Source organism: Exiguobacterium sp. s5 (assembly GCF_018618075.1).
Lineage (GTDB): Bacteria > Bacillota > Bacilli > Exiguobacteriales > Exiguobacteriaceae > Exiguobacterium > Exiguobacterium mexicanum_A.
On record NZ_JACSLK010000002.1, the window covers coordinates 171,577 to 229,247 of the forward strand.

Genomic DNA, 57,671 nt, shown 5'->3' on the forward strand with positions numbered 1-57,671 from the left:
CGTTGACTTCATTCGTCCCGATCGCTTTGGCGACCGCGTCTAAAATCAAATCCCCAGCGAGCGACTTGCCCGAGCGGATATAGTCGGTCATGAGCACGGCGTCATTCCCCGTCAACCCCGTCACGGACGTCACGCCTTCGAGTGCCCGCGCAACCGCCTCTTCCATCACCTCGAGGTTGCGTTCCATCATGCCGACGACGTCTTCACGCGTCGAGCGTCTGACGTGTACTTCTTGCTCAATCATCACTTCTGAGATCGGGATGCCCCGCTCTGTTGCCGTTCTGACTAATTCTTCTACTGATTTAAACATATTGGTGTCTCCTTATTCCCCAAAGATGGCTACCCGCTCGATTTGAGGTAACCGCTCGATTTCCGCTAACACGTCTTTTGACAAATGATCATCAATCTCGATCGCCATGAGCGCTTGCTTGCCTTTCTCATGACGGCTCACTTCCATATGGCCGATGTTCAGCTCGTGTCTGGCCAAAATCCCCGTCACGGCCGCGATCGCCCCGAAGCGATCGTGGTGCAAGACGACGAGTGCCGGCCCGCCGCCCGACAATTTGAGCGGGAATCCGTTCAACTCGGTGATCTCGATCGTCCCGCCGCCGATTGAAATCCCGACGATCTCAAACGTGCCGTCCTCGTCTTCTAGGCGGACGCGGGCCGTGTTCGGATGATCCGTCAGCGCATCGCTCGTCTCAAAGACGACCTCGATGCCACGTTCTTTCGCGAGATCGAGCGCTTGCGGGATCCGTAAGTCGAACGTATCGAAGCCCATGATGCCACCGACGATGGCCACATCGGTCCCGTGTCCCCGATACGTATCGGCGAACGACCCATAAAACGTGATGTGCGCGAGCCGTGGCGTCCGCCCGAACAGTTTTCCGGCCATGAGACCGATGCGGGCGGCGCCCGCCGTATGCGAACTCGATGGACCGACCATGACCGGTCCGATGATATCAAACACACTGCGATATTTCATCGCATTTCCCCCTTTCAAAAAAACCCTACCTTCATTATACAGAAGGTAGGGCTGAGTTACAGCTTATTCCACACTAAAAATGTAGGAGTAGAGCGGTTGTTTCCCGTCATGAACCTCGATTTCGATCTCGTCGTTCTTCGACTCGATGTACGCCGAGAGTGCCTCCACGTCTTCTGCTGACGAACCTTCGCCCGTCAGGATCGTGATGATCTCGTCGTCGGCATCGACGAGGGCGTCGACTAATTTCTTCGCCGCTTCGAGGCTCGAGGCCGATGAGGCGACGATTTTCTTCTCGGCGATCGCCATGTGGTCGTCTTTACGAATCTCGACACCGTCGATGCTCGTATCACGAACCGCATACGTCACTTGACCAGACTTGACGGTACTAGCCGCCGTCTTCATGACGCTTTCGTTCGTCTCCACATCGGCTTCCGGGTTGAACGCGATCGCTGCCGCAAGTCCTTGTGGCACCGTCTTCGTCGGAATGACCGAGACGCCGCAAGGTGCGACCGATGCCGCTTGTTCGGCAGCCATGATGATGTTCGAGTTGTTCGGGAAGATGAAGACATGGTCCGCGTTGGCCGCTTCGATCGCCTTGACGATATCTTCCGTCGACGGGTTCATCGTCTGACCGCCTTCGATGACGTGAGCCGCACCGAGTGAACGGAACAAGTCGCTGACGCCTTCACCCATGGCGACCGTGACGATCGCATACGGTGCTTTCGCCTTCGGAGCCGTCGGTTGGACGCCATGTTGGTTCGCGCCGTGCTCTTCTTCTAAGATGGTCGAGTGCTGTTGACGCATATTCTCGATTTTGACAGCGACGAGTTCACCGTAACGCTGTCCTTTCGTGATGACGTCGCCTGGCGTCTCGACGTGAACGTGAACTTTAAGCAACTCTTCATCTGCGACGACGAGGAGTGAGTCCCCGAGTTCAGACAGTTCGTTGCGGAACGCGTCCTCGTTGAACGGGGCATCCTTCAACTTCGCATCTTGGAAACGAACCATGATTTCCGTGCAATAACCGAACTCGATGTCTTCGGTCGACATGAATCCTTGCGCGGCGTGGGCATGATGTTCGGCTTCGATGAGCGCATCCATGACCGGTGCATGTGGCTTCTCGAGCTCTTTTCCTTCGAGGCTCGCAAGGAACCCTTCATAAATAACGAGCAAGCCTTGGCCGCCCGAATCGACGACGCCGACTTCTTTTAAGACCGGCAATAAGTCCGGCGTCCGCTCGAGTGAAGCTTTCGCTTCCACGATCACACGTTCCATGAACTCGTTGAAGTCGCTCGTCGACTCTGAAGCACGGAGCGCTTCGTCGGCCGCTTCACGAGCAACCGTCAAAATCGTTCCTTCAACCGGTTTCATAACCGCCTTGTATGCCGTGTCGACACCACGTTTCAATGCCTCAGCGAAATCGACTGTCGACACTTCGGTCTTTCCTTCGATCGCTTTACCGAAGCCACGGAACAATTGGCTTAAAATAACACCGGAGTTCCCGCGTGCCCCCATCAAGAGACCACGTGCAAACTTCGATGAGACGTCAGCGATATTTGCCGTGTTGAGTGCGGCCACTTCCTTCGCACCCGATGTCATCGTCAAATTCATGTTCGTCCCCGTGTCGCCATCCGGCACCGGGAAGACGTTAAGCGAATCTACATAATCCGCATTCTGGCTCAAGTTGGCTGCACCGTTCGCGACCATGTTCGCGAACACCAATCCATCTAAACGTTTTAAACCCACACCAAATCCTCCTTCGTTCTCGTCAGTCATTCGTCAGACGAACGCCTTGTACGAATATGTTTACCGACGAAACGTTTAATCCTAAAGTTTCACCGAGCGTGTATTTTACACGGCTTTGCACGTTATATGCGACTTCCGACACTTTCGTCCCGTAGCTCACAATGATGTGCATGTCGATATGTACGTCTTCTCCATCTTGACGTACGACCACGCCTCGGGCGTAGTTTTCACGCTTCAATAGTTCTGCAATCCCGTCTTTCAATTGAGCTTGAGACGCCATTCCCACAACGCCGAAACATTCCATCGCCGCACCGCCTGCGAGTGTTGCGACCACGTCGTTCGTGATGTCAATATTGCCATATGTTGTCTTCATTTCAATTGCCATATGGAGTAGCCTCCTTCATTCGGAATGATTCCTTCACTACATTCTACAATAAGTACCTAGTTATTAAAAGAACCTGCTCCATAAACTCGGTCAATTGTAGCCGTAACCCTCATTCATTATTAAAATCCTTTCCAGTAATGTCAAGTTTTTTTCTTGTCATCCTATGATTTTCTAGTTGCATCGTGAAAAAACCCGTGCTAATATAAACGAGTGTCTATTAGGACGAACCCACATAAAAAAGGAGGGGAAACGCATGGCACGTAAATGCTACGTAACAGGTAAATCACCTAAATCAGGTAACAACCGTTCGCACGCACTCAACAAGACAAAACGCACTTGGGGTGTAAACGTACAAAAAGTTCGTATTCTCGTTGACGGTAAACCTAAACGAGTTTGGGTTTCAGCTCGCGCTCTTAAATCAGGTCTCGTTGAACGCGTATAATTTTTATACACGAACGAAATAAATCCCAGCGGCATTCGCCGATGGGATTTTTTTGTGTTCATTTTTTGACATACAGCACGAGGACCATACCTTCGTGCACGATCAAGTCCGCCGCCTCACCGGCCCACTCGTTCGAGATCGTGAGCGCCTCATGGCTGACGACATCGTGACGGTCAAGCGGATATTTGACGCCGCGGATTGACACGTTCGCCCGCTTCCACGGGATGAGCGACAAATAATGATCGGCTTGACGTGGGAGCTCGTGACGCCCAGCTCCAACAAGACGAACGGTTTGCCCGGCCGTGAACAAACGCATCTCTGGATATGCCTCGAGCAGCCCGATATTGCCGAGCGTCATGTCGAGGCGTCCACCGAGAGCGCCGTACACGAGCATCTCCGTCGCCCCGTGTCCACGGGCCGCCTCGAGCGCAATCTCAAGGTCGGTCACGTCTTTTTCAGATGGGTAACGGACGGCGTCGATCGGCACTTCGCCCGTGAAGGAGTCGAAATCGCCGACGACGAGATCCGGGTTCAGCCCTTGGTTCAACAGTGTCTCGTACCCTCCGTCGACGCCGATGATGTAATCGACGTCACGAGGGAGTCCCGAGATTGGTTCCGGGCTGGCCGCCACAATCAACACCCGCATTAGCGGAGGCCCCGGGTCGCGAGCGTGGCGAAACGTGGTGCCGAGACGAACAAGAGAACGAGGACGACGGCCGACACGAGGAAGGACGGCAACATATACGTCATGTTATAAGCAAACGAATAGGCGACGACCGGCCCTTCCGCGTACTCGGCGAAGAAGACGATCCCTGATAAGACGTGGGCGCCGTAGCGAAGCAGTGAACCGAGGAGCGCCCCGAGCACCAAGTAGACGACGAGCGTCTTTTTCGCCTCGTCCTTGGCGGCCCGTTTCACTTGACCAGCGAACAGTCCGGCCATACCGACGACACCGTAAGCGAACGTGTAGTCGAGCAGGAACTGGACCGGTGTGAAAATGTAAGCCCCGAACAGCAGTTGCAACGTTCCGACGAGCGCTCCTGTCGCCAGTCCGCCTTTTAATCCATGGCGGTACGCCATCACAAAGATCGGCAACATCGCCAGGCTGATCGATCCGCCCTGCGGCATCCGGAACGGGATGAGCAAATCAAAGATCAAGCCGAGTGCGGCGAACAATGAGATTTCAATGAGCGCCTGTAGTTTTAAACGTTGTTTCATCTTATTCCCTCCTTATTATATGAGCGAACGACAAAAAGCAGCATGACGTAAACGCCATGCTGCTATCGAGTAGCAACGTGCATTTTCGCCACATCCCTACGTCCGTGTGAACGGAACAGGTTCAAAGGGTTAGCAAATGCCTCTCAGCCACAGAATGTGACACCCCTTGCGACAATATTTGTTGTTCTATCGACGATTATACACGAGATGCGTGACGAATGCTATCGATTGCGTCTTTATAGCTCGGCTCGTTATAGATGGCTGAACCAGCCACGAGCACATCAGCTCCAGCGTCGATGCATAATTTCGCCGTCTCTGCGTTGACACCGCCGTCAATCTCGATTTCAAAGTCGAGACGACGCGCTTGGCGCATCTCGCTCAGCGCCGCGATTTTCGGGACGACCGATTCGATGAATGCCTGGCCCCCAAAGCCAGGGTTCACCGTCATGAGGAGCACCATGTCGACGTCATCGAGCACGTGTTCAATCGATGACAGCGGCGTATGCGGATTCAAGACGACACCACACTTGGCGCCGGCCGCTTTGATTTGTTGCAACACGCGATGCAAATGATTCGTCGCTTCAACGTGAACCGTGACGATATCCGCCCCGGCCTTGATGAAATCTTCGACGAACCGTTCGGGCTGGTCGATCATCAAATGGACGTCTAACACCATGTCCGACTTCTTCCGTAAGCTCGCTAACACCGGTAGGCCGATTGAGATGTTCGGGACGAATTGACCGTCCATGACGTCAAAATGGATGTAATCCGCTCCGGCCTCTTGGACCGCCTTCACTTCTGCCTCTAAATTGGCGAAGTCCGCCGCTAAAATCGATGGTGCAATTTTAATCATGTTAGTACCTCCGTTGTCTATCGTTTAACTCTGCCATAAACGTAACATAATTCTCATAGCGGGTGGAAGCGATTTCTCCCGCCTCGACGGCCGCTTTGACGGCACAACCTGGTTCGTTCAAATGGGCACAACCGCGGAATTTACAGTCATCATGCCGCTCGACGAACTCAGGGAAACACCAGCGCATCTCTTCGACTTCGAGTTCTTCTGGGAACTCGAGGCTCGAGAAACCAGGCGTATCGGCCACGAGCCCGTCAGCGAGCGTGATCAGCGTGACGTGACGCGTCGTGTGCTTACCGCGCCCAAGTGATTTCGAGATCTTCCCGGTTGCAAGTTCAAGCTCAGGTGCGACCGCGTTCAAGAGCGAACTCTTACCGACCCCGGTCTGTCCGGCGAACACACTCGTCTTCTCCTTAAACGACCCGCGGATTTTTTCGATCCCCGACCCGTCCTCGGTCGACGTCTCGATGACCTCATAGCCGATGGAACGATATAAAGCCGCTGCTTCGTGAATCTTCTCCCGTTCCGCCTCCGTCAACAAATCCATTTTCGTCAAAACGATAATCGGATGGACTTGCTTCGACTCGATCAAGACGAGGAAACGGTCGAGCAGATGGAACGAGAACGCCGGCTCTTTTACCGAGAATAACAAGAACGCTTGATCGATGTTGGCAATCGGCGGGCGGACGAGATGGTTCGACCGCTCGTCAACAGCCAATATATAACCGGTACCATCCCCTTGGTCTTGGATGTCGACATCGTCACCGACGACCGGCGAGATGTTCCGGTTGCGGAAATTGCCGCGGGCGCGACAACGGATCTCTTGTTTTTCTTCCGTCATGACGTCATAAAATCCGCCTTGTAATCGAATAATCGTACCTTTCATTCCATTCCCTCCTTAGAAAAAGAGGCGACGCGCACGCCACCTCTTCATTGTGAATCTTTTGCTTGTGCGTAAGTCACCGTATCCGTGCGAACGACTTCGCCGTCGACTTCAATCGTCGCGGTTCCGACTTCGTCCGGTGCGATGACGAGCGTATACGAGTAAGTCGTTGTCTCCGTTATCTTATCACGCAACACCTCGACTTCGCCACGGGCGTCGACCGTCCGAATGACGACTTCGAGTGCCTCGGCTTCTTCGCCTTCAGCGGGCGGCTCGATTTCGACGTTGACTTCCCGTTCAATCGAGACGTCCGTCGGTTCTACCCCTTGTGACACGATGACGGTCAGTTCCGTCCCCGGGTCGACTGCCGTACCGGCCGTCGGGAGTTGACGGATGATTTGATTCGCAGGAACGCTCGTTGAATACTCATCACGTTTGACGATTTTCAAGCTATTCTGTTCGGCATACGTTGTCGCTTCCTCGAACGTATAGCCCGCCAAGTTGGCGAGTTCGATTTTATTGCTGCCGGTCGAGACGACGAGCGTCACCGTCTCTTCAGATGGGACGACCTCGTTGCCTGGGGCGATCGATTGGGAGATGACATCCCCGCTATCGACCGTCTCGGATGCCTCCGACTGAATCTCGATGTCCGTGAACTCAAGATCTTTGAGCGTCCGCTCGGCCGACGACTGGGACAGTCCTTCAACATCCGGCATCTCGACCGTCTCTTTTCCGGCCGAGACGACAATCGTCACGGTCGTCCCACGTTTCGGCTTCCGTCCGGCTTGCGGTGTCTGCGAGATGACGTCGCCAGCGGCGATGTTGTCACTTGCCCGTTCAGTTGCCTCGACGACAAAACCGGCCGTTTCGAGCTCGGTCGTCGCCTCGTCGCTCGTCATGCCGACGACGTCCGGCACGACGGCACGGGACATCTCGTCAGCGATGACGTAAGCCCCAATCCCGCCACCGATCAACAGGAGCGCAAGCAAGAGCCAAAGCCACCACTTCTTCTTCCGTTTCGGTTTGTCTTTCACGGGTTCACTTGCTGCGACCGGTTGCTCCGGCGCCTCTTTGACGTTTGGCTCATCCGGTACGACCGGCGCCATGACGAGCGTCTGATCAAACGCATCTTGCTCAGCATTCGACCGCTTCGGTTCATTCGCACGTTCCGAATCAAGTGACGTCATGCAATCCTTTTTAAACGCGGCGACCGAGGCATGACGTGCGCCCGGTGACTTCGCGAGCGCCTGCATAATACAGTTCTCGAGCGCTTGCGGGATGTTCGGGTTCAAATCCATCGGTCGAATCGGGTCGTCTTGCAGATGCTGCAACGCGACGGCGACCGGCGTCTCGCCGATGAACGGCACCCGGCCGGTCACGAGTTCATAGAGCACGGCGCCGAGCGAATAAATATCTGACTTCTCATCGGCGAACTTTCCGCGCGCTTGCTCCGGGGAAAAGTAGTGGACCGACCCGAGGACCGACATCGTATGGGTCAGCGTCGCGTTCGACATGGCCACCGCAATCCCAAAGTCCGTCACTTTGACGTTGCCGCTCTGATCAATCATCATGTTTTGCGGTTTGATGTCCCGATGAATGATTCGATTCGCATGGGCATGGTCGATCGCATCACAAATCTGTCCCATGATGCGAAGCGCCTCGTCGACAGATATGTACTCTTCTTGCAAATATTGTTTCAGCGTCATCCCGTCGACATGTTCCATGACGATGTAATAGATGTCGCGTTCGTCTCCGACGTCGTAAATGGCGACGATATTCGGATGGTTCAGACTCGTCGCCGCATGGGCTTCTCGTTCAAACCGGCGTATAAATTGTTCATTATGCGAGAATTCAGATCGCAACACCTTGATGGCGACGGTTCGGTTTAAAATCTCATCGTGAGCCCGGTAGACATTTGCCATGCCGCCGCTGCCGATTTGCTGTTCGATCCGATAACGATCGTTGATTCGTTCTCCACTTCGCATCGGATTCATCCTCTCTTTCTATCTGTGAACTGGACGAGGGCAACAGTGATGTTGTCACTCCCACCCAAACGGTTGGCTCGATCGATCAATTGATCCGCCTTGACGTCCGCCGAGACGGGGCGTTCCAAGACTTGCTTGATCTCGTCATCGGTCAAATGCGTCGTCAAGCCGTCCGTACAGATTAAAATCGTGTCAAACTCGGGTTCGGCAAACACTTGCAGATCAGGTTCGACATGCTCTTTCGAGCCGATCGCACGGGTGATGATATTACGTTTCGGGTGGACGCGCATTTCTTCCTCGGTCAACTCCCCGAGCTGCTTCAACACGTTCACGTAGGAATGGTCTTCTGTCAACTGCTGAAGTTTATCGTCACGCAAGGCATACACACGACTATCCCCGACGTGGACGATGACGATCGTCTCGTCGTGCCAGCAGACACCGGCGATCGTCGTCCCCATCATGAGCAGGTTCGCTTGTTTCGAGAAGTCGAGCACTTGCTCATTGGCCAGTTCCACGTTGTGGCGAAACCAATTCTCCATCTCCATCGGTGAGGCCGGAAGCGTCGGGAAGGCACGACGAAACTGCTCGATGACGAGCTGACTCGCGACCTCCCCGGCTTCATGCCCTCCCATACCGTCGGCCACGAGTGCGATCCCGGCGTGCTCGTCCCCTAAAATCAAGACGGCATCCTCGTTTTGCGCTCTCACTTGCCCCCGGTCGGTTCGGTATGCTAATTCCATCTTCCTGATTACCTCGTTTCTTGTTCGCGCTCCTTCGCTCGAAGCTGCCCACAAGCCGCATCGATATCCGAACCTTGTTCGCGACGAATCGTCACGTTCACTTTTCGGTCTTTGAGCACTTTTTCAAAGGCAAAAATTTGTTTACGTGGTGTGCGGACGTAGTCGCGCTCGAGCACGTGGTTGACTGGAATCAAGTTGACGTGACATTTGACGCCTTTCAACAAGTCCGCCAACTGATGGGCGTGTTCTTCCGTGTCGTTGACACCACCGAATAAACCGTATTCGAACGTGATGCGGCGACCACTCTTCTCTGTATAGTAGTTGACGGCTTCCATCAACTTATCCAAGTTGTAGGCACGGTTGATCGGCATGAGACGAGTCCGAATCTCTGTCGTCGGCGCGTGAAGCGAAATGGCGAAGTTGATGCGCATCCCTTCATCGGCGAACTTGTAAATCTTCGGTACGATCCCACTCGTCGACACCGTAATATGGCGTGAACCGATGTTCAAGCCGTCATCGTGGTTGACCGTGCGCAAGAAGCGCATCAATTCGTCGTAGTTATCAAACGGTTCGCCGATACCCATGACGACGATCGAGTCGACTCGCTCTCCGCTCGCGTCGAGCGCGCGTTGGACGTCGAGGACTTGCGCCGTGATTTCACCGGCTTCTAAGTTACGTTTCAAACCGCCGAGTGTCGAGGCACAGAATGTGCAACCAATCCGGCAGCCGACTTGTGTCGTGACACAGACCGAGTTGCCGTACTCGTGACGCATGAGCACGGTCTCGATCGAATAACCGTCTTGAAGCTCGAACAAGAACTTGATCGTGCCGTCCTGTGATTCTTGACGGACGAGTTCTTTCAACGTCGTCAATTGGAACGCCGCGTCTAATTTCTCGCGGAGCGGTTTAGAGACGTTCGTCATATCGTCGAACGATGTCACACGCTTGACGTACATCCAGTCATATAACTGTTTCGCGCGGAACGATTTTTCTCCTGCTTCGATGAGCCACTGTTCGAGTTCTGAATACGTGAGGGAATAGAGTGACGGCTTGGCACCGACCAATGGATTTTTTTCAACTGCTTTTGGATTCATGTTTATACCTCTTTCTTGAATGCGGCGATATAGAAACCGTCCGTCCCGAACGTCGTCGGGAGTAATTTGAGTTCAGCGCGGTCCGATGACACCATCGGGCGCAATACTTGGGGAAGACGGTCCTGGAGTGTCTCATCCCACGTCAATCCGTTCGACAAAATGTAATCGGCCTGCTGCTCATTCTCAGACGGGTCGATCGTACATGTCGAGTACACTAGCGTACCACCTCGTTTGAGGAGTGGCAAGACGGCGTCGATGATTTCACGCTGGACTTTCGGCAGTCCGGCGAGAGCAGATTTGTCTTTTGTCCATTTGATATCGGGCTTGCGGCGGATGACGCCGAGTCCTGAACATGGGACATCGAGCAAAATCCGATCGAAGCTCTCCGGTTCAAACTTGTCACCGGCCTGACGGGCATCGAGGGCAAGTGCGGTCACTCCATCGATATGCAGACGCTTCGCTTGTCGTTCAATCAACTTCGCTTTATGCGGATGCAAGTCGAGCGCGACGAGCGTTCCGCCGTCCATGCGTTCGGCCGTATGCATCGCTTTCCCGCCCGGGGCGGCACAAGCGTCGAGCACGCGTTCTGTCTTCGCGGCTTGAAGCGCATCGGCGACAATCATCGAGCTCTCATCTTGAATCGACAACAAGCCCATGTCGATGAACGCCGTCGCGTGAACGTTTCCGGACTCGATGACGAGCCCGTCCGCTGATAGTTCCGACCGCGTGGCGACGACATCGACTTCAGCGAGCCGTTCAATCATCTCGTCAACGGTGACACGTTGGCGGTTGACCCGGACCGTGACCGGCGCGGGTTCGTTGTTCAATTTACACATCGCCTCGGTCGCTTCGACACCATACGTCTCCACCCATTCGGCGACGAGCCAATCAGGATGGCTATGTTCGATGGCAATCCGTTCAGCGTCTGGCAGCGTGCTCAAATCCGGGAACCCATCCCGGACGACGTTGCGCAAGACGCCATTGACGAACTTGCCGGTTCCCGAATGGCCCCGTTTTTTCGCGATTTCAACCGCTTCATGCAACACGGCCCGATCCGGGATCTTGTCGAGATAAAACAGTTGATAGACGCTCATCCGCAAGAGCGGCAAGACAAATTTGTCCAATTTTTTAGGGTTTTGGACCCGCTTCTCTAAAATATAATCGAGCGTCCGTTTCCGACCGAGCGTCCCGTAGACGAGCTCCGTGTAGAGGCCGACGTCTTTCGTCGCTAATTTTTTTTGTTTCAATAGGTCGTTGACCGCAATCGTCGAATAGGCGCCGCCTTGTTCGATTTTGATTAGCGTATCAAGCGCTGCAACTCGTACGTTCATATTATCCTCCTAGTCGATCGCCGACTTGTAACTTTTGGCCGGCCCCACGCATAAATGTGGCCCCGTCCATTCGTTTTTTACCAGATGGTTGCAAATCGATCACTTTAATGGCGAGCGCGTCGCCTGTCGCGACGACAAATCCATCCTCTTCAAGCCGTACAATCGTTCCCGGTTCACCCGTCCCTGTCGTCTTCGACCCGAAGAACAGTTTGACCCGTTCACCCGCAATTGTCGTATACGCCGTCGGGAACGGATTCATCCCTCTGATATGGTTATAAATGTCTGTGCCGGAACGGGTCCAGTCAATCTGTTCCCGCTCCCGGCTGATGTTCGGTGCGAACGTGACGTCACGCTCGTCCTGCGGCACGGCTTCAATCCAACCAGCAAGGAAAGCAGGAAGCGTCTTGATTAACAAGTCAGACCCTGCGACCGCGAGCTTGTCGAACAACGTACCGACCGTGTCCAATTCTTCGATTGGTACGACCGTGTTGGCAATCATATCGCCGGCATCGAGCTTATCGACCATGTACATGATCGTGACGCCCGTCTCTTTGTCCCCGTCGAGGATGGCTTGATGGATTGGAGCACCACCCCGATGTTTCGGCAAGAGAGAGGCATGGACGTTGATGGCTCCATGTTTCGGCGCTTCTAACAGTTCGGTCGGAACAATTTGACCGTACGCCGCCGTCACGATCAAATCCGGTTCAAGTGCCAAGATGTCCGCATAATCGGTGCGCACCTTTTCAGGCTGTAACACCGGGATGTTGTGGCGCAGGGCACACTCTTTCACCGGCGTCGGTTTCAGTTCGCGTTTTCGTCCGACCGGCTTGTCCGGTTGCGAGACGACACCTACGACATTGTATCCTTCTTCGAGCAAGCGCTCAAGTACGGATACGGCAAACGTCGGAGTGCCCATGAAGACGATGCGTTGATCCGTCCCTTTTTCCGGCACGGCGAGTTTGTCCGTGAACAACACCCCGTCGAGATGATCGATCTCATGTTGAATCGCCCGGGCGAAGAAACCGCTCGCCTTCACTTGTTGGGTGCGGCCCTTCAAATCTTGCGTCTTGACGACGATCGTCTCATGCCGTTCGACGAAACCGAACTCTCCCGGGATGCTCAAGCAGCCTTCAAGGCCGACCTCGCTTCCCGACGTCTCGATGATCTCTGGATTGATCAACACGAGCGGTCCCGTCTCATCATCCGTATGGACGACGGCGAGCCGTTGATTCAAGTTGACCTGCGGGGCGGCAACGCCGACGCCGTCATATTCGTACATCGTGTCGAACAGTCGGTCGACCGTCTGACGCAACTTTTTATCAAATTTCGTCACCGGATCACACGTGACCCGTAAAATCTCATTTGGAATCTCTACTACTTTATACATCTGGTTCCACCTCACATGAATACGTATGGGTTTACGTCGATACTCAATTGATACTCTTTTTTACTGATCGCCTTCGCGCGTGCCTGTTGCAACGCGGCGAGGACCGGATATAGCGCCTCAGGATGTTTCGTTTTGATGAACAACTGATAGCGGAACAAGTTCTTTAGTTTAGACAACGGTGCCGGCATCGGTCCGTTCAGCCGTGACTGGGCCACATGCGCCTCGACGAAATCAGAGGCGAACAGCTCGGCCTCGGCTTGGGCGACGAGCGGACTTTCGGCCGCGAATGTGACAAGCGTGACGTACCAATACGGTGGATGGTTGCCGACTTGCCGCAACTGCATCTCACGAGCGAAAAAGGATTCATAGTCGTGCTCGCTCGCCGTCTCGATGACGTAATGGTCGGGATTGTATGTCTGTACGTACGCCTCACCTGGTAGACTTCCTCGACCGGCCCGGCCCGCGACTTGGGTGACGAGCTGGAACGTGCGCTCGGTCGCCCGGAAATCGGGCATGCCGAGTGTCGCATCCGCCGCGAGCACCCCGACGAGCGTGACGTTCGGGAAGTCGAGTCCTTTGGCGATCATTTGGGTGCCGAGCAAAATGTCGGCCTCTCCATCCTCGAAGCGTTTCAACAGTTGCTCGTGCGACCCTTTTCGGGACGTCGTGTCTTGGTCCATTCGGATGATTCGCGCCTCGGGGATGCGGTTCAACAGCTCGGTCTCGATCTTTTGCGTGCCGGTGCCGAACTGTTTGATTTTCTTGCTGTCACATGTCGGACATTTTGATGGCATCCCAATCTCATAGCCGCAGTAGTGGCATTTGAGCCGGTCACCGTGTTGGTGATACGTCAAGTTGACGGCGCAGTGCGGACAAGTGAGTCCTTCCCCGCAGTCGCGGCACATGACGAACGTCGTGAAGCCACGACGGTTGAGCAAGATGACACACTGTTCTTTTTTGGCGATGCGGTCGTTGATGGCGACAAATAAATCTTCTGAGAACATCGTCGTGTTGCCTTTGGCGAGTTCACGTCGCATATCGATAATATGGACCGGCGGCATCTCGCCCCCGTACCGCTCACTCAATTGCAGATAGCGATAGACGCCTTTTTGAGCGCGGGCGTAAGACTCGAGTGACGGGGTCGCACTACCAAGGACGACCGGGCAACCGTGGTAACGGGCCCGCCAAATCGCAACGTCACGCGCATGATAGCGCGGGTTCTCTTCTTGCTTGTACGTCGTCTCATGCTCTTCATCTAAGATGAGCAGGCCGATGTTCTCGAGCGGGGCGAAGATGGCCGAGCGTGCCCCGACGACGACATCGACTTCACGCCGCTTGATCTTTCGCCATTCATCATATTTTTCCCCTTGCGACAAGGCGCTATGAAGCACAGCGACCCGGTCGCCGAAACGGCGCTTGAACCGTTTCACCATCATCGGCGTGAGCGAAATCTCCGGTACGAGCAAAATCGCCTGTTTGCCTTCATCGACGACTTGACCGATCGCTTCGAGATAGACTTCTGTCTTCCCACTGCCGGTGACCCCATGCAGGAGCAACGTCTCCCCGGCTTCCGCGTCACGGATGGCATGAACGGCCGTCGCTTGACTCTCGTTCAATTGGACCGTCTCAACGACCTGTTCGATCGTGGCATACGGGTCGCGATTCAGTTCGACCTCGGTCACTTTGACGGCACCGAGCGACTCCATTTTTTGCAGTTGGGCGCGCGATAGCCCGATTTGACGTAACGACGACCAATACATGCGCGGTACGTCCTTTAGCAACTCAATCGCTTCTTGTTGTTTCTTCGCACGGGCCGGGATGAGAGTCGCATCAATCAGTTCGATGACGAGGTCCGTCTTGACCGTCCGTTTCTCTTTTAACACCGGCGCGAGCAAGATGTCCCCTTTTTTGGCGAGCGCCAAGATGATGGACTGCGTCTCTTTCGGGTACTCGGAAAGATGGGTACCGGCCCGGACGCCGTCCGGTAGCGTCTCGCCTTTAATCTCTTTGTCGTAGCTCACTTTCAGCGCCGCCGGCAGCATCGCGAGAAGCGCCGACGACCGGAAGCAGAGCGTCGTCTCTTTCACGTGTGTCGATAAGTCGAGCAACTCGTCCGTCAGAGATGATTCTTCATCTAACAGGGCTTCAAGTGGCTTCAAGCCTTCACGCGTCCCTTCCGAGACACCCGTCACGATCCCGAGCAGGCGGCGTGAGCCGAACGGGACCGAGACGCGCATGCCCGGCTCAATCAATGTCTCGAACTGGGATGGGACCTCATAATCGAACGGACGGTCGATCGTGATGACCGGGGCGTCGACATGGACGTGGGCGATCATCGTAAATCTTCCTTAAAGTGGGTGAGCAACTCGACGGCGAGCTCGCGTTTGCTTTGACGAGGCAAGCGGACATGCGCCCCGTCCGCGCGGAACAACATGACCTCGTTGTCGTCAGAGCGGAAGCCGATATCCGGCTGCGACACATCATTCGCGACGAGGTAATCGACCCGCTTACGGACGATTTTATCGCGTGCATGTTGCTCGAGGTTCTCCGTCTCGGCCGCAAAACCGACGAGGAGCTGATGCGTCTTCTTCTCACCGAGTGTCTTCAAGATATCGGTCGTCTCTTCAAGCTCGATCGTCAACGGCCCGTGTACTTTTTTGTGTTTCTCGGTGTGGACCGTCTTCGGACGATAGTCGGCGACGGCTGCCGATTTGATGACGAGATCTTGGTCATCGAAACGTGCGAGCACCGTTTCGAGCATATCTTTCCCGGATTCGACGGCGATGGCGGTCACACCGTCCGGGATCGGTACTTGCAGCGGACCATGGACGAGCGTGACGAAGGCCCCCATATCGCGGGCCGCCTCGGCGAGCGCGACGCCCATCTTGCCTGACGAGTCGTTCGATAAGAAACGGACCGGGTCGATGCGTTCGACCGTCGGCCCCGCCGTGATCAATACTTGCTTCCCGAGCAGATGTTTCGGGACGAACTGGCTCTCGATAATCCGGACGAGGTCTTCCGGTTCCGGCAGACGTCCCCCGCCGACCCAGCCGCAGGCGAGGTTGCCGACACCGGGCTCGATGATTTGATAACCGAACGTTTTGAGCGTTTCGATATTGCGGCGTGTGGCCGGATGTTCGAGCATATTGACGTTCATCGCCGGTGAGACGATGACCGGGCATTTCGCCGCTAAAATCGAGGTCGTGATGAAGTCGTCGGCAATACCGGCCGCGAGTTTCGCGATCATGTTCGCCGTGGCAGGTGCGACGACGATCAAATCACTCGTGTCGACGACGTCGATGTGGGCGATTTTGGTCGGGTCGTGTTCCTCGAACACGTCGGTGTATACCGGATTGCGGCTGAGCGCCTGAAACGTCGCTTTCCCGACGAACTCCTCGGCTGAGGCCGTCATCGCCACGCGCACGTTCGCACCGGCCTGGACGAGTTTCGAAGTGAGCGCGCACGCCTTATACGCCGCAATCCCTCCGCTCACACAAAGCAAGATATTCCGATCGTTCAACATTCACATTTCTCCCCCTTATAGACAATGAGACCCAAGTCGCATCCGACTTGGGTCACAATTCATCCGTTGTTTTTTTCGTTCGTGATGATTGTCGTGTCACCCGAGAATATTTCTTCTAGCGCTTGACCGACCGGCTTATACGATTTTGGCACGGCGATTTTCGCTGCTTTTCCGTCCTGGATTTGGCGGGCCCGCTTCGCGGCCACCGTCACGATCGTGTATTTCGACGGGATGATACGTTGTAAGGCATCAATCGAAGGGTATAACATTAAATGACCTCCATCATGGCTTTTTTATAGAGAGATGCGACACGTTCACGTTTACAATGTTCGGCCGTCACGATCGCTTTGATACGATCAATCGCTTTGTCCACTTCATCATTCGTAACGACGTAATCGTATGCATCCATCAATTCAATTTCTTCCCGGGCGACGAGCAAGCGTTGCTTGATCACATCTTCCGATTCCGTACCTCGACCGACTAAGCGGTTGCGTAGTTCTTGCAAGCTTGGCGGAGCCAAGAATAAAAAGACCGCTTCCGGGAAACGCTCTTTCACTTGGAAAGCACCTTGGACTTCAATCTCAAGGATGACGTCTCTTCCGCTCTCGAGTGTCTCACGAACCCATTCGACCGGTGTCCCATAATAGTTGCCGACAAATTCAGCGTGTTCGAGCAATTGATCGTGCTCGATCATGTCTTCAAATTGTTCTCTCGTCTTAAAGAAGTAATGCACGCCTTCCACTTCCCCTTCACGCGGTTTCCGGGTCGTCGCCGAGACCGAATATTGAAGGTTGTTGTCCTCTTCCTCACGGAGCACGCGGCACACTGTCCCTTTACCGACGCCACTCGGGCCAGACAAGACGATTAATAATCCTCGTTCTTTAAAATTCACTGCAAGACCTCCATCTTCTAACATCACATTTAATTATAATAGCAGTCAATCAATTGTTCCGGCAAGAAGAAGTTCGGATTTCCTACTTCATCGTACCATATTTTCCATGAATCTGATAACGTAGAGACAGAAAAAGAACAAAGGTGATGAGACTAGTGGCATATGATGGATTAATGACATATCGTGTTGTAACAGAATTACAAGCTCTTGTCGGAGGGCGAATCAATCGCGTGCACCAACCGTATTCCCTCGACTTGATGATTCAAGTCCGATCGAACCGCCAAAGCGTCCAATTGCTCGTTTCGGCGAACGCGATGTACGCGCGGCTCCAATTAACGGATAATCCGACCAAGAACCCGCAAGAACCCCCGATGTTTTGCATGATGCTCCGCAAACATATCGAAGGTGGCTTCATCACGGCGGTCGAACAAATCGGACGTGACCGTGTCATCGTCTTGTCGATTCGTTCACGAAACGAGCTCGGCGACGAAGAGAACAAGAAAGTGTATATCGAATTGATGGGACGGCACTCGAACGTCGTGTTGACGAACGAGGACGGCAAAATTTTAGACGCGATCAAGCACTTGCCACCGTCACAGAACACGTACCGGACGATCATGCCGGGCAGCGATTATTTATTGCCGCCGGCCCAAGACAAGTGCGACCCGTTGACAGAACGTGAGGCCGGCTTGAAGCGAATCGATTGGAACTCAGGAAAACTTGATAAACAACTTGTCGCCAGTTTCGCAGGCCTGAGCCCGCAGATTGCACAAGAAATCGTCCATCGGGCCAAACTCCCGAACCGGGCGAGCATCGAAGAGGCGTTCATCGGTGTGATGGCCGACCTCGAAGGACCGTTCGTTTTCCAACAGCTCGCTTCCGGAAAAGAACGTTTCAGTCCGATCGTGCTCACGTCAGGAGAGATTGCCGCCGAAGAACGCTACGAGACGAGCAAAGACGTCCTCGACCGCTTCTTCTATGAAAAAGCGAACCGAGACCGCGTCAAACAACAGGCGCATGATGTCGAACGTTTGCTCAAGTCCGAGCTCGAGAAGAACATCTTGAAGCGGAAGCGTCTGCTCGACGACTTGAAGGCGACGGAACGGTCCGATGAGCTCCAAAAATACGGTGAACTGTTGACGACGTACTTGTTCCAACTTGAGAAAGGCATGACCGTCGCTCACGTCGTCGACTACTACGACGAAGAAGGCGGTATGATCGACATTCCGCTCAATCCGCTCAAGACGCCAAACGAAAACGCACAAGCCTACTATAAGAAATACAACAAGTTGAAAGTCGCCAAAATCGAAGTGCAAAAGCAAATCGAATTGAACGACGCCGAGATTCACTATTTAGAAACGCTCGTCGCCCAACTCGATGTCGCCTCGCCGGCTGATATCGTCGAGATTCGGGAAGAGTTGGCCGAAGGCGGCTATATGAAACAACGGAATCAAAAGAAGAAACAGACGAAGAAAATTTCGCTCGAAGCGTATACGTCGTCGACGGGGACAGAGTTCTTCGTCGGGAAGAACAATACGCAAAACGATCATTTGACGTTCAAGTTCGCCCGCCGCGACGAGATTTGGCTCCACGTGAAAGATATTCCCGGTTCACACGTCATCATCCGTTCGAGCGAGCCCGACGAGACGACGCTGCTCGAAGCCGCGACAGTCGCCGCCTACTTCTCGAAGGCCCGTGCCTCGAGCGGTGTGCCGGTCGATTACACGAAAGCGCGCTACGTGAAAAAGCCGAGCGGCGCCAAACCTGGATTCGTGATCTATACGGACCAGCAGACGGTGTACGTCACGCCGGATGAGCGACTCGTCAAATCACTCCAGCAGTAAGTACAGGCCACGTCACATGACGTGGTCTTGTTTGTGACTTGCATAGAAATCGATGCTTACTATCGCCTTCGCCGGCACCCTCCGTTCCTGGGGCGATGCGGATGCCTCCGCAGTGCGTACCGCACTTTACGGGGTCATCCTTGCATCGCTCTCCCCTAGGAGTTCGGCTGCCGGCCCGGGCATCGGTTGGTCCTGCTTCTTTTTGGTTTTCCTCTAATACGTAAAGATGAAAGATTGCTTGTCCGTGGCGCCGGAGACTCCTACAGGATAGCAATCCGACGGAGACCCAGCAGCGACGCTAGTCGCGATGCGGCTCCGGGATTGCCTGTGGAAAGCGAAGGCGCCTAAAGGACGAGCTCTCAATCAATCATGAAGCAAGGCCCCGTCGCTAAAACGGGGCCTTGCTTCATTTCGGATTATGTTTGAACGCTTCGAGCTGTTCATGATAGTCGAGCAAGTGCCCGTGTAAGATTTCAGAAACGGATAAATCTTCGTGTGGCAACGTGAACAGCGAATACGGCTTGTCACACGTGTAGAGGATGTCGTGATGATGCGCAAGGAGATATAAAAACTCGGATTCGAACGCCCGGCGCTCTTCCTCACCCATCAACAATAGTGCCTCACGGTGTTCGGCGAGACTCTCGAGCAGCAAGACGAGCTTGTCCTCAAGGTGAATCAATAGACGATACTGTTTGATCGTCAAATGCTTCAATGTCACGTTCGTCACTTTCATGTCTTCTTGGAGCATCATGTGCAGCTCCTGATGCCCGAGGATGCGGGCCCGCGTCTCGAGCAATTCTGATGGTGATCCGACAAGTTCGCGCCAATGGTGGAACATGTAGGCCGATGTCTTTCGAATCTCACTGAGCAACCGATCTTCATAACGAGGCGGCAGGAACGCATAGTTCACTCCGAGCGAGACGAAAACACCGACGGCCGTCAAAAGCGAACGGGTCCACGCATAATGGAAGAAGTCGGTCGTCGGGTTCTCGAGCATGAGCACGATTGCGAACGCCGCGTACGTCGACATGTGCGTCTTATCGAACGTCGTGTTGAGCGTGAGCGCCACGATGACGGCGAGCCCGATCGAGATCGGGTTGACTCCGAACGCGTAGACGATCAAGAGACCGCACATGAGCCCGACAATCGTCCCGAAGATTCGACTGAAGACAATATTTGACGACCGTTTCACGGTCGGTTGCATCGCGACGACGGCCGCGATGGCCCCCATGCCTGAATAGATGCCAAACACGTACCATGACAAGGCGATCGTGATGGCGACGGCAATCCCCGTCTTTAATGTCCGGAGTCCGACTTTAGGGATGTAACGTTTGTTGATCATTTAAGTTCGACCTTTCCTGTCTCGGAAATGAGTTCGATATTCGGTCGGTTCGAGTTCGACAGATGATACACGCCGCCCCCGATTTCCTTGAACCGCTCGGATGCTGTCACGTTGCCGGACGTGGTGACGTTCACTTGTCCGGTCGCATTGCGCGGCTCGTAGGCGAGCGTCCCAGCCTCGGTCTGAACCGTCAAGCTTTGATTGACGACGATGTCACCCACGGTCGCATTCCGATAGGAGCGGATATTTCCCGTGACGACCCGGACGGTCTCTAGTGTCGCATCACTCCGCGTCTCGACACGAAGTCGATCACTTTCGAGTTTCTTTACATTGACTGCGTTCGCCTCCAAGATGATCGTCTTGGCGATCAATCCTTGTCCCGTCACTTGCTCGGCCTCGACATCGATTGACGTCATCGAGCTCGGCAAGGCGACGCGAATTTTATAGCGGGACGGCTCATCGCTCGCCCGGCTGCCGAATTGACTCAGTTGGCCATACCGCTCGACGACCGAGATTGTGTCGCCGACCGACTTGACTTTGATGCGACGCTCTTTCGAGTTCGTCTGCAACACGTCAATTTGAACCTTCTCATTCGTGCTCCGAACAAATTCGACGTTGCCATGCGCCGTCTCGAGCCGAAGCCTCTTCATCTGGTATCGGTCCTCGTACGTGTCCCCGAGTGCCAACACATGGCTGAATATGAATAAATTCAAGAAAAAAATGAGGGGCAAGACGGTGAAGACAAGTCCGAACGCGATTTTACGATGTTTCGGGATCGCTTGAAAGCGAGCTTTCAAGGACTTTCCCTTCATTCTAGAATACGCCATACACATCTCCTTTATTAACTGCTTTCCCTATTCTAACACGTTCAGTATGCCATGTTACCAATTGAAAAAGAATCCGCCCGGAGGTGGATTCTTAGAAAGGTAGATTACGATGTGACACGAGCGCTCCAACCTGTCGGATCATTCCGCCAGTCACGTAAAGTAGCAGCCTCTTCTTTACTGATGATGCGCTTCTTGACGGCGACGTCGAGCACATCCAACAGTGTGATCAGCGCGTGCGCAGTGAAGCCGGAGTCCAACAAATTGATGTGAAGACGGCTCAGACTGTAGGAAAAGATTGCTTGAATCTTGATCACTTCCCCGCCGGCTTTCTGGATCGCTTTGGCGGCCTCGATGCTCGATGAACCGGTCGACAACAAGTCTTCAATCACGACGACACGAGCGCCAGGCTCGAACCGACCTTCGATTTGATTCCCTTTCCCATGTCCTTTCGCACTCGAACGGACGTAGACGAGCGGCAAACCGAGCCGGTCGGCGACAAGCGTCGCATGAGGAATTCCCGCTGTCGCTGTCCCGGCGATGACATCGGCGTTGAGCGGACGGATCGCTTCGACGAGCGCATCGATGATGAGATTGCGGACGTCAGGATAGCTGAGCGTCAAACGGTTGTCACAATAAATCGGACTCTTCATCCCGCTCGACCATGTATACGGGTTCTCGGGAGAAAGGGTCACGGCCTCGATCTGTAATAAAGCTTCAGCGATTTGTCTCATAAGTTCGACTCCATTCCTGTAAGTAGTATTCATATGCGGCGTTCGGGTCTTCAGCCCGAGTGATCGGCCGGCCGACGACGATGGCCGACACGCCGGCCTCACGCGCCGCTTTTGGTGTGGCGGTCCGGACTTGATCGTCTACTGTCTCGTTCATCCGGATACCCGGCGTCACGGTCAAAAATGAAGAGCCGAGTGCTTGGTGGATCGCGCGGGCCTCATGCACGGACGCGACGACCCCGTCGAGTCCGGCCCGACCGGCCATGGTTGCCTGGCGAAGGACGGCCTGCTCCAGACCGCCTTTGATGTTTAATTCTTCAGAAAGCATCCGTTCATCGGTCGACGTCAACTGGGTGACCCCAATCAATTTCGTCGTATCGGTCACATCACGTAAGCCGTCTAAGGCGTAGCGCATCATCGTCTCGCCGCCGAGTGTATGGACGTTCGTCAACTCGACGCCGAGGCGGCCGATTTGACGGAGCGTCCGCCGTGCCGTCTCCGGGATGTCGTGGACTTTGATGTCTAAAAAGACGGGGTATCCATTGTCGACGAGTTGCTCGACAAAACGCCCTCCTTCCCGATAGAACAGCTCCATCCCGACTTTGACGGCTGGTTTCTGATTGATTCGTTCCAATAGACGGAACGCGTCGGCGCCCGTCTCGACATCAAGCGCGAGATACAGTCTGTTCATAAGCTTTCCCCCTGATGTCTAAAATGTGATCGATGCCAAGTTCGTCAAGTCGTCCCGGCAACGCTTCGATGATTTCTTGACAGACGTACGGGTTCTCAAAATTGGCCGTTCCGACCGCGACCGCTGAGGCACCTGCGTAGATAAACTCTAATACGTCGTCCACCGTCCGCACGCCGCCCATCCCGATAATCGGGATATCGACGGCCTGAGCGACTTCATACACCATCCGAATGGCGACCGGTTTGACGGCAGGGCCAGACAAGCCCCCGATTCGATTGGCGAGAATCGGTTGCCCGGTCGTGACGTCGATGCGCATCCCGACGAGCGTGTTGATCATCGTGATCCCGTCGGCACCGGCCGCTTCGACCGCCTTGGCCATCGCCGTGATCGACGTGACGTTCGGTGATAGTTTAACGTAAACCGGTTTCGTTGACGCCGCTTTGACAAGCCGGGTCAATTCGGCCGCCATCTCGGGATCGGTCCCGAACTGCATCCCGCCGCACTTCACGTTCGGACATGAAATGTTCAGCTCGAGCGCTTTAATGGTCGGGTCGGCACTCATCTGGCGGGCGACGTGAATATACTCTTCTGGCGTCGAGCCGGCCACGTTGGCGATGATCTCGGTATCAAATCCCGACAGGAACGGAAGCTTGTCTTCGATGATGGCGTCGACACCTGGGTTTTGAAGGCCGATGGCATTCAGCATCCCTTGCGCCGTCTCAGCGACACGGGGCGTGCCGTTGCCGAATCGCGACTCGCCTGTCGCCGCCTTAATCATAATACCGCCTAATATCGATAAGTCATAGAGTTTGGCGAACTCTTCACCGAATCCGAAACAGCCTGACGCCGGCATGATCGGATTTTTCAACTGTAAGCCTGGCAAATCGACGTGTAATCTCATAGCGTCACCTCTTCCGCACGAAATACCGGTCCGTCACTGCACACTTTGACGTAACCGCCTGGCGCTTCGCACACGCAAGCGAAACAAGCGCCAATGCCACACCCCATCCGATTCTCGATCGAGATATATCGCTCTTCGATATGTGATGCGGCGACTGCCTTCAACATCGGTTCCGGTCCACAGCTGAACAACACATCGGCCTCGACCCGCGCGAGCGGGCCGGTCACAAATCCCATTTCCCCATACGTTCCGTCGACCGTCGTGATGATCGTCTCCCCCAGTTCACGGAACGCGTCTTCATAAAAAATGCTCGTTTTCGTATCAAACCCGAGAATCGCCACCGTCTCAATCCCGCGTGCGGCGAGCAGACGCCGCGTGTAGTAGAGCGGCGGCACCCCGATGCCCCCACCGACGAGGACGACACGCTTGCCTGTTTGCTCGAGCGGGAAACCGTTGCCGAGCGGTCCGAGGACGTCCAAGACGTCTCCCGTCCGACGAGCGGCCAAATCTGCCGTCCCGCTGCCGATGACTTTATACAGGAACGTGACGACGTTGCCTTCGACGTTCGCGACCGAGAGCGGCCGGCGCAACAGCTCTGACGTCTTCACGTGAAAGAACGTGCCCGGCGCGACTTCTTGCGGTGCGATTTCGACTTTCATCTCCATCGTCGCTGTCGCGATCAATCGGTTCGATAAAATGGTCGCGAGTTGTCTCATACGGTCACCCCGAATGTCGTGAACGCCGGCAAACTCGTTGTTTGGAACGACAGGCTCTCGATGACTTGGAGCAGCGCCTTGACCGTATCGAGCGACGTCAGGCAGAGCACGCCTTGCTCGGCCGCGGCCCGACGGATGATGAACCCGTCTTTCGTCGCGAGGGCGTCACGCGTCGTCGTGTTCAAGACGATGTCGACTTCTCCTCGTTCGATGACGCTCAGCATCGTCTCACCAGACTCATTGATCTTCCCGACCGGATGGACCGGTAGGCCGTCTGCTGAGAGCGCCTGCGCCGTACCGGACGTGGCCATCAGGCGGAATCCGAGTCGATTGAAACGGCGGGCGATGTCGAGCGCCTCTTCCTTGTCTTGGTCGGCGACCGTCAATAGGACATTCCCTTTCAAGGCGATCGTCATGCCGGCGGCGACGAGCCCTTTATACAGTGCTTTTTCGAGCGTACGGTCTGTCGCCATGACTTCGCCGGTCGATTTCATTTCCGGCCCGAGCGACGGATCGACTTCTTTTAATTTCGCGAAACTGAACACTGGCACTTTGACCGAAATCGCGTCCGCTTCTGGATGCAGGCCGGTCCCTAACCCTAAATCTTTAAGACTCGTCCCGAGAATCGTCTGCGTGGCGATGCGCGCGATCGGCAGGCCCGTCACTTTCGAGATGAATGGGACGGTCCGGCTCGCCCGCGGATTGACCTCGATGACGTATAAATCGTCCGCGTAGACGAACTGGATATTGAGCAACCCTTTGATTCGGAACGCCTTGGCGAGTTTGATCGTGTAGTCGACGACTTTTTCTTTCAATGCCTCACTCAATCGTTGCGGCGGATACACGGCGATCGAGTCACCCGAGTGGACCCCGGCCCGTTCGATATGTTCCATGATGCCCGGGATATAGACGTCGGTCCCGTCACAGATGGCATCGACTTCAATCTCGATGCCCGTCAAGTAGCGGTCGATGAGGACGGGACGGTCTTTCGAGGCGACGACGGCGTGGCGCATATACCGTTCGAGCTCCGAGCGCTCATAAACGATTTCCATCGCCCGGCCTCCGAGCACATATGATGGACGGACGAGTACCGGATAACCGAGCATATCGGCGCAAGCGACGGCCTCTTCGACCGTGACCGCCGTCTTGCCCGGCGGTTGGGCGAGTCGTTCGGCCGAGAGCGTCGCTTCGAACGCTTTCCGGTCTTCGGCGCGGTCGATATCTTCAAGCGACGTCCCTAAAATTTGGACCCCTTCTGCTTCGAGCGAGGCCGCCAAGTTGATCGCCGTCTGGCCGCCGAACTGGACGATGACGCCGAGCGGCTGTTCGTTGCGGATGACCTCGAGCACGTCTTCGGTCGTGAGCGGTTCGAAGTAGAGCCGGTCCGAGATCGAGAAGTCGGTCGACACCGTCTCCGGGTTATTGTTGATGATGATCGCTTCGTAGCCTGCGTCACGGATCGTCTGAATCGAGTGGACGGTCGCGTAGTCGAATTCGACACCTTGCCCGATCCGGATCGGTCCCGAACCGAGGACGAGAATCGATGGTTTGTCCGTCTTCACGGCCTCGTTCTCGACTTCGTACGTCCCGTAAAAGTATGGTGTCTCCGAAGCGAACTCGGCCGCACACGTGTCGACCATCTTATACACCGGGCGGATGCCCCAGTCGTTCCGAAGCGATGTCACCGTCTCCACAGTCTCATTCGTGATTCGGGCGATCATCTTATCGCTGAAGCCGAGACGTTTCGTCTCGATGAGGCGTTCTTTCGAAAGCGGCTCATGCTGAAGCGTCTCTTCTTGTTGCCAAATCCGAGCGAGTTTCGATAAGAAGAAACGATCGATTTTTGTCAGCTCATGCAACTGTTCTGTCGAGTAGCCGCGGCGGAGCGCCTCATAGAGCATCCACAACCGCTCATCCGTCGGTGTCGTCAGTTCGCGGTCGAGCTCCGCGGTGCTTAGTTGCGCGAGGCGTGGCACGGCCAAGTCTTCTGTCCCGAGTTCGAGCGAACGGACGGCCTTCAAGAGTGCTTCTTCCAAGTTACGGCCGATCGCCATCACTTCCCCGGTCGCTTTCATCTGCGTGCCGAGGCGACGATCAGCCGTCTCGAACTTATCGAAGGCGAAGCGCGGGATTTTGGCGACGACATAGTCGAGCGCCGGTTCGAACGAGGCGTAACTCGTCTCCGTCACCGGGTTCTTCAGTTCTGACAACTTGTATCCGACCGCCACTTTCGCAGCCAGCTTGGCGATCGGGTACCCCGTCGCTTTCGAGGCGAGCGCCGAACTGCGCGAGACACGCGGATTGACCTCGATGACGTAATACGTGAAGCTGTCCGGGTCGAGGGCGAATTGGATGTTGCATCCGCCTTCGATGCCGAGGGCGCGGATGATGTCGAGTGAGACGCTGCGAAGCATCTGATAGTCGCGGTCAGACAGTGTTTGTGTCGGTGCGAAGACGATCGAGTCGCCCGTATGGACCCCGACCGGATCAAAGTTTTCCATCGCACAGACGATGATTGCCTGGTCGCTCGAATCGCGCATCACTTCATACTCGACTTCTTTCATGCCAGCGATTGATTTTTCGAGCAACACTTGTGTCACCGGGCTCGCTTTCAGTCCCGATTCGACGAACTGCTCAAATTCATTCCGGTCATGGGCGATCCCGCCACCGGTTCCTCCGAGTGTGTACGCCGGACGGATGATGATCGGGTAGCCGATCCGTTCCGCAAAGCCCCAAGCCGACTCGAGTGACTGCACGATCTCGCTTTCCGGGACCCCGTGCCCGAGTTTATACATGAGGTCGCGGAACTGTTCCCGGTCCTCAGCCTGTTCGATGGCCGATAATTTCGTCCCGAGCAATTCGACGCCGCAATCTTCAAGCACGCCGCGGCGATCGAGTTCCATCGCCAAGTTCAGGCCGGTCTGGCCGCCGAGTGTGGCGAGGAGCGCGTCCGGACGTTCTTGACGGATGATCCGCTCGACGAACTCCGGTTCGAGCGGTTCGATGTAGACGCGGTCCGCCGTCGTCGGGTCGGTCATGATCGTGGCCGGGTTCGAGTTGACGAGGATGACCTCGTATCCTTCTTCTTTCAAGGCAAGACACGCCTGGGTACCAGCATAGTCAAATTCTGCCGCCTGTCCGATGACGATCGGGCCGGATCCGATTACAAGGATTTTCTGAATATCTGGTCGTTTTGGCATGTCACATTCCTACTTTCTGTTTGTTTTCTTGGACGATCTGCATGAAGCGGTCAAATAAGTCGTTGGCGTCATATGGACCCGGTGCCGCTTCCGGATGGTATTGGACCGAGAACGTCGGATGATGCAAGTGCTTCACCCCTTCGACCGTGCCATCGTTGACGGCGCGATGCGTGACGACGAGTCCGGTCGTCGCGAGTGATGCCTCATCGACCGCGTAGCCGTGGTTTTGGGATGTGATCGTCACCGCGCCGGTCTCAAGTTCGAGCACCGGATGGTTGGCGCCGCGATGGCCGAACGGGAGTTTGAACGTATTGGCCCCGCTCGCGAGTGCGATCAACTGATGGCCGAGACAGATCCCGAAGATCGGCAACACCGGCATGAGGCGCTCGATGAGCGGCAACGCCGTCGGGACGTCTTTCGGGTCCCCAGGTCCGTTCGACAGCATGACGCCATCCGGTTCATAGCGCATCACTTCGTCGGCCGTCACGTCGTGCGGCAAGACGACGACTTCACAGTCGCGCTTCACGAGTTCACGCATGATGCCGAGTTTCGCACCGAAGTCGATGAGGGCGATACGCGGCCCGCGGCCCGTGCTGACATACGCCCGCTTTGTCGAGACGCGCTCGACTTGATCGGTCGGAAGAAGGACGTCAAAGCGATCCTGGACCGATGCCCACGTCGATTCCCCATCGACCATGACACCGCGCATGACGCCACGTGAGCGGAGATGACGCGTCAACATCCGCGTGTCGACCCCTGCTAGACCTGGGATATTGAAGCGGAGAAGCGTATCACTGAGCGTTGCGGTCGAGCGGAAGTTCGAAGGCAAATCGCACACTTCTTTCACGATGAGTCCTTTCGCCATCGGTACGGTCGTCTCAAAATCTTCCCGGTTGACGCCGTAGTTGCCGATCAACGGGTTTGTCAACACGATGAGCTGGTCGCAGTACGATGGGTCCGACAACATCTCCTGATACCCGGTCATCCCGGTCTGAAAGACGACTTCCCCGATCGTCTCGACGTCTGCGCCGAATGCTGTTCCTACAAATGAAGTGCCGTCCTCAAGCCATAATGTTCGTTTCATCGAATCTCCCCTTATATACGATTTTTCCAGCCGCGATCGTCATCACCGGCCAGCCTACCAGTTTCATCCCCGTGAACGGTGTGTTTTTTCCTTTCGAGCGGAATGTCGTCGGATCGACCACTTGCTCCGTCTCCGTATCGATGAGGGCAAAGTCTGCCGCCCGTCCGACTTCAATCACACCGTACGGTAACCCGAACACGTCGCTCGGACGTTTCGTCATCCAGTCGATGAGCGCCGCTTCTTCCATCTGACCCGTCTTGACGAACGTCGTGTACAAGAGCGGGAACGCTGTCTCGAATCCGGTGATGCCGAACGGGGCCCGTTCCATGCCGGCCGCTTTTTCTTCGGCCGTGTGCGGGGCGTGGTCCGTCGCAATCATATCGATCGTCCCGTCGAACAAGCCTTCAAGGAGCGCCTCACGGTCGTCACGGCTCCGGAGCGGCGGATTCATTTTAAAGTTCGGGTCGAGGCCCGGGATATCGTCTTCACAGAGGACGAGGTGATGCGGTGTCACTTCGGCCGTCACCCGGATGCCGGCTCGTTTGGCGTCACGGATGACACGTACCGACTGTCGTGACGAGACGTGGCAGACGTGATAGTGACAGCCCGTCTCTTCGGCGATCAAGACGTCACGGGCGATATGGATGCTTTCGGCGAGGCTCGGGATGCCTTGGATGCCGTGTTCTTCACTGAACCGGCCTTCATGGACCGAACCGGCCTTGAGCGTATTGTCCTCGCAGTGGGCGACGACCGCCTTATCGAGACGTTTTGCTTCCCGCATCGCCTCACGCATCATCGCCGCCGATTGGACGCCGACGCCGTCATCGGTGAACGCGAACGCATCTGCGAGCGAAGCCATGTCGACTTGCTCGGTGCCGAGCTGTCGTTTCGTGATGGCGGCGTATGGAAGGACGCGTACGCTTGCGTCTTGCTCGATTTTAGCCAGGAGCTGGTCCATCGTCGCCCGGTCGTCCGGGACGGGACGTGTGTTCGGCATGGCGCAGATTGTGGTGAACCCGCCGGCCGCAGCCGCCTCGGTCCCCGTTTTGATCGTCTCTTTCTTCTCCCCGCCCGGCTCGCGCAAATGAACGTGGACATCGACGAGCCCCGGAATGAGGAGCTTCCCTGTCGCATCGATCACTTCATGTCCTTCGGTCGTGCCGTCATAGTCGATCGAGCGGATTTCGCCGTCCTCGATCAATAGATTCGTCGTCCGTTTCGTGTTCCCGTCATACCAATTTGCGTGTTGAAGTATCATAATTGTCCCCCTAATGCTCGATTTAAAATGGCCATCCGGGCGTAAACGCCGTTCGTCATCTGTGGAAAGATCCTCGACTTCGGATGTTCAATCAAACTGCCGGCGATCTCGACGTCACGGTTGACCGGTGCCGGATGCATGATGATCGCTTGCCCTTTCATTCGGTCGACGCGTTCGGGCGTCAACCCGTAGCGCGCATGATAATCTTCCTTCGAGAAGATGTCGCCCATGATGTGGCGTTCGTGCTGGACGCGGAGCAACATGACGACGTCACAGTCCGCTAACACATCGTCGAGGTCCCGATGTTCGAGCCCCATCGACTCGTCCCACCAAGAGGCGGGGCTGCAGCCGACGACGTTCGCCCCCAGGCGTTTCAATACGCTTGCGTTCGAACGTGCGACGCGGCTATGGACGAGGTCGCCGCAGATGGCGATGTTCAACCCTTCGAACGTCTTGAACTCTTCAAAGATCGTGACGAGGTCTAACAGTGATTGCGAGGGGTGCTCCCCGCTCCCGTCACCGCCGTTCAACACCGGGATGTTCAACTTTTCAACGAGTTCATGGTAATAGCCCGACTCCGGATGGCGGATGACGAGGGCATCGACCCCGATTGCCTCGAGCGTCTTGCACGTGTCGTACAGCGTCTCGCCTTTCGTCACCGATGACGTCGCCACGTCGAACGGAATCTCTTGTACTTTCAAGTGCCGTTCGGCCATTTGAAACGAATTTTTCGTTCGCGTCGAGTTTTCAAAGAACAAGTTCGCGACCGTCTTGCCGTCGAACAAGGGTGGCATGTCCCCTTGTTTGTAGCGTAGCGACTCCTCGATCAATCCCATGATCTCGTCGAGCGAGAGCGTATCCAGACTGACAAAATGCTTCGGTTGTTGTTTGATTAAGTTCATGTTCGTCTCCTCCTTTTGTGTGAAGGCAAAGAGAAAAGGCGTCTCTTCACCTACGTGAAGGGACGCCTTCATTTGGGTAGACTACACCCAAATAAACGAGCCTTCACTTTGCCGACCTCACGGGATCGAATTAAAAGTTACTTGCTTGTCGTGTATCTTCAGTTGTTTCGGCAGCAGCTTCGTCGACCGCTTCTTCTTTTGGCAAGAAGGCGTTCAAGAGGATCCCGACGACTGTGGCGAGTGCCATCCCTTGAACCGGGAAGCTTCCGAGTTGGACCATGGCCCCACCAAGTCCGATGACGAGGATGACTGAGGCGATGATGAGATTGCGTTTCTCAGCGAGGTCGACGTTGCTTTCGACCATCGTCCGCAGACCGTTCGAAGCGATGACTCCGAACAAGAGGATCGAGATGCCGCCTTTGACCGGGTTCGGGATCGTCGAGATGAACGCTTCGACGTGACCAAGGAAACCAAAGCTGATAGCCATGAGCGCTGCTCCGGCGATGACGTAGACACTGTACACTTTCGTGATGGCCATGACCCCGTTGTTCTCACCGTAAGTCGTACACGGTGGACCACCGAGCGCCGAGGCGACCGCTTTCCCGACCCCGTCGCCGAGGAGTGTCCGATGGAGACCTGGATCTTTCATCGTTTCGCGTCCGATGATTTTTGACGTGACCATTTGGTCGCCGATATGTTCCGTCATCGTGACGAGCGCGACCGGGACGATGGCGAGCAGTGCTCCGACTTGCCACATCGGCATGTAGTCGACGAACACCATCGTGAAGTCAGGCAGTTGGAACAAGCTCGCTTGACCGAGCGCCGAGTAGTCGATGATGCCGAACAGGGCGGCGATGATGTAACCACCGATGATACCGAACAAGATCGGTACGGCGCCCCATACTCCTTTGAGCGTCGTCATAGCGAACATCGTGATGCCGAGCGTGAGAAGCGCGACGGTGATGAACGTTCCATTGTAGGCACCGTCTTTGTTCATCGACATGTCGATGGCGACCGGTGCGAGCGATAAGCCGATGACCATGATGACCGGACCGACGACGACTGGCGGCAAGAGGCGCAGCAACCAGTTCACACCTGTCTTATAGATGATGAGCGAGACGACACCGTAAACCGATCCGGCGATGATGCCACCGAACAAGGCGGCTTCGACACCCCATTGCTGGCTGACGGCGATGATCGGGGCGATGTAGGCGAAACTTGACCCGAGATAGGTCGGGACTTTGAAGCGGGTAATCGCTAGGAATGAGAGCGTGGCCACACCGGAAGCGACGAGGGCGACGGACGTGCTTAGGCCCGTCAAAATCGGGACTAAAATCGTCGCTCCGAACATGGCGAAGACGTGCTGCAGGCTGAAGAGCAGCCATTGCGGTAAGTGAGCGGGACGCTCGTGGATGTTGAGGATGGGTTTCATATGTGGTTCTCCTTCCTGGCCTCTCTGGACCACCTTAAAGGTTTTGGATTATTGCTGTTTGATAAACACTTCGTCGGTCGTGTCGACTTCACTGAGTCGGACGACGACTTGTTCTGACTTCGAGGTCGGGACGTTCTTGCCGACGAAGTCTGGGCGAATCGGTAGCTCGCGGTGTCCCCGGTCGATCAAGACAGCGAGCTGGATGTAATCCGGGCGACCGTGGTCGACGAGTGCGTCCATGGCGGCTCGCACCGTCCGGCCCGTGTAGAGGACATCGTCAATCAAGACGACCGTCTTGCCGTTGATGTCGTGTGGCAGTTCAGTCGCTTTCACTTCCGGGTCGAGTGACTTCTTAGACAGGTCATCCCGGTACAGCGTGATGTCTAAGTTACCGAGCGCGATCGGTTTGCCTTCGATTTCTTCGATGCGGCGGGCGAGTCGGTCGGCGAGCGTCTCGCCTCGGGTTTTAATCCCGACGAGCACGACGTTGTCCGTTCCTTTGTTGCGCTCGATGATTTCGTGAGCGATTCGGGTAAGTGCACGGCGGATGGCCGCTTCATCCAATATGGTAGAACGTTTCAAACGTTTCCCCCCTCTCTCAAATTATACAAAAAAGAAGACTTCCTCATCCGGCTGGAAAAGGAAGTCTTCATATGTGAGGGCAGACCTCTGCCTCAAATAATCGACGTGTCGTGGCCGCGGCCACAATCCTTTCACAGCCTCTCTGGACTGGGTTTAAAGGTGTTATGCTTCCTAGACTATAAATCGGAATCGGTTGAAAGTCAACGCGTTTTCTCGATTTTGTCCAATTTTGCAAGTTCCGCTTCGAAGTCGGCCGGGAGCGGCGCCTCGAATTCGAGCCATTCGTCCGTGCGTGGATGGAAGAAACCGAGCGTCGCCGCATGGAGCGCTTGTCCGTTCAATTGAATCGTGCGGCGCGGACCATATTTCGGGTCACCAGCGAGCGGATGGCCGATATAACGCATATGAACACGGATTTGGTGCGTCCGTCCCGTCTCGAGCTTACACTCGACGAGTGTGAAGTCTTTATACCGCTCGAGCAGACGGAAGTGCGTGATCGCTTCTTTCGCGTTCTTGTCCGTCACTGTCATCCGCTGACGGTCGTTCGTGTCACGCCCGATTGGCGCCTCGATCGTCCCGAGCTCATGGGCAACTTCGCCGTGGACGAGAGCGATATATTCACGCTTGATTTTACGATCCTTCAACTGGCTCGCGAGCGATTCGTGGGCCACATCGTTTTTCGCGACCATGAGGAGACCGGTCGTGTCTTTATCGATGCGGTGGACGATGCCTGGTCGTTTGACACCGTTAATACCTGACAAATCGTCACAGTGATAGAGGAGTGCGTTGACGAGCGTGCCTGACGTATGACCGGCCGCCGGATGGACGACCATGCCGCGTGCCTTGTTGACGACGATGACATCCTCGTCCTCATAAACGACGTCGAGCTTGATATTCTCTGGCAACACTTCGAGTTCGACGGCCTCCGGGACCGTCACGACGATTTCGTCACCTTCTTGCAGTTTATAGTTCGGCTTGACGACCTGGCCGTTGACGAGGAGGTCCCCCGCCTTGATCCAGTCTTGGATTTGCGAACGTGACCAGTCACTTTGTTCGCTCATCCATTTGTCGATACGTGCCTTTTCTTCGGCGACAAATGTGTAAGTTTCCATTACGATTGTCCCCTTTCTTTGTTTAATTTTTCTTCGAACAAGACGCCGATGATCATGAAGATGACCCCGAACGTGAGCGCCATATCGGCGACGTTAAAGATTGGGAAGTTGTAGCCGAACGGATACGTGTCGACGAAATCGACGACTTCACCACGAAACAGACGGTCGATGAAGTTCCCGATCGCACCGGCGAGCAATAACCCGACGCTATAACCGAGCAGATCAAACCCGTTCACTTCTTTATGCAAGAAATAAATCAAGCCGACGACGACGACCGCAGTGACGATGAAGAAGAACACCATCTGCCCTTCGAGCATGCCCCAGGCCGCGCCTTTATTGCGGTAAGACGTCAAGTAGAGCAATTCTGGGATGAGCTCGATTGACTGCCCGATCGTCATCGTCTGGACGACAATCCATTTCGTTACTTGGTCGAGCAAGATGAGGAAAAGTGCTAATCCGTAATAACGTTTCATCAGATTCTCCTTTCAAGTCATAAGAAACCGGAGTGGACGATCGCCACTCCGGTCCGGCTTATGCGATGACTTCAGTACAACGCGGGCAAAGCTCTGGATGTTCAGCATTTTGACCGAGCTCGGTCGAGTATGTCCAGCAACGGGCACAAGCGGCACCGTCAGCCTTCATGACGCTGATTTCGGCCGTCGCATAATCGACATCGGCCGATTCGACGTAATCGAGTTGCGACACTTGAAGCAACTGACGAACGTTATCGATCGTCTCGAGCAACTGTTTCGTCTCACCTTTTGGCGCGACTTGTAGTTTCGCTTCGAGCGGTTTACCGATCAACTTCTCGCCACGGGCGATCTCGATCGCTTTCAAGACGTCGTCACGGAACGTGAGGAACTTCGACCATTTAGCAAGCAATGCCGTCTCATCTTCTGTGAGCGGTGCCACTGCCTCAAGGTCTGTCAAGAAGACGCTATCAGCTGTCTTCGCCGGCACTTCTTGCCACACTTCGTCCGCTGTGTGCGGGAGGATTGGTGCGAGCAATTTCGTGAGCGTGACGACCGTGTCATACATGACCGTTTGAACGGCACGACGACGTGCGTCGTCTTCACGTTCGATATACAGAATATCTTTCGTGAAGTCGAGATAGAACGACGACAATTCGTTGACACAGAAGTTATGGCTCAAGTGATAGACAGCCATGAAATCGAACGTGTCGTACGCTTTGACGACTTTCGTCTGAAGTTGCTTGAGTTTTGTCGCCATGAAGCGGTCCGCTTCCGGCATGTCTTCGAAGGCGACACGCATCGATGGGTCGAACCCGTTCAAGTTACCGAGCAAGAAGCGCAACGTGTTGCGGATCTTCCGGTAGACTTCCGACACTTGTTTGAAGTTATCGTGCGATGCGCGGACATCCGACTGATAGTCGACCGACGATACCCAAAGACGGACGATTTCCGCTCCGTATTGTTTGACGAGATCGTTCGGTGCGATCGTGTTGCCGAGTGACTTCGACATCTTACGTCCGTCGCCGTCGAGGACGAAGCCGTGGCTGAGCACGTTGCGATACGGCGCTTTGCCCGTCGTCGCGACTGCCGTCGAGAGTGACGAGTTGAACCAGCCGCGGTATTGGTCCGAGCCTTCAAGGTACAAGTCGGCCGGACGGCGCAAGTTATCGCGCTGTTCGAGTACGCCCGCATGAGACGAACCTGAGTCAAACCAGACGTCCATGATGTCGAGTTCTTTCCGGAACTCGCCGTTCGGGCTGTTCGGGTGTGTAAAGCCTTCTGGCAACAAGTCTTTCGCTTCACGCTCATACCAGACGTTCGAGCCGTGCTCATGGAACAAGTTGGCGATGTGGTCGATTGTCTCGTTCGTGATGATCTCCGTGCCGTCTTCGGCGTAGAAGATCGGAATCGGGACACCCCATGCCCGTTGACGGCTGATGACCCAGTCCCCACGGTCACGGACCATGTTGTAAAGGCGCGTCATGCCCCACTCCGGTACCCAGTTCACTTCTTCGATTTCACGAAGCATGTCGGCACGGAAATCTTTGATTGACGCGAACCATTGTGGTGTGGCGCGGAAGATGACCGGTTTTTTCGTACGCCAGTCGTGCGGGTACGAGTGCTTGATGAATTTCAAGTTGAGGAGGTAGCCGTTCTCTTCAAGCTTCATGCCGATTTGTTTGTTCGCGTCTTCATAGAACAAACCTTCGAAACCTGGCGCCTCCTCTGTCATATAACCACGGTCGTCGACCGGGCAGAGGACGTCGAGTCCGTAAGCTTGTCCGACACGGTAATCGTCTTCCCCGTGACCTGGTGCTGTATGGACGAGACCTGTCGCGTCAGCCGTGACGTGATCGCCGATCATGACGAGCGATGTCCGGTCATAAAGCGGGTGCTGAGCCGTCATGTGTTCGAACTCGCGCCCGTTCCAAGAACCGCTCACCGTGTAATCCGTCCAGCCGAGTGCCGTCGTCACGTCTTCGACGAGCGTTTCGGCAACGATGTACCCTTTGCCGTCGTGCTCGATGCGCGTGTATGTCAACTCGTCGCTGACCGCAATCCCAAGGTTGGCCGGGATCGTCCATGGTGTCGTCGTCCAGATGACGAAGTGGTCCGTTGTCGCTAAGACGTCTTTGCCGTCGACGACTTGGAACGCCACGTAGATCGCCGGTGACTTCTTGTCATAGTATTCGATTTCTGCCTCGGCGAGGGCCGATTCAGAAGACGGTGACCAGTAGACCGGTTTCTTCCCTTTATAGATGTAACCCTTCTCGGCCATCGTCCCGAACAAGCGGATTTGAGCCGCCTCATATTCCGGCAATAGCGTGATATACGGGTTGTCAAAGTCAGCCATCAGTCCGAGACGCTTGAACTGCTCGCGTTGCGAGTTCACTTGTTCCATCGCGTACGCCGCACACTTCTCGCGGAACTCGGCGACCGTCATCTCTTTACGATTGACGCCTGCTTTTTGAAGCGCGTTCTCGATCGGGAGACCGTGTGTGTCCCAGCCCGGGATCATCGGCGACTGGTAGCCGTTCAATGATTTGAAGCGGACGATGATGTCTTTCAATACTTTGTTGAGCGCATGGCCCATATGGATGTCGCCGTTCGCATACGGAGGTCCGTCATGCAGGATGTATTGTGGCTTTCCGGCATTTTTTTCTTGGACGCGGTTATATAGGTCCATCTGTTCCCAAGCCTCGTGCATCGCTGGCTCGCGTTTCGGCAGATTTCCGCGCATCGCGAATTCTGTTTCAGGCATCAATAGTGTGTCTTTGTAGTTCATTGAAACTCCTCCTGCATCTTTTTTTGACAACAAAAAAACCCGCCCCTAATAGGGACGAGTTGGTCGACTCGCGGTACCACCCTACTAATCTCAGGGAAAGCCCCGAGACCGCTCTTGGTAACCGATAACGAGGTCAGGCGGTCGCGCTTACTAACTTCAGCCCGACACTCATAGGGGATACCGATAAAGTCTTTCTCTTAGGCTTGCACCTTCCCTAAGTCGCTTCGTAGGTATGACTTTATCGACGTGTCCTAATCGACGTATTGTGTATTATCCGTGATGTTTGGTTGGTATGACTTCGTCGTCATTATACGCAAGTTCGGTCGTATCGTCAAGAACCGTCTGGACCGGCGGCTCCCCGACAATCGTGTCCCATTCCGTGCTGTTCAACAGCTCCATCTGAGCATCGACGAGGACGCGGAAGCGGGTCCGGTACAACTCGACTTTTTTGAGCATTTGAATGACTTCGCGCTCAGCGAGCTGTTCTTTACGTGACGCTTCTTCCTCACGGGCGAGCGCCTCGCGTTCGGCCTGCTTCAAAATGAGACTCGCTTCTTTCGCCGCGTTCGTCTTCACTTCTTCGGCAGCCTCTTGGGCGACGATAATCGATTTGTTCAACGTGTCTTCCATCGAGGAGAAGTAGTCGATACGGGCTTGCATATCGTTGACGAGTTCTTCGTACCTTCTATTCTCACGAATCAATAGCTCAAACTCTTTGATGATTTGATCTAGAAATTCATTGACCTCATCGATATCGTACCCGCGAAAACGAGTCGAGAACTCTTTATTATGAATATCAATCGGTGTCAACGCCATTCGACTTTCCTCCTAAGTTCAACGTATGATGCCATACTGGATTTTTATTTTCTCACGTTTCGTCGAGCCGAGAATCGCCGTCAATTTGACACGGCCATACCCTCGGATCGAGACCAAATCGTCTGGTTCAAGGATGAAGCTCGCATCGTCAATCGGTTTATGATTCACTTTGCAGTCTCCATGTTTGACGAGCGCCTGCGCTTTTTGCCTTGATAATCCGAGCACTTCGCTGACGACCGTGTCAAACCGGAGCGATGAGACGATTCCGAACTCGTCGCTCCATTTGACTTCGGGCACGACGAGCACGGACTCGGGCGGCACCTCTGAGATGCGAATCCGGGCCTTGCCGACCCGGTCGACGTTCATCTCGATGAACCCAACCGCCTCACGCGTCGTCGCGAATTGGGCGACGCCGTCGTCGAGGACGACATCTCCGAATTTTTGACGCTTCAACCCAGCGTTCAAGAGCGTACCCGTCACCTGACGATGCGTCAATTCGACAAATTTGGTTGGATAGTCGATTTGACGAATCGCGATATCAAAATCGTTCGGGTCGAGCTCGTAATAGTCCGGAGCGAGGATGAGTCGACGCCGTTCCGCGCCTTCAAATCCGCCGTCCTCATAAATCGCGAGCTGCTTCCCGACGAGTTGCCGGACGATTTGTTGCTCGCGTGGATCTAAAAAGTCCGTCACTTTAAACACATAGTTGTCCTCGACTTGTTGAACCCAATCGAGCACTTGCTCGACAAACGGGCGCTCATTCGGACGATAATGATCGAAGACGCTCATTTAAATACCGAAAATCGCTCGCACTCCAAATTGTGCCATCCGTAGCACAAATAAAGCGACGATTGGGGAGATATCGAGCATCCCGCCGATTGGTGGGATGATTCGACGAAACGGGTTTAAAAACGGCTCGCATAGATACGATAAAATTTGACCAAATTTAGATTCGCGCGCATTTGGGAACCACGATAATAAAATATAGGCAATCAAGACCCAACTATAATACCCAAGTAATGTAACGATCGTGTTGCCTAACGCAGGTATAGCATTTTCCATTCAGTTACCACCCTTTACTGTTGAGTTCGTCCTCCGAAATCAAATTCGAGATCGATCCCGTCAACTCGATGTTGTTTGGAGTACATAGAATCGTGTTATGTCCAATCGACGTCATCGTCCCTTCTAACGCATAGACGACACCTGACAAGAAGTTGACGACTTGACGAGACTGCTCTTTCGACATCCGTTGGAGGTTGACGATGACGGCCCGGTTTTCTTTCAATTGGTCGCTGATGTCTTGGGCTTCGGCGAATACACGCGGTTCGGCCAAGACGACTTTTGAACGTTCTTTCTTCTTCGTGTTCAACGCGACGATATTGTTCGATGTTTTCGGACGGTCCTCAGTTTTGACGATTGCCTCCGTCATCGGTTGTGTCTTCGTTTCGGCGACAGCATACTCGTCTCCTTCGAACTGGTTGTTCGGATCTTCCTCGAGTCCAAAGAAGTCCTTCATTTTGTTTTTGATTGACATAACGGATTCCTCCTTAAAATATATTATTGCACAAGTACGGTTCCAATACGAACAAACGATGCGCCTTCTTCGATCGCCAACGTGTAGTCGTTCGACATCCCCATTGACAGTTCGGTACACGGTGCATGCGGATAGGCAAGACCTGCGACGTCATCGCGCAATTGTCTCAAGTTTCGGAACGTCTCCCGAATCACCGTCTCGTCCTCTGTGAACGGTGCCATCGTCATCAATCCGATGATCCGCACGTGAGGATACTGTTTACAGTTCTCGATGAACGGGATGACTTCCTCTTTTTCGAGACCATGTTTTGATGCTTCGCCCGATATGTTCACTTGCACGAAACAATCGATCACGCCTTGGGCGCGCTTATCGATCTCTTCGGCGAGCGAGAGACGGTCGAGCGAATGGATCGCTGCCACATGGTCGATAATTTGTCTCACTTTACGTGTCTGCAGGCTGCCGATGAAATGAAACTTGGCATCAGGCGGCAACTGCTCGACTTTTTCAAGCAATCCTTCGGGACGATTTTCGCCGAAATCACGGATGCCTTCCGCATAGAGGGCGTTCGCCACGTCGGGACCGACCGATTTCGTGACCGCGATGAGCGTCACCGCTTGATCGGTCCGATGCGCGTCGATCGTCTGTCTGACTTGATTCACATTATTCGCTATACTCACGATTTCTTCTCCTTGACGAGGACGGCCGCAAATCGACGTTTGGCATCTCCATTCCGATACGAGAAAAAGCTTCGATCGGCTACGGTCGACAAGTTCGATTGGGTCACCTCGATATTTCGTTCAGCGGCGAGCGTCTCGTTCACTCGTTGCAGGGATAGATGGGCATGGCCTGCCTTTTCGTCCGAGACTGATGCTTCATAAGCTGCCGGCGAGACAGCTTCGACCGCATCAAGGACACGGCGGTCGACCTCGTAATGGTCGGCCGTGATGGCTGGTCCGACAAACATATCAATATCTTGTTCCGGTACGCCCAATGTTGCAAATGCATCGGTCATCGAGGCCACGATGTTACCGACTGTCCCTTTCCAGCCTGCGTGTGCGACACCAATGACGCCATGGTCTTTGGCGCAAAAGAACAGCGGGACACAATCAGCGAACACGAGGGCGAGCGGTAACGAGTCAACCGTCGTGACGAGACCGTCCGTCGCCGGAATCGTCTCATCGTAACGGTACGCTCCTCTGCCTCGGTCAGCGTCTCCGACGACTTCGACGTTTGTTTGATGCACTTGGTCGGCCCATACCGAATCAGCGAGGTCGAGACCGGCCGCTTCAAAAAATTGCTTTCGATTGGCGACGACCTGGTCTGCGTCATCTCCGACGTGGAGTCCGACGTTGCCTTCGTTATGTCCGTCGGTCCGGGTCGTCACATAAGCGCGGAAGCGATAAGTCTCGGTTTCCCATGTATGTAACAGTCGCATATGATTCTCCTTTTTTAGAAAAAGGGGATGCCGAGAACCGGCACCCCCCTGTTGTTTAGTTACGGCGTTGTCTTACGAACGCTGGGATGTTGATCGTCTCGTCTGGGACGTCCCCGCCATAGACCGGTCTATGGAAGTTCCCTTCATCTTGTGGCGCAGCTTCTTGCGTTTTCGGTTGAGCCTCACGGTTCACTTCAGCTTCCGGTTTTTTCTTCGGTTGCTGGAGGAACGGGTTCGTCCCTTGCGCTTCTTCTGCGAATTCAGTTGCGATCACGGTTACGATGATCTCGTCGTTCAAGTTTTCGTTGATGACCGAACCGAAAATCAAGTTCACTTCTTCATCAGCGGCACTTTGTACGATTTGAGCAGCTTCCGTGACTTCGAACAAGCTGAGGCTAAGTCCGCCTGTGATGTTCATCAAGACACCTTTCGCGCCTTCGATTGAAGACTCGAGAAGTGGAGATGAGATGGCTTTCTTCGCTGCCTCGACGGCACGGTTCTCGCCTGTCGCGACACCGACACCCATGAGGGCCGAGCCTTTTTCTGTCATGATCGTCTTCACGTCAGCGAAGTCGAGGTTGATGAGTCCAGGGATGGCAATCAAGTCTGTGATCCCTTGGACACCTTGACGAAGGACATTATCCGCTTCACGGAACGCTTCAATCATCGGCGTATTGCGCTCGACGATTTCAAGCAACTTATCGTTCGGAATAACGATGAGTGTATCGACTTTTTCTTTGAACGCTTGAATCCCGTGTTGGGCGTGTTGCATCCGTTTGCGTCCTTCGAACATGAACGGTTTCGTGACGACACCGACCGTGAGCGCTCCGATTTCTTTCGAAATCTCAGCGATGACAGGTGCAGCCCCAGTCCCGGTTCCTCCGCCCATACCTGCTGTGACGAAGACCATGTCGGCGCCGTCAAGCGCTTCAATCAACTGTTCACGGCTCTCTTCTGCCGCTTTTTTCCCGATATCAGGATTTGCGCCGGCACCGAGGCCACGCGTCAATTTCGCGCCAAGTTGAAGCTTCACGTCTGCTTTTGACATGTTGAGTGCTTGCGCGTCTGTGTTGACGGCGATGAACTCGACACCTTGCACTCCGTGCTCGATCATGCGGTTGACGGCGTTTGAACCGCCACCACCGACTCCAATTACTTTAATTTTTGCTACGGCGTCAATCGCCTCATCAAAGTACATCATTTCAGGTATCCCCCTACGTAATTTCCAATTGTTAACACAACGTCAAGTTTACACGCCAAATAGTTTTTCCATTAAGCGGCCAAATCCATTTTTCGTTTCGCGATCGTCCCGCTCCACATCCACGTCGTGGTCGTGGTCGTTTGGCATCGTGCCGTCCGGTTTCGTGACGGTCACGCGCTCTTCCGGCTTTTCAAGTCGTGACTTCGAGACGTGATGATCGCTCATAAGCACGTACTTGAGGACGCCGACCGCGGTCGCGTATTTCGGGTGTCTGACGCCAATCGACGAAGGCTGATACAGTCTCGTCGTTTGACCCATAACACGAGTCGCCAATTCTTGGATGCCAGGTAAAGCAGCGGCCCCACCGCAGAGGAGATATCCTCCACTGAGCGTCGGGACGCCTACCTTTTGCACTCTATTCAACACAAGCGTAAACATTTCCTCTATTCTTGCCTCTAAAACATAACTAATTTCTGCTTGCGGTTCGAACGTGACTTCTCCGTTAATGTTCGTGAACGAGAAGCCCTCGGATGCGTCGGCCATTTCTTCAAGGGCGAGTCCGTATTCTTCTTTCGCCACTTTGGCGTCCTGGTATTTACAGTTGAGCTTGTAAACCAAGTCGCGTGTCATATGATCGCCTCCGACAGGAAGGATATATGAGTAGACAAGGTCGCCCCGATAGAAGACAGAGACGGTTGTCTTTTCATGTCCGATATCGATCAATCCGATACCAAGATCGATTTCGTCGACAGATGCCGCGCTCATACCGAGTGCCAAGTTGCCGAGGACGAATCCTTCGAGTTTCAGACCCGCTCGTTCGATGGAGCGACGAATGCTATGTAAAATCGTCTTCGAACCAGTTACCATCTTCCCGTGCATCTCTAAACGATAGCCGAGCATTCCCCGAGGATCGACGACACCTGTCTGTTGATCGACCGTGAACGACGACGGGATCACATCGATGACGCTCATCTCGTCCGGCAAGCGCATGACTTGCGCCGAGTTGATGACTTCGATGACATCTGTATCCGTGATTTCTTGGTCTTCTCGTTTGACCGACGCGATTCCGTGACATGGGGCGATTTGGATATGTTCCCCTTCGATGGCAACATATACCGACCGAATTTGATCACCGAGTGCCGCTTCGGCATGTTCGACGGCTTGTTTGATGGCTTGAACCGTCTTATCGATGTCGACGACGGCGCCACGTTTTACTCCTGCAGACGGGGCACACCCCTCCGCCAAAATGTTAAGCGTTCCCCCGAGTAATTCACCCACGACGAGCTTAATTTCTGACGTTCCTATATCCAATGCGGCCACATAACCATTCGCTTCCAAAAGGGAAACACCTCCGCGCTTTAATTTCTATACTTGAATTCCGTTACATTGTTACAGATATCCAAAAATATTGTTAGGTCCGGCAAGATATCTCACGTCTAAGTTTACAACAAATAAGATAGTGAGAAAAGGTAGAATCCTACAAATTAAGCGGTTTTGGGGTGTCAATTCGATTACAATCGATAAAAAAACAGCCCTTATGTGTCTAAGGACTGTAAAATATCAGATTATTCTTTCGGTTTTTCATACGGGACGAAATAATATCCGCCATCCATGACGACAGTTCCCCGTTGTCCTTTTGGAATGTTTTCATAGATTTCACCGTATTTGGACACGGTTTGACTGAGCTTGAACGTCGGCGTTTGAATCGTGTTGCCGTCGTTCATATAAATCTCATATCGAGTCGATTCCCCGTCTTGTTTCGAGAACACGATTTCCGACATCCGGGCCCGCATCGCGTCATCGACTTGTTCAAGCTCAGTCGCGATTTTCTCGAGTTCCGTTTTATCCGTGAATTCACGCAAGAGTGGACCGTCCTTTAACTTCTCAGGGTCGGTGATACCGCCAGTCGGATGAAGCGAGCCATCGGCAAGTACCGCGACTTCTTCTTGATCCGTCCGCGAATACGCGATCATCTTTTCTTCTTCGACATCGATTGTCACGATGTTATACCATGAGCGGTCGACGTCGACATCTTTCACGCCAGGCACGGCGCGGAGTTCTCGTTCAATCTCCTTCGGTGACACTTGAACGATTTTTGTGGACGTATCGATGTCCGTCCCGGCGAGCACGTACTCTTCTGTCAGCCAGGACAGACCGTTCACGTTCACCGCCTTCACGTCAGAGACCGATGTCTGCATATATACGACGAGTGCGATCAGCACCGCGAATAAGATCAAAATGGTCGACAAGCGTCGGTTCGCTTTTTTACGACGCTGATCTTTCATATACGGGATACGGTCTTCTAAACTACGAACGGTGTTCTGACGTGTCTCCATGTCTATTCTCCTTTATCGGCGGACTTCTTCGACGAGGTCGGCGAGTGATTCCGCAGCTTGCGGGAACCCTAGCCGTTTCGATGCTTCTGCCATCTCATCATGATGGGCCAATACGTGACGGATCGACTTGACGAGTGTCTCGCCCGTCAAGTCTCCTTCTTTGATCAATTCGGCCGCGCCGCTCTCAACGAGGGCTGACGCATTTTTCGTCTGATGATCGGCCGTCACATACGGGCTCGGAATCAAGATGCTCGGTAGACCGAGCGCGGTCAACTCCGAGATCGTCGACGCGCCGGCCCGTGACACGACGAGGCTCGCGCAAGCGAGAAGCTCAGGCATATCGTAGACGTATGGCAAGACATGGACGTTTTCAGCTGTTGGCGCGGTGGCCACGACGTTGTCGTAGTGCACGTTCCCGGTGACGTAGAGCACGTTCACCGGTTCAACCGCGAGCTCGGGAATAGCTTCGATGACAGCGCGATTGATCGCTTCTGCCCCGCGGCTTCCGCCGTAAATCAAGACGATCGGCCGCTCATCGATACCGTACTCGGCACGGACGGCCGCCTCATCTACGGTCGTCTTCAACACTTCGCTCCCACGCGGGTTCCCGATGACGCGAACGTTCGCTCCGGGAAACTGCGACTCAGAACCGGCGAACGACAAGGCGACGCGGTCGGCTTTCTTCGAGAGGAACTTGTTCGTCAAGCCCGGGATGCTGTTCTGTTCATGCAAGATGGTCGGGATGCCGAGTTGTTGTGCGGTGAAGACGACCGGTCCTGAGACGAAGCCGCCCGTTCCGATGACGACATCCGGACGAAACGTCTTCATCTCTTTACGTAACGTGAGGACGGATTGAATGAACCAATACGCCGTCTTGATGTTGTCGAGCGATAGAGAACGTTTTAGTCCGGCAATCCGGATCGATTTGAACGGGACGCCCGCCCGTGGAACGAGGTCAGCCTCGAGACCGTTCTCAGTCCCGATATAAAGCACCTCGAGCTTCGGGTGCCTCGCTTTGAGTGTGTCGAGAAGAGCGAGTGCCGGGTAGATATGTCCACCCGTCCCTCCACCAGAAATCATAACTTTCATCGATTGGCCTCCTCATATGCATTCACGAGTCGGACGAAATGTTCGCCGCGCTCTTCGAACGTCTTATATTGATCCCAACTTGCACAAGCCGGCGATAATAAGATCACGTCATCAGTCGCCGACTGTTCGAACGCGAGCGGGACCGCCGCCTCGAGCGTAGCGACCGCGAACGACGGAATCTGCTCGGCCTCACCTAACGACTTAAACCGCTCCGCCGTCTCGCCGTAAGCGACAATCGCTTTGACCCGGCCGAGAGCCGGAACGAGAGAAGTGAGGTCGGCGCCACGTTCGAGTCCACCGCACACCCAGACAATCGGGGCCTCGAAACCGTTCAATGCGGCTTCGGCGGCCACGTTGTTCGTCGCTTTCGAGTCGTTATACACCCGGCGGCCGAGCACTCGTCCGAGGCTCTCTGTACGGTGGGCCACTCCGCCGAACGTCTGAAGGACGCGTTCGATGTGTGCTCGCGGAATGTCGAACGGTTCGACGAGCAACAAGGCTGCCAACACGTTCTCGACGTTATGGGCCCCACCAAGGGCAAGGTCCTCGACGCGGATGACCGGTTCTCCATGAAGCGTGATCCAGCCGTCCACTACGTGTGCGTCTCCACTGTCGTAACCGAACGTTGAGGCGGGAAGACCGGACGGGACACGTTTCATCACTTCCGTGTCGCTGCCTTTGACGACGACACGGTCTGCGGCCGTCATGTTCCGGAACAAGTTTCCTTTGGCATCGGCATACGAGTCAAAGTCGCCGTGGTAATCCAAATGCGCCGGTGACAAGTTCAACAGTGCCGCCGCTTGCGGATGGAACTGTTCGACGCCCATCAGTTGGAAGCTCGACAGCTCGATGACGATGACGTCACCCTGCTTCGCTTTCGATGCCACTTCGATGGCCGGGAAACCGATATTCCCTGCCACATGCACCGGACGACTTCCCCCTTTAAGCAATTCGTGGACGAGCGTCGTCGTCGTCGTCTTCCCGTTCGAACCGGTGATGGCGACAAACGTGGCATCGGTCGCCAAGTAGGCGAGCTCCACTTCTGTATAGATCGGGATGTTCCGCTCAAGCGCTGCTTGGAGGAGCGGGATGTGATACGGGATACCCGGATTTTTGACGATCATGTCCGTCGTGTCGAGCAATTCGAGCGGATGGGAACCGAAGACGCCGTTGATGCCGAGCGCTTCGATTTTCATCCGTTCTTCCGTTGACGGTTCGCTCCCGGTATTGATGGTCACGTTCGCGCCGACATTTCTTAAGTAAGCGGCAGCGGCGATGCCGCTCCGTGCCGCGCCGAGTACGAGGACTCGTTTATCGTTCCACTGTTGTTGCATGTCTTCCACCATCCATTACATGAGTAGTAACGACAAGACTGCCGTGATCAAACTAATTCCACCGAACGTCAAGACGATGCGCCATTCTGACCAACCGACCATTTCGAAATGGTGATGGATCGGGCTCATCTTAAAGATTCGTTTGCCCGTCGTCTTGAACGAGAGCACTTGCAAGATGACGCTGAGCGTCTCGATGACAAAGATGATACCGACAAAGACGAGCAACAACTCGAGTTTGAGCATGAGGGCGAGACCTGCGACCGCACCGCCGAGGGCGAGCGACCCCGTGTCGCCCATGAAGATTTTTGCCGGGTATTTATTGAAGACGAGGAAACCGAGCAAGGCGCCGACGGCACTGAAGGCGAACCAAGCGATTCCGGCTTCGTCTTGCCCGAGGGCATAGATGCCGAAGAAGGCGAACGTCGGGATAGCCGAGAACGAGACGAGACCGTCGAGACCGTCCGTCAAGTTGACCGCGTTCGAGAAACCGACAAGCCAGAAGATGACGATGGCCACATAGAACCAACCCGTTTCAAACGCGATCGAGGTGAACGGGATTTGAATCGTCGTGTCGAGCTCCCCACCGAGTGAGAGGAACCAGACGAACAGGACGGAGACGACGATTTGACCGATTAATTTCTGGAGCGATGTCAAACCGAGGTTACGTTTGTTGACGACTTTGATGTAGTCGTCAAGGAAGCCGATCACACCGAAGGCGAGTGTCACGAACAAGAGCGTCCCGAATCCGGCGACGGCTTCTCCGAAGACGACCGAGACGAGGAATCCGATGATGAGGGCGAGCAAGATGACGATGCCTCCCATCGTCGGAGTGCCTGATTTCTTTTGATGCCAACCCGGACCTTCGTCACGGATTTCTTGGCCAAACTTTAAGTTACGCAGTGCCGGGATGGCCCGCGGCATGACGACCAATACGGTCAATAATGAACTGATTAAGACGATTAAACTGATTATCATGTTCGTACCTCACTACTCTCTTTATTGAACTAAGCGCTCAAGCGCCAGTCCTCGCGATGCTTTTAACAATATCACAGTCTGGGGGCGTTGATAACTGCCGAGAAGCACTTTCGCTTCCTCGACGGTCGGCACCGTTGTCACGTTCACACGCGGGTCGGTAATGCCGTTCGCAATCCATTTCGCCTTCTCTCCGATGAGCACGCAATCCGTGACCGGGGCCGTGATGACACGGCCGACACTTTCGTGTTGCGTGACTTCATCTGCGCCAAGCTCATACATGTCACCGAGGACGAGGACACGTCGCGTGAACCCTTCAAGTGTTTTCATCGTCTCGATGGCGGCGATCATCGAAGTCGGGCTAGCATTATAGGCATCATTGATCAAGTGCGCATCACCGAACATCCGCTTCTCCATCCGCATCGATGTCAACTGGACCCGATCGAGTCCGCGTTGGATCGTATCGTGTCCCAATCCGAACTTGAGTCCGCAAGCGATCGCATAGGCGGCGTTGCGGATTTGATGGGCGCCGAGCACTTTCAATTCATATAACTCGTTGTTGTAACGGAAAATCGAAGCATCGAACGTCGCCTCCACGACCTCGAGCTTCCCGTCAGCCGTCGCCTCATAACCGACGCGGTACCCGCCAGCTTCACTGAGGAGCGGCTCGTCGGCATCGACGATCAAGACGCCATCCGGTTTCAGACCGGCTTTGATCTCGAGTTTCGCCTTCGCGATACCCTCGCGCCCCCCGACTTGTTCTCCGTGCGACTCTCCGATATTCGTGACGAAAGCGATATCCGGTTTAGCGAGCTTCGACAATAATTCAATTTGACCGAATCCGTTCATCCCCATCTCGAGGACGGCGACTTCCGTATCGCGTGGCATCCGTAACACGGTGAGCGGCAAGCCGACATCCGAGTTGAAATTGCCTGCCGTCTTGTGTGTCTTAAACGTCTCGCCGAGCACGACGGCAATCATATCTTTCGTCGAGGTCTTTCCGTTCGATCCGGTGATGGCGACGACTTTTGGATCAATCTCTGCCAAGTAGCGGGCTGCCGCCTCTTGAAGCGCCTGAAGCGGCGATGCGACCGGAATGGCGACAATCCCTTCCGGCAACGGCCGGTCTTGCTCCCAAAACGTCACGATCGCACCTTGTTTGACGGCAGACTCGATATAATCGTGTCCATCGACACGCGCCCCGATAATCGGGACGAACAAGCCGTCGGCATTGTCGTCTCGCGAGTCGGTCGCGACGTGGCGGACCTCGCGCGAATCATTTATTTCCATCCCAAACCAAGATGCGAGTGTTTGAATCGTCAACTGTTCCATAACCATTTCCTCCTGTGACAAAGGAAAAGAGAGCCGAGGCCCTCTTCATCCCTTTGCGTTAGTTCGACGGTGACGCGAGCTTCACTTTCAGCGTCGCCCCCGTCTTGACGGGCTTGCCTTTCCCAATCGATTGGGACGTGACGAAGCCGGTGCCGTCTATTTCTAAATTCAATTGATAAAGCGTAGCCAACCGCTTCACGTCACGAAGTGACCACCCCTTGAGCGTCGGCATCGCGAACGACTCCGCCGTCTTTAACAGCAACCGCTCACCGACGACGTACGGTTGGCCTTCGACCGGACTTTGCGCCGTGACCGTCTCACCGTTACCGAGTGCCACCGGTGTGAACGCGGCCGCTTTGGCTTCCTTCACCGCCTCGTCACGGCCTTGCCCGACGAATGACTCTGTCGTCTTCGTCGACGCATCGATCGTCTTCGCCTGTTTGTCCGGCTCGACACTCCGGTAACGGAGCGCGACGTCCATCACGTCTTTGAACAGCGGTGCCATGATACGCGGCCCCGTCGTCGACGAGTCACTGTTCGGTCGGTCGACGGCGATGTACATGACGAGTTCAGGGTCGTCCTCCGGCGCCATGCCGACGAACGAATGGATATATTGTCCACTCAAATACTTCCCGTTCTCCGCGATTTGTGCGGTCCCGGTTTTCCCGATGACGCGGTAGTTGTCGAGGGCGTACAATTGCCCCGTCCCGACGTCACTGTTGACGACGCCGTCAAGCGCTTCCCGCGTCTGCTTCGCCGCCTCGGCCGTGATCGGTTGTCCGACGACTTTCGGATTCGTCGTCCGAATCGTCTCACCCGTCTCACGATTGACGACTTTTTTAATGACGTGGGGTTGTTTCATCGTCCCATCGGTCGCGATCGCTGACGTCGCTTGCAAGATTTGCATTGGCGTGACGGCCGTCGATTGACCCCATGCTGTGATCAAGACGTTGAGCGGGCTCTCGAAATCGAACTGGCTGTTGACCTCGCCCGGTAAATCGACGCCCGTGCGTTGGTCGAACTTGAACGCTTTGAAATAATCCTCGTAGCGACTGAGTCCGAGCCGTTCGTTCGCCAATATCGAAAAGGCGACGTTCGACGAGTGCCAGACGCCTTCTACCATAGGAATCGTACCCCATCCGGTAATGTTGTAATCATTGAATACGGTCTTGCCATACTTATATGAACCCGACTTGTACAGTTCGTTCGGGTTGTAGACACCTTCGTTGATGGCAGCGGCCAACGTGAAGATCTTCATCGTCGACCCCGGCTCGAAGCGGGACGATACCGAGAAGTTGCTGTATGAGCTGATTTCACGCGTGTTCGGATCGAATGACGGGCGGTCCGACAAGGCGATGATTTCGCCGGTCTTCGGGTCCATAATGATCGCCGTCGCGTTCTTCGGCTTGTACTCTTTATACAGCTCTTCCATCTTCGTATCGAGCAGCTGTTGAATGCGGTGATCGATCGTCAGTTGGACGTCCGCCCCATCTTCCGGGTCAACCTTCAATTGCTCGTCACTCGAGACGAGTTGACGGCCGGCCAAATCTTTCTCGAACCGATACAGCCCATACGACTCGCTCAAGACGTCATTGAGTGACTTTTCAATCCCGAGTTCTCCAACGAGTTCGATCCGCCCATTCTGGTCAATCTTTTGGGCGTATCCGACGACGCTTGATGCGAACACTTTGTTCGGATAATAGCGTTTCGGTTCTTCGACGAACGTGATCCCGGGAATCTTGAACGTTTCAATCTCTTCTTTTTGTTCGACCGTCAAATCACGACCCGGCACGCCGAACTCGATTTGCCCACGGTCTTTGTTTTGCTCGAGCCGTTTCAAGATGTCACCTTCCGTCATCGGAAGCACGGTCGCAAGTTGCTTCGCGGCCTCAGGAAACGCTTCGGGCATGAGCGTCTTGTTCTCTACCCGCTCGCCGCCGAGCTTCAACACGGCCACGACTCGATACGACGGGATGTTGATGGCGATTGGTTGTCCGAACCGATCAAAAATCTCGCCCCGCTCCGCTTTTAACGTACTGACCGCTTTCCAGCGTTCTTCCTCGGCGAAGGCGAGCATGTTTTCCCCTTTGTACGTCTGGAAGACGGACAAATAAAGGAACCAACCGACAAAAAATAAAAAGAGTGGTGTGAAGCAAACAATCGCCACCCACGCCACTCTTTTTTTACTCTGTTGTAGAGAATTCATCAGTCAATCACCTTGACGTTGTTCTCATTGAATTGCATTCCGAGCTTTTCAGCAATCGCATAGATTCTCTCAGGTGAGCTTAGTTGGGCGATCTCATACTTCAATTCTTCATTCTCTTTCGCGATCGTGTTCGTCTCTTGTGTGATCAGAGCCGTGTCGCGCATGATGTTGTACGCTTCGTTATGTTTCGATACCGTGATGCCACCGAACAAGACAACTGAACAGATCATGGTCGGGTACAGGATGGATTCGAACAAAGTCAACGTACGTCGTTTTGGAGCTGGTATTGGTCGTTCTTGCGGAATCGGATTGCGATTCGGCGAAACTTGAGGCTGCAAAGCCTTGCGAGCAGCTTCTGGCATCAGGTATCCCTCCTACGTACAGTCTATTTTTGTTTTTCTGCGACCCGAAGCTTGGCTGAACGGGCCCGGCGGTTGTCTTCAAGTTCAACGTCCCCGGCCGTGATCGGCTTGCGCGTGATCAACTTCAACTCGGGTTCAAACTCTTTCGGGATGACCGGCAATCCTGGTGGTAACGGCGGATGCTGGCTTCTCTCTTTGAAGACTTGCTTACAAATCCGATCTTCTAACGAGTGGAACGTGATGACACAAATCCGTCCACCGATGGCGAGTAGATCGATCGCGTCTTGGACGGCGCGGTCGAACACGTTCAATTCATCGTTGACGGCGATGCGGATCGCCTGGAACGTTCGTTTCGCAGGGTGTCCGCCTTTTCGTCGTGCCGGCGCCGGAATCGCGTCTTTGATCAACTCGACGAGTTCAAACGTCGTCTCAATCGGCTTGACGGCACGGGCTTGCTCGATCTTGCGGGCGATCTGTTTCGAGAATTTCTCTTCCCCGTATGTAAAGAAGATGCGGGCAAGGTCCCCGAACGGCCATTCGTTGACGACATGGTAAGCCGATAGCTCACGCGAACGGTCCATGCGCATATCTAACGGCGCGTCGTAATTGTAGCTAAAGCCACGTTCGGCCTCATCGAGCTGCGGCGAAGACACGCCAAGGTCAAACAATACCCCATCGACCTGGGTGATTCCCCGTGCCAGCAGTTCATCTTTCAAATGGACGAAGTTGCTTTTAATGAACGTAACCCGGTCCTCATATGGAGCCAACCGCTCACTCGCGTGCTTGAGCGCGACGTCGTCTTGGTCAAAGGCGTACAGATGGCCTGTCGTCAAACGCTTGACAATCTCTTCGCTGTGACCGGCTCCTCCTAACGTACAATCGACATAAATCCCGTCTGGCTTAATATTCAATCCCTCAATGGACTCCATTTTTAAAACCGTTTCATGCTCAAACATACAAAAACCCTCTCAACCTACATTTTTCAACTATTTTATTACGTTTACTTTATCATAAAAATGTCAAGCGCCGCATAGGTTTTTAGCGAAAAGAGGAAACAAAAAGGTAACAAACAAAAAAGATTCCCTGATTGCTCAGGGAACCATCAAAAAACATTGGTATTTATTTTACAGTTTAACGAGACATCGCTCCGATTCAGACTGTTCGTAGGCGGCAAATAGCCGTTTGAACACATCGAGGCCATGACGATTCAAGAGCGGTACCATCGACCAGATCCGTTCTTGTGGCGCATCCATCGGTAAGAGCCTTGTCGACAGATGAATCCGCCGACTGTTCAACCGATATTGGTCACGTTTCGCCTCGGCCCGCATCTCGTCAGCGAGCCGATCAAGTACGTGTCGCGCCTTGGCGTCAAATCGATGGCCCCGCTTCCCGGCTTCGCGACCGAGCGCTTCCGTGAGCGTTCGATAGGCGTAAAGACTCTGGTCGAACGCCTCGTCATCGAACGTATGGTCCGGCAACGGGTTCGTCAAGTAATCGACGAGCGTCACGCCTTCTTGGGCAAGCTTCTTCTCATCGTTCGTCGAAACGAGGACGGCCCCGAGCCGTGGGATGAGGAGCGGCATGTTCCAACCAAAGAGATGGAACAGCGGGCGCAACTGAAGCCAGTAGGCGATTTCCCCCGGACCGGCGATATAAGCGAGCGTCGGGAACAAGAAGTCTTGCATGAGCGGACGTGACACGACGTTGTTCGAGAACCGCTCCGGGTGCTCCTCGACTTGTTGCAACAACTCGGCCTCGGTGAATCGATGGCCTCGTTTCGTCGTGAACACCCCGTCTTGTTTCGTCAACAACTCGCGTGTGCCGTCGTGATAGAACAGATGGGCCGCGTCCCGGTTCAAGTCGACGTGTGGCATGCCATCCTCGAACGCCTCTCGTAGCGCCGTGTTCAGACGATCGTGTTCACGAATCAACCGCTTGAATGCGTCGCGCTCGAGCGCCCGGACTTCCGGTTGGTGCGGGTCGAACAGGATGAAGTCTTCTCCGACGAACCGGCGCATCATCCGCCCGAAAAATTCGGCGAACGAATGGCTCGCTTGGAGCACGGCAACGAGCTCATGATAAAGTGTCGTCGTGTATGGCGTCTCCGTCTCTGATAACAGCACACGCTGTAGCATTTGCACGAGCTCAATTTTCAGTCGATCGAATTCTAACTCCCCGATCGATGCCTTGCCGGCGAGCGGGACCGTCGATAGCGCCTCTTTACGCAATTGACGCGACAACGGTTGGCTCACGAACACGTGGTTGATTTCCGCATAGTCGTGATCCTCGGTCGCCATCCAAAAGATCGGGATGACCGGTTTGTTCAGTTTCGCTTCTGCCTGTTTGGCTTTTTTGATCACGGTCAACAGTTTATACACCGCGAACAACGGACCACCGAATACCCCGACTTGCTGTCCGGTCACCATCGTCAACGCCTCGCCTCGAGCCAACGCGTCGAGCTTTGACTCGAGCTCGGGAGACATCGGACCGTGGACGGTTTGTTGGTCTCGCAATATAGTTACAAGCGCGGGCAAATGCGTGAACGAACGTCCAGTCAGTTCGTCAGCCCTCGCCTCGAGTTCGTCCATCCCTTTATAGTCCAGCCATTTCGAATAACCTGTCTCCACCTGCATCATTGGAGACGACGGGGCGTACATGGCATCTAGCGACTCTATCCTCACGTATAACGACTTCCTTTCAAACGATTAATACATCATCTCGCGTGCGATGCCGATCGTTAACAAGACGAAGTGGGCCGGGACGAGCAACAAAAACAATAGGCGCCACCCGTGCACGAACATCTTCGAATAGACGACATCCTCATCACGCACCCGCTGCCAAATAGCGTTGGCAGGGAAGATGGCGGCACAGACGGCTAGCAGCAGCCAGAACACATCGACCCCTACAATCGCCTCGAGCAAAATCCCACACGCGTAGAACCATAGGACCACGCCGGCATCACAGACGAGTTTGAACGTATTAACCGATTTCGGCATAATTTTTCTAAGTATCATATACACCATAAACCAAATGACGAGTGGAAATGAAACAATATACACTAGCACGATACGCTCGCTCCTAAAATTAATTTTTGTAGGACGGGAATGACGGTTAACGTGATGCCTCGCTCGTCGGCCCGTTTCAACAGCGGTGTCAAGATGGCGTTGACCTCGGTCTGGCGCCCTGCTTCGATGTCACGTAACATGGAAGACCGGTTATGGGCCGTTTTTTCAATGATGGTCTCGATATATGTATACGGCACGTGCCGGTCGAACAATGTGGACAATTCCGCATAGACGGCATCGGCGATGTCACGGCAAGGCGGCGAAGCGACCGCACCATTTTCGACACGACAGAGCGCTGTGATCGGATTGATGATCGCGTTCGCGAATAGCTTCTCGGTGACGACTTGCTCGATGTCTGCTTCCCAGACGACATCGAGTGGAGATGCGTTGAACGACATCTCTTCGAGCGAGCCGAGGCTGCCAATCCGGATGCGCCCGAGCCCGGTATGCTGGAGCCGGTCGCCATCGCGGCTCACGCCATGTTCGACCACGCCGAGATGAAACCCTCGTTTCCGTGCGTAGTCGAGATGGGCAATCCCGTTCGAACAGATGAAGACGGGCACGTCCCCTGACAATCGTTCCGTCGCCGCCTCGACCTGGTGTGCTTTCGTCGTCACAAAAAAAACGTCCTGCTCCGACTCGACGAGTGTCGTCACCGGACAAAGGCTTACATGAGCCGTCCCGTTCGTGACGCCGATTCGTTCGATCGTCACGGTCGTCGCCTCGTCGACACGGCCATAGAGCGTCACCGTGTAATCCGGTTCGAACAGCGAAGCCATCAGCATGCCGACGGCGCCGTTCCCGATAATCCCAATTCGTTTAATCGGCTTCATTGCCATCCCTCCACGTCTAGTCTGCACTCAAAAGTTTACCACAATCTGTTTCCACGACCCAAAAAGAAAAAAAGAAGCGATCTCCGAGGAGACCGCTTCTTTTCGCATTATTTGCTTGTTACTTCTTTACCGTTGTAGTGTCCGCAAGATTTGCATACACGGTGAGAAAGCTTCATTTCGCCACAGTTCGGGCACTCGTTCATACCAGGTACGTTGAGTTTGAAGTGAGTACGACGAAGACGTTTGCGAGTTTTCGACGTTCTACGGAATGGTACTGCCATCGTTGTCCACCTCCTTGAAAAGTTAGCCGTTCTCGTCCTCTTTTTTAGAGAACAAGTCGGCGAGGCCCGCGAGGCGCGGGTCAATTTTTGGTTGGTCGTCCGGCTGCTCGTCAATGACGGACCAGCCTTCCCCTTCAACCTGAGTTTTGTCTGTTTCGTTCCCGAAAACTTGCATCGGGACGTCTAACATGATGAGCTCTCTTACGATTGGTCGCAGATCAATCGTATTTCCTTCTGGCAAATTGACATCATCGAATTGCTCCGTATAACGCCCATTCTCCAAAAAGAAAGGCTCGAGCGATTCAATATCAAATTCATAGATGACATCGTCCAACGTACGCGCATCTGGCAACGTCAGGTCACCTTGAACCTTCAAATTGAATGTAACTTGATTAGATGTGAACGACGCATCCCCGTGCACATGCACCGGGCGAATCGAACGGATATCCGGATGGAGCTGAGTAAGCTCTGGTAGTTCGACCATCTCATCGATGGCAAAACTGTCACCCTGGTTTCGTAGCTTAAGTAGCTGTGCAATAGACCACTTCATCCGAATCACCTCAATTGCAACAATATGAATTATAGATAGGCCAACTTGTTTTGTCAATGTTTTTTCTTTACACTAAAATCAGTTGACGACGGCGCTTTGCCAAAGCGTACTTATCCATCTTACACCAATCCAATCGACAATGCAAAGGAGTAATTTTATGCGAAAAACGGCCATCATCGCTGAGTACAACCCGTTCCATAACGGGCATCTCCATCAAGCTGAACGAGCACGGATCGAAACGGGCGCCGATGCCGTCATCGCCGTCATGAGCGCCCAGTTCACCCAACGCGGGGAACCGGCGGCGTTCGACAAATGGAGCCGCTCGAAAGCGGCCGTCCAGACGGGCGCGATTGACCTCGTCGTGGAACTGCCGACCCGTTACGGGGTACAACGTGCCGACCGGTTCGCAAGCGCCGCCGTCGCCATCGCCGAACGCATGCAGTGCCAAACGCTGTCGTTCGGAAGCGAGAGCGGAGACATCACAGCCGTGAGACGGGCCGCGGCCGCAAACATCGAGGCGACGCCAGCTTATCAGACGGCACTAAAAGAAGCGCTTGACCAAGGACGATCCTCGGCCAAAGCGTCGAGTGAGGCGTTCGGTGCGCTCTATCCCGATTTCGACTTGACGCTCCCGAACAATATCCTCGCCTATCACTACGCGAAAGCGGCGGCGACGATCGAGCTCCATACGATTCGTCGCCTCGGTGCGGGATACCATGACCCAAGCGTCTCAGACGTCATGTCGGCCACGGGGGTGCGCGGCCACTACTTGGAGACAGGTATGGTCCGGGCCGTCCCTGACGCCACGAGAGCCCTGTTTGCGGACGTGTCGATGGCACACTGGTCACTCTATTGGCCCGTCTTGCAGTACAAGTTACGGACCACCCCGAAAGACGTGCTCGACCAACTTGTCGGCATCGACAGTTCGTTATCACCGCGTTTGATTCAAGCCGGTCTCGAGCCGACGTTCGAGCAGGCGCTCGC

The 57,671-nt window shown here is 54.5% G+C and carries 56 protein-coding genes, 1 pseudogene and 1 riboswitch (2 of these 58 only partly in view); of the genes and pseudogenes, 3 read left to right on the forward strand and 54 right to left on the reverse strand.

The genetic code is table 11. The annotated features are described in order from the left end of the window. The 4 genes from sdaAA to KNP60_RS04985 form a co-directional block, all read right to left on the reverse strand. Nucleotides 1-310, reverse strand: partial view of an L-serine ammonia-lyase, iron-sulfur-dependent, subunit alpha gene (gene sdaAA / locus KNP60_RS04970; RefSeq protein ID WP_034777145.1) — the 5' end (the start) only. The gene continues 578 nt to the left of window position 1, outside the view; only the first 310 of its 888 coding nucleotides appear in the window; the start codon lies at nucleotides 308-310; its stop codon lies off the left edge, out of view. 12 nt (nucleotides 311-322) lie between these two features. Then, nucleotides 323-985, reverse strand: a complete 663-nt coding sequence (gene sdaAB, locus KNP60_RS04975) for an L-serine ammonia-lyase, iron-sulfur-dependent subunit beta (protein WP_034777144.1) — start codon at nucleotides 983-985, stop codon at nucleotides 323-325. A gap of 63 nt (nucleotides 986-1,048) precedes the next feature. Further along, a complete protein-coding gene (locus KNP60_RS04980; RefSeq protein WP_034777143.1) occupies nucleotides 1,049-2,731 on the reverse strand; it encodes a DAK2 domain-containing protein in 1,683 nt (560 codons plus the stop codon). Between the two features lie 22 nt (nucleotides 2,732-2,753). Continuing rightward, nucleotides 2,754-3,116: an Asp23/Gls24 family envelope stress response protein gene (locus KNP60_RS04985; protein ID WP_016509701.1), complete on the reverse strand. Its 363-nt coding sequence runs from the start codon at nucleotides 3,114-3,116 to the stop codon at nucleotides 2,754-2,756. A gap of 253 nt (nucleotides 3,117-3,369) precedes the next feature. Between KNP60_RS04985 and rpmB the strand changes: the two genes are divergently transcribed. Continuing rightward, nucleotides 3,370-3,558, forward strand: coding sequence for a 50S ribosomal protein L28 (rpmB, locus tag KNP60_RS04990; RefSeq protein ID WP_015881349.1), 189 nt, complete (start codon nucleotides 3,370-3,372; stop codon nucleotides 3,556-3,558). A gap of 58 nt (nucleotides 3,559-3,616) precedes the next feature. Here the strand turns inward: rpmB and KNP60_RS04995 are convergent, their stop codons facing one another. From KNP60_RS04995 to gmk, 14 genes and pseudogenes are all read right to left on the reverse strand, one after another. Beyond that, nucleotides 3,617-4,204, reverse strand: coding sequence for a thiamine diphosphokinase (locus KNP60_RS04995; RefSeq protein ID WP_214797035.1), 588 nt, complete (start codon nucleotides 4,202-4,204; stop codon nucleotides 3,617-3,619). Beyond that, entirely contained in the window at nucleotides 4,204-4,776 is a 573-nt protein-coding gene (thiT, locus tag KNP60_RS05000; RefSeq protein ID WP_034777141.1) for an energy-coupled thiamine transporter ThiT, read from the reverse strand. The genes KNP60_RS04995 and thiT overlap by 1 nt, the downstream gene beginning before the upstream one ends. Before the next feature lie 76 nt (nucleotides 4,777-4,852). Further along, nucleotides 4,853-4,953, reverse strand: a riboswitch (TPP riboswitch). Between the two features lie 19 nt (nucleotides 4,954-4,972). After that, nucleotides 4,973-5,629 (reverse strand): ribulose-phosphate 3-epimerase, encoded by a 657-nt coding sequence (gene rpe, locus KNP60_RS05005; RefSeq protein WP_214797036.1) that lies wholly within the window; start codon nucleotides 5,627-5,629, stop codon nucleotides 4,973-4,975. Nucleotide 5,630: 1 nt separating this feature from the next. After that, a complete protein-coding gene (gene rsgA / locus KNP60_RS05010) occupies nucleotides 5,631-6,515 on the reverse strand; it encodes a ribosome small subunit-dependent GTPase A (protein ID WP_214752684.1) in 885 nt (294 codons plus the stop codon). A 44-nt stretch (nucleotides 6,516-6,559) separates the two neighbouring features. Beyond that, nucleotides 6,560-8,497 carry a Stk1 family PASTA domain-containing Ser/Thr kinase gene (pknB, locus tag KNP60_RS05015; protein ID WP_214752682.1) on the reverse strand — a complete coding sequence of 646 codons (1,938 nt, stop codon included), beginning with the start codon at nucleotides 8,495-8,497 and terminating at the stop codon, nucleotides 6,560-6,562. A 5-nt stretch (nucleotides 8,498-8,502) separates the two neighbouring features. Beyond that, nucleotides 8,503-9,237, reverse strand: a complete 735-nt coding sequence (locus KNP60_RS05020; RefSeq protein WP_034777132.1) for a Stp1/IreP family PP2C-type Ser/Thr phosphatase — start codon at nucleotides 9,235-9,237, stop codon at nucleotides 8,503-8,505. Between the two features lie 8 nt (nucleotides 9,238-9,245). Further along, complete coding sequence (gene rlmN, locus KNP60_RS05025; RefSeq protein WP_034777130.1) at nucleotides 9,246-10,331, reverse strand: dual-specificity RNA methyltransferase RlmN; 1,086 nt, start codon at nucleotides 10,329-10,331, stop codon at nucleotides 9,246-9,248. Between the two features lie 2 nt (nucleotides 10,332-10,333). Beyond that, nucleotides 10,334-11,662, reverse strand: a complete 1,329-nt coding sequence (rsmB, locus tag KNP60_RS05030) for a 16S rRNA (cytosine(967)-C(5))-methyltransferase RsmB (RefSeq protein ID WP_034777128.1) — start codon at nucleotides 11,660-11,662, stop codon at nucleotides 10,334-10,336. 1 nt (nucleotide 11,663) lies between these two features. After that, nucleotides 11,664-12,578 (reverse strand): methionyl-tRNA formyltransferase, encoded by a 915-nt coding sequence (gene fmt / locus KNP60_RS05035; RefSeq protein WP_251131351.1) that lies wholly within the window; start codon nucleotides 12,576-12,578, stop codon nucleotides 11,664-11,666. A 39-nt stretch (nucleotides 12,579-12,617) separates the two neighbouring features. Beyond that, nucleotides 12,618-13,049 (reverse strand): annotated as a pseudogene (gene def / locus KNP60_RS15485) (peptide deformylase); the annotation flags it as partial. Nucleotides 13,050-13,060: 11 nt separating this feature from the next. Next, nucleotides 13,061-15,385, reverse strand: coding sequence for a primosomal protein N' (gene priA / locus KNP60_RS05040; protein WP_214752680.1), 2,325 nt, complete (start codon nucleotides 15,383-15,385; stop codon nucleotides 13,061-13,063). Then, entirely contained in the window at nucleotides 15,382-16,572 is a 1,191-nt protein-coding gene (gene coaBC / locus KNP60_RS05045) for a bifunctional phosphopantothenoylcysteine decarboxylase/phosphopantothenate--cysteine ligase CoaBC (protein WP_214797038.1), read from the reverse strand. Before coaBC ends, priA begins: the two co-directional genes overlap by 4 nt. Nucleotides 16,573-16,631: 59 nt before the next feature. Beyond that, nucleotides 16,632-16,841, reverse strand: a complete 210-nt coding sequence (gene rpoZ, locus KNP60_RS05050) for a DNA-directed RNA polymerase subunit omega (RefSeq protein WP_034777123.1) — start codon at nucleotides 16,839-16,841, stop codon at nucleotides 16,632-16,634. Further along, a complete protein-coding gene (gene gmk / locus KNP60_RS05055) occupies nucleotides 16,841-17,488 on the reverse strand; it encodes a guanylate kinase (protein WP_052090097.1) in 648 nt (215 codons plus the stop codon). Before gmk ends, rpoZ begins: the two co-directional genes overlap by 1 nt. Nucleotides 17,489-17,619: 131 nt before the next feature. Here gmk and KNP60_RS05060 point away from each other — a divergent pair, with 131 nt between their 5' ends. Next, the gene (locus tag KNP60_RS05060) at nucleotides 17,620-19,308 is read left to right on the forward strand and encodes an Rqc2 family fibronectin-binding protein (RefSeq protein WP_214797039.1); all 1,689 of its coding nucleotides are present in this window, start codon (nucleotides 17,620-17,622) and stop codon (nucleotides 19,306-19,308) included. A gap of 406 nt (nucleotides 19,309-19,714) precedes the next feature. Here the strand turns inward: KNP60_RS05060 and KNP60_RS05065 are convergent, their stop codons facing one another. The 36 genes from KNP60_RS05065 to KNP60_RS05240 form a co-directional block, all read right to left on the reverse strand. Continuing rightward, nucleotides 19,715-20,650 (reverse strand): FUSC family protein, encoded by a 936-nt coding sequence (locus KNP60_RS05065; protein ID WP_034777117.1) that lies wholly within the window; start codon nucleotides 20,648-20,650, stop codon nucleotides 19,715-19,717. Next, a complete protein-coding gene (locus KNP60_RS05070; protein WP_034777115.1) occupies nucleotides 20,647-21,477 on the reverse strand; it encodes a hypothetical protein in 831 nt (276 codons plus the stop codon). Before KNP60_RS05070 ends, KNP60_RS05065 begins: the two co-directional genes overlap by 4 nt. A gap of 104 nt (nucleotides 21,478-21,581) precedes the next feature. After that, on the reverse strand, nucleotides 21,582-22,208 hold the full coding sequence (pyrE, locus tag KNP60_RS05075) for an orotate phosphoribosyltransferase (protein ID WP_034777114.1): 627 nt from the start codon (nucleotides 22,206-22,208) through the stop codon (nucleotides 21,582-21,584). Beyond that, nucleotides 22,192-22,896: an orotidine-5'-phosphate decarboxylase gene (pyrF, locus tag KNP60_RS05080; protein ID WP_214752674.1), complete on the reverse strand. Its 705-nt coding sequence runs from the start codon at nucleotides 22,894-22,896 to the stop codon at nucleotides 22,192-22,194. The genes pyrE and pyrF overlap by 17 nt, the downstream gene beginning before the upstream one ends. Continuing rightward, nucleotides 22,871-23,797, reverse strand: coding sequence for a dihydroorotate dehydrogenase (locus KNP60_RS05085; protein WP_034777110.1), 927 nt, complete (start codon nucleotides 23,795-23,797; stop codon nucleotides 22,871-22,873). Before KNP60_RS05085 ends, pyrF begins: the two co-directional genes overlap by 26 nt. Further along, the gene (locus KNP60_RS05090; RefSeq protein ID WP_034777108.1) at nucleotides 23,794-24,513 is read right to left on the reverse strand and encodes a dihydroorotate dehydrogenase electron transfer subunit; all 720 of its coding nucleotides are present in this window, start codon (nucleotides 24,511-24,513) and stop codon (nucleotides 23,794-23,796) included. Before KNP60_RS05090 ends, KNP60_RS05085 begins: the two co-directional genes overlap by 4 nt. Then, a complete protein-coding gene (gene carB, locus KNP60_RS05095; RefSeq protein WP_034777106.1) occupies nucleotides 24,510-27,713 on the reverse strand; it encodes a carbamoyl-phosphate synthase large subunit in 3,204 nt (1,067 codons plus the stop codon). The genes KNP60_RS05090 and carB overlap by 4 nt, the downstream gene beginning before the upstream one ends. Before the next feature lies 1 nt (nucleotide 27,714). Next, nucleotides 27,715-28,797 carry a carbamoyl phosphate synthase small subunit gene (locus KNP60_RS05100; protein ID WP_128122749.1) on the reverse strand — a complete coding sequence of 361 codons (1,083 nt, stop codon included), beginning with the start codon at nucleotides 28,795-28,797 and terminating at the stop codon, nucleotides 27,715-27,717. Then, a complete protein-coding gene (locus tag KNP60_RS05105) occupies nucleotides 28,775-30,055 on the reverse strand; it encodes a dihydroorotase (RefSeq protein WP_214797040.1) in 1,281 nt (426 codons plus the stop codon). The genes KNP60_RS05100 and KNP60_RS05105 overlap by 23 nt, the downstream gene beginning before the upstream one ends. Continuing rightward, nucleotides 30,052-30,957 carry an aspartate carbamoyltransferase catalytic subunit gene (locus KNP60_RS05110; RefSeq protein WP_214707412.1) on the reverse strand — a complete coding sequence of 302 codons (906 nt, stop codon included), beginning with the start codon at nucleotides 30,955-30,957 and terminating at the stop codon, nucleotides 30,052-30,054. The genes KNP60_RS05105 and KNP60_RS05110 overlap by 4 nt, the downstream gene beginning before the upstream one ends. Before the next feature lie 130 nt (nucleotides 30,958-31,087). After that, the gene (locus tag KNP60_RS05115) at nucleotides 31,088-32,389 is read right to left on the reverse strand and encodes a uracil-xanthine permease family protein (RefSeq protein WP_214752666.1); all 1,302 of its coding nucleotides are present in this window, start codon (nucleotides 32,387-32,389) and stop codon (nucleotides 31,088-31,090) included. 48 nt (nucleotides 32,390-32,437) lie between these two features. After that, nucleotides 32,438-32,971, reverse strand: coding sequence for a bifunctional pyr operon transcriptional regulator/uracil phosphoribosyltransferase PyrR (gene pyrR, locus KNP60_RS05120; RefSeq protein WP_034777096.1), 534 nt, complete (start codon nucleotides 32,969-32,971; stop codon nucleotides 32,438-32,440). Between the two features lie 200 nt (nucleotides 32,972-33,171). After that, nucleotides 33,172-34,083: an RluA family pseudouridine synthase gene (locus KNP60_RS05125; RefSeq protein ID WP_034777094.1), complete on the reverse strand. Its 912-nt coding sequence runs from the start codon at nucleotides 34,081-34,083 to the stop codon at nucleotides 33,172-33,174. Then, a complete protein-coding gene (gene lspA / locus KNP60_RS05130; protein ID WP_034777092.1) occupies nucleotides 34,083-34,556 on the reverse strand; it encodes a signal peptidase II in 474 nt (157 codons plus the stop codon). The genes KNP60_RS05125 and lspA overlap by 1 nt, the downstream gene beginning before the upstream one ends. A 58-nt stretch (nucleotides 34,557-34,614) precedes the next feature. Beyond that, nucleotides 34,615-37,341 (reverse strand): isoleucine--tRNA ligase, encoded by a 2,727-nt coding sequence (ileS, locus tag KNP60_RS05135; RefSeq protein WP_034777090.1) that lies wholly within the window; start codon nucleotides 37,339-37,341, stop codon nucleotides 34,615-34,617. Between the two features lie 270 nt (nucleotides 37,342-37,611). After that, nucleotides 37,612-38,157 carry a DivIVA domain-containing protein gene (locus tag KNP60_RS05140; RefSeq protein WP_021067053.1) on the reverse strand — a complete coding sequence of 182 codons (546 nt, stop codon included), beginning with the start codon at nucleotides 38,155-38,157 and terminating at the stop codon, nucleotides 37,612-37,614. Nucleotides 38,158-38,175: 18 nt separating this feature from the next. Then, nucleotides 38,176-38,946, reverse strand: a complete 771-nt coding sequence (locus tag KNP60_RS05145) for a YlmH family RNA-binding protein (protein ID WP_034777088.1) — start codon at nucleotides 38,944-38,946, stop codon at nucleotides 38,176-38,178. After that, complete coding sequence (locus KNP60_RS05150; RefSeq protein ID WP_021067051.1) at nucleotides 38,947-39,219, reverse strand: YggT family protein; 273 nt, start codon at nucleotides 39,217-39,219, stop codon at nucleotides 38,947-38,949. A 4-nt stretch (nucleotides 39,220-39,223) separates the two neighbouring features. After that, nucleotides 39,224-39,691 (reverse strand): cell division protein SepF, encoded by a 468-nt coding sequence (locus tag KNP60_RS05155; protein WP_029595732.1) that lies wholly within the window; start codon nucleotides 39,689-39,691, stop codon nucleotides 39,224-39,226. 23 nt (nucleotides 39,692-39,714) lie between these two features. After that, nucleotides 39,715-40,368: a YggS family pyridoxal phosphate-dependent enzyme gene (locus tag KNP60_RS05160; RefSeq protein ID WP_214763863.1), complete on the reverse strand. Its 654-nt coding sequence runs from the start codon at nucleotides 40,366-40,368 to the stop codon at nucleotides 39,715-39,717. Continuing rightward, the gene (gene pgeF / locus KNP60_RS05165; protein ID WP_214797041.1) at nucleotides 40,365-41,126 is read right to left on the reverse strand and encodes a peptidoglycan editing factor PgeF; all 762 of its coding nucleotides are present in this window, start codon (nucleotides 41,124-41,126) and stop codon (nucleotides 40,365-40,367) included. The genes KNP60_RS05160 and pgeF overlap by 4 nt, the downstream gene beginning before the upstream one ends. 55 nt (nucleotides 41,127-41,181) lie before the next feature. Then, complete coding sequence (gene ftsZ, locus KNP60_RS05170; protein ID WP_034777081.1) at nucleotides 41,182-42,327, reverse strand: cell division protein FtsZ; 1,146 nt, start codon at nucleotides 42,325-42,327, stop codon at nucleotides 41,182-41,184. A gap of 48 nt (nucleotides 42,328-42,375) precedes the next feature. Next, nucleotides 42,376-43,665, reverse strand: coding sequence for a cell division protein FtsA (ftsA, locus tag KNP60_RS05175; protein ID WP_034777079.1), 1,290 nt, complete (start codon nucleotides 43,663-43,665; stop codon nucleotides 42,376-42,378). A gap of 227 nt (nucleotides 43,666-43,892) precedes the next feature. Further along, entirely contained in the window at nucleotides 43,893-44,663 is a 771-nt protein-coding gene (locus tag KNP60_RS05180) for a cell division protein FtsQ/DivIB (protein WP_214752659.1), read from the reverse strand. 12 nt (nucleotides 44,664-44,675) lie between these two features. Further along, nucleotides 44,676-45,752 (reverse strand): undecaprenyldiphospho-muramoylpentapeptide beta-N-acetylglucosaminyltransferase, encoded by a 1,077-nt coding sequence (gene murG / locus KNP60_RS05185; RefSeq protein WP_214797042.1) that lies wholly within the window; start codon nucleotides 45,750-45,752, stop codon nucleotides 44,676-44,678. After that, nucleotides 45,749-47,086, reverse strand: a complete 1,338-nt coding sequence (gene murD, locus KNP60_RS05190; protein WP_251128222.1) for a UDP-N-acetylmuramoyl-L-alanine--D-glutamate ligase — start codon at nucleotides 47,084-47,086, stop codon at nucleotides 45,749-45,751. Before murD ends, murG begins: the two co-directional genes overlap by 4 nt. Before the next feature lie 15 nt (nucleotides 47,087-47,101). After that, a complete protein-coding gene (gene mraY, locus KNP60_RS05195; RefSeq protein WP_214797043.1) occupies nucleotides 47,102-48,061 on the reverse strand; it encodes a phospho-N-acetylmuramoyl-pentapeptide-transferase in 960 nt (319 codons plus the stop codon). A 21-nt stretch (nucleotides 48,062-48,082) separates the two neighbouring features. After that, a complete protein-coding gene (locus tag KNP60_RS05200; RefSeq protein WP_251131341.1) occupies nucleotides 48,083-49,390 on the reverse strand; it encodes a UDP-N-acetylmuramoyl-tripeptide--D-alanyl-D-alanine ligase in 1,308 nt (435 codons plus the stop codon). A gap of 58 nt (nucleotides 49,391-49,448) precedes the next feature. Next, nucleotides 49,449-51,557, reverse strand: coding sequence for a penicillin-binding transpeptidase domain-containing protein (locus tag KNP60_RS05205; protein WP_353048635.1), 2,109 nt, complete (start codon nucleotides 51,555-51,557; stop codon nucleotides 49,449-49,451). A gap of 38 nt (nucleotides 51,558-51,595) precedes the next feature. Next, nucleotides 51,596-51,958, reverse strand: a complete 363-nt coding sequence (gene ftsL / locus KNP60_RS05210) for a cell division protein FtsL (RefSeq protein ID WP_251126243.1) — start codon at nucleotides 51,956-51,958, stop codon at nucleotides 51,596-51,598. Between the two features lie 23 nt (nucleotides 51,959-51,981). After that, complete coding sequence (gene rsmH / locus KNP60_RS05215; protein ID WP_034777067.1) at nucleotides 51,982-52,914, reverse strand: 16S rRNA (cytosine(1402)-N(4))-methyltransferase RsmH; 933 nt, start codon at nucleotides 52,912-52,914, stop codon at nucleotides 51,982-51,984. A gap of 168 nt (nucleotides 52,915-53,082) precedes the next feature. After that, the gene (bshC, locus tag KNP60_RS05220) at nucleotides 53,083-54,639 is read right to left on the reverse strand and encodes a bacillithiol biosynthesis cysteine-adding enzyme BshC (RefSeq protein WP_353048636.1); all 1,557 of its coding nucleotides are present in this window, start codon (nucleotides 54,637-54,639) and stop codon (nucleotides 53,083-53,085) included. A 24-nt stretch (nucleotides 54,640-54,663) separates the two neighbouring features. Next, a complete protein-coding gene (locus tag KNP60_RS05225; RefSeq protein ID WP_214797045.1) occupies nucleotides 54,664-55,023 on the reverse strand; it encodes a DUF3397 domain-containing protein in 360 nt (119 codons plus the stop codon). Next, the gene (locus tag KNP60_RS05230) at nucleotides 55,017-55,856 is read right to left on the reverse strand and encodes a 2-dehydropantoate 2-reductase (RefSeq protein WP_214797046.1); all 840 of its coding nucleotides are present in this window, start codon (nucleotides 55,854-55,856) and stop codon (nucleotides 55,017-55,019) included. Before KNP60_RS05230 ends, KNP60_RS05225 begins: the two co-directional genes overlap by 7 nt. 107 nt (nucleotides 55,857-55,963) lie before the next feature. Further along, nucleotides 55,964-56,137, reverse strand: a complete 174-nt coding sequence (rpmF, locus tag KNP60_RS05235) for a 50S ribosomal protein L32 (protein ID WP_015881300.1) — start codon at nucleotides 56,135-56,137, stop codon at nucleotides 55,964-55,966. 22 nt (nucleotides 56,138-56,159) lie between these two features. Further along, nucleotides 56,160-56,687 (reverse strand): YceD family protein, encoded by a 528-nt coding sequence (locus KNP60_RS05240; RefSeq protein ID WP_034777064.1) that lies wholly within the window; start codon nucleotides 56,685-56,687, stop codon nucleotides 56,160-56,162. Nucleotides 56,688-56,844: 157 nt separating this feature from the next. On the opposite strand from KNP60_RS05240, the gene KNP60_RS05245 reads away from it, so the two are divergent. Next, nucleotides 56,845-57,671, forward strand: partial view of a tRNA(Met) cytidine acetate ligase gene (locus KNP60_RS05245; RefSeq protein ID WP_214797047.1) — the 5' portion only. Its footprint extends 304 nt past the window's final position; the window shows 827 of its 1,131 coding nt (coding positions 1-827); its start codon is at nucleotides 56,845-56,847; its stop codon lies off the right edge, out of view.

Bases quoted from the DNA above. Each gene is read 5' to 3' on its own strand.
- KNP60_RS05085 (WP_034777110.1), bottom strand. From the start codon at position 23,797: ATGAGATTACACGTCGATTTGCCAGGCTTACAGTTGAAAAATCCGATC.
- KNP60_RS05240 (WP_034777064.1), bottom strand. From the start codon at position 56,687: ATGAAGTGGTCTATTGCACAGCTACTTAAGCTACGAAACCAGGGTGAC.
- murD (WP_251128222.1), bottom strand. From the start codon at position 47,086: ATGCAACAACAGTGGAACGATAAACGAGTCCTCGTACTCGGCGCGGCA.
- KNP60_RS05100 (WP_128122749.1), bottom strand. From the start codon at position 28,797: ATGAAACGAACATTATGGCTTGAGGACGGCACTTCATTTGTAGGAACA.
- pyrE (WP_034777114.1), bottom strand. From the start codon at position 22,208: ATGAGACAAATCGCTGAAGCTTTATTACAGATCGAGGCCGTGACCCTT.
- pyrF (WP_214752674.1), bottom strand. From the start codon at position 22,896: ATGAACAGACTGTATCTCGCGCTTGATGTCGAGACGGGCGCCGACGCG.
- rsmH (WP_034777067.1), bottom strand. From the start codon at position 52,914: ATGTTTGAGCATGAAACGGTTTTAAAAATGGAGTCCATTGAGGGATTG.
- murG (WP_214797042.1), bottom strand. From the start codon at position 45,752: ATGAAAGTTATGATTTCTGGTGGAGGGACGGGTGGACATATCTACCCG.
- KNP60_RS05105 (WP_214797040.1), bottom strand. From the start codon at position 30,055: ATGATACTTCAACACGCAAATTGGTATGACGGGAACACGAAACGGACG.
- mraY (WP_214797043.1), bottom strand. From the start codon at position 48,061: ATGATAATCAGTTTAATCGTCTTAATCAGTTCATTATTGACCGTATTG.
- ileS (WP_034777090.1), bottom strand. From the start codon at position 37,341: ATGAACTACAAAGACACACTATTGATGCCTGAAACAGAATTCGCGATG.
- KNP60_RS05065 (WP_034777117.1), bottom strand. From the start codon at position 20,650: ATGATCAACAAACGTTACATCCCTAAAGTCGGACTCCGGACATTAAAG.
- carB (WP_034777106.1), bottom strand. From the start codon at position 27,713: ATGCCAAAACGACCAGATATTCAGAAAATCCTTGTAATCGGATCCGGC.
- KNP60_RS05090 (WP_034777108.1), bottom strand. From the start codon at position 24,513: ATGAGACAACTCGCGACCATTTTATCGAACCGATTGATCGCGACAGCG.
- KNP60_RS05155 (WP_029595732.1), bottom strand. From the start codon at position 39,691: ATGTCAATCAAAAACAAAATGAAGGACTTCTTTGGACTCGAGGAAGAT.
- KNP60_RS05125 (WP_034777094.1), bottom strand. From the start codon at position 34,083: ATGGAAACTTACACATTTGTCGCCGAAGAAAAGGCACGTATCGACAAA.
- gmk (WP_052090097.1), bottom strand. From the start codon at position 17,488: ATGTTAGAAGATGGAGGTCTTGCAGTGAATTTTAAAGAACGAGGATTA.
- KNP60_RS05180 (WP_214752659.1), bottom strand. From the start codon at position 44,663: ATGGAGACACGTCAGAACACCGTTCGTAGTTTAGAAGACCGTATCCCG.
- KNP60_RS05070 (WP_034777115.1), bottom strand. From the start codon at position 21,477: ATGGCGTATTCTAGAATGAAGGGAAAGTCCTTGAAAGCTCGCTTTCAA.
- lspA (WP_034777092.1), bottom strand. From the start codon at position 34,556: ATGAAACGTTATTACGGATTAGCACTTTTCCTCATCTTGCTCGACCAA.
- sdaAB (WP_034777144.1), bottom strand. From the start codon at position 985: ATGAAATATCGCAGTGTGTTTGATATCATCGGACCGGTCATGGTCGGT.
- KNP60_RS05020 (WP_034777132.1), bottom strand. From the start codon at position 9,237: ATGGAATTAGCATACCGAACCGACCGGGGGCAAGTGAGAGCGCAAAAC.
- rpmF (WP_015881300.1), bottom strand. From the start codon at position 56,137: ATGGCAGTACCATTCCGTAGAACGTCGAAAACTCGCAAACGTCTTCGT.
- KNP60_RS05110 (WP_214707412.1), bottom strand. From the start codon at position 30,957: ATGAACTTAATCAAACAACAACCGAAGCATTTTGTCAGTCTGGATACG.
- pgeF (WP_214797041.1), bottom strand. From the start codon at position 41,126: ATGCGACTGTTACATACATGGGAAACCGAGACTTATCGCTTCCGCGCT.
- coaBC (WP_214797038.1), bottom strand. From the start codon at position 16,572: ATGTTGAACGATCGGAATATCTTGCTTTGTGTGAGCGGAGGGATTGCG.
- rpmB (WP_015881349.1), top strand. From the start codon at position 3,370: ATGGCACGTAAATGCTACGTAACAGGTAAATCACCTAAATCAGGTAAC.
- KNP60_RS05150 (WP_021067051.1), bottom strand. From the start codon at position 39,219: ATGGAAAATGCTATACCTGCGTTAGGCAACACGATCGTTACATTACTT.
- rlmN (WP_034777130.1), bottom strand. From the start codon at position 10,331: ATGAATCCAAAAGCAGTTGAAAAAAATCCATTGGTCGGTGCCAAGCCG.
- KNP60_RS04985 (WP_016509701.1), bottom strand. From the start codon at position 3,116: ATGGCAATTGAAATGAAGACAACATATGGCAATATTGACATCACGAAC.
- KNP60_RS05115 (WP_214752666.1), bottom strand. From the start codon at position 32,389: ATGAAACCCATCCTCAACATCCACGAGCGTCCCGCTCACTTACCGCAA.
- KNP60_RS05230 (WP_214797046.1), bottom strand. From the start codon at position 55,856: ATGAAGCCGATTAAACGAATTGGGATTATCGGGAACGGCGCCGTCGGC.
- KNP60_RS05140 (WP_021067053.1), bottom strand. From the start codon at position 38,157: ATGGCGTTGACACCGATTGATATTCATAATAAAGAGTTCTCGACTCGT.
- pknB (WP_214752682.1), bottom strand. From the start codon at position 8,497: ATGCGAAGTGGAGAACGAATCAACGATCGTTATCGGATCGAACAGCAA.
- KNP60_RS04995 (WP_214797035.1), bottom strand. From the start codon at position 4,204: ATGCGGGTGTTGATTGTGGCGGCCAGCCCGGAACCAATCTCGGGACTC.
- KNP60_RS05200 (WP_251131341.1), bottom strand. From the start codon at position 49,390: ATGGAACAGTTGACGATTCAAACACTCGCATCTTGGTTTGGGATGGAA.
- rpoZ (WP_034777123.1), bottom strand. From the start codon at position 16,841: ATGTTATACCCTTCGATTGATGCCTTACAACGTATCATCCCGTCGAAA.
- ftsL (WP_251126243.1), bottom strand. From the start codon at position 51,958: ATGCCAGAAGCTGCTCGCAAGGCTTTGCAGCCTCAAGTTTCGCCGAAT.
- fmt (WP_251131351.1), bottom strand. From the start codon at position 12,578: ATGGGCACTCCGACGTTTGCCGTATCCGTACTTGAGCGCTTGCTCGAA.
- thiT (WP_034777141.1), bottom strand. From the start codon at position 4,776: ATGAAACAACGTTTAAAACTACAGGCGCTCATTGAAATCTCATTGTTC.
- KNP60_RS05145 (WP_034777088.1), bottom strand. From the start codon at position 38,946: ATGAGCGTCTTCGATCATTATCGTCCGAATGAGCGCCCGTTTGTCGAG.
- rpe (WP_214797036.1), bottom strand. From the start codon at position 5,629: ATGATTAAAATTGCACCATCGATTTTAGCGGCGGACTTCGCCAATTTA.
- priA (WP_214752680.1), bottom strand. From the start codon at position 15,385: ATGATCGCCCACGTCCATGTCGACGCCCCGGTCATCACGATCGACCGT.
- rsmB (WP_034777128.1), bottom strand. From the start codon at position 11,662: ATGAACGTACGAGTTGCAGCGCTTGATACGCTAATCAAAATCGAACAA.
- ftsZ (WP_034777081.1), bottom strand. From the start codon at position 42,327: ATGATGTACTTTGATGAGGCGATTGACGCCGTAGCAAAAATTAAAGTA.
- rsgA (WP_214752684.1), bottom strand. From the start codon at position 6,515: ATGAAAGGTACGATTATTCGATTACAAGGCGGATTTTATGACGTCATG.